Source organism: Terriglobales bacterium (genome assembly GCA_035651655.1).
Taxonomy (GTDB): domain Bacteria; phylum Acidobacteriota; class Terriglobia; order Terriglobales; family Acidobacteriaceae; genus DASRFG01.
In genome coordinates, this window is sequence record DASRFG010000002.1 from 1 (window position 1) to 57,671 (window position 57,671).

Below are 57,671 nucleotides of genomic sequence, written 5' to 3' on the forward strand. Positions count from 1 at the left end.
CAAGACCAGCAAGCGCGGACTGGCCGCTCACACCGCCATCCGCTCCGTCTGCCCCAGCGTGGACAAAGACCGCGCGATGTCAGGCGATTTCGAACGTCTCTCCAAGCTGATCGCCAGCGGAAAAGTGGCCGAAGCGTTGCGATAAATCTGCCGTGCTGAGGATGGCCGGTGGCCCGACCATAAATTAGATCTTCCGAGATCCAAATGCTGCCAGTTAGCTTCAACGCCCTTGCTCAGGATGACCGGCGGACCAGGAATCAGATCTTCCGCGATCCCACAAATATACCCACAACTGGAATCCAGCCCCGCCAAGGAGGAACAACCGTAAGGGCAATTGGGAGCGAGATCTTCCGAGACCCGCTAATGAACGAGATCTTCCGAGGCCGCTAATGAGCGAGATCTTCGAGACCCGCTAATGAGCGAGATGTTACGAAGGCCCGCTAATGAACGAGATCTTCCGAGATCGCACAAGGCGGGAACAACCGAGAACCAGCCCCGGAGGGGCCCACAACCGTAAGGGCAACCGGGAACGAGATCTCCCGAGACCCGCTAATGAGCGAGATGTTACGGGACCCGCTAATGAACGAGATCTTCCGAGATCGCACAAGGCGGGAACAACCGAAACCAGCCCCGCAAGGGGCGGAACAGCTTTTAGCCCAGCGCGTAAGCGCTGGGAACGCGTCCCCCAGAAAGTTGGTGAGCCCCGGAGGGGCGACACAAAAAGGCCGGAGCTTTCGCTCCGGCCCGGCTGGCGTTGCGCCCGGATTAAATTCATGTAGCGCGGACACTCCTGTCCGCGACTAGGAACTCCTTCTCGGCCTTAACGTCAAATCGCGCACCTGTGCAAGCACGCTATTGAGCTGCATCGCGCTCAGCTTCGAAAGAAACGGCAACATCTCTGCTATAAAGTTGTCTTCGATCAGCTCGCGGATCTCCTCCTGGCGTGTGCGTTCGCCGCCATTGAGCAGGTCGGGGACGGTGACCTCGAGGGCACGCGCCAGCCGCTCCAGCGACGAAAGCGTCGGCGTGGCCTTCTCGTTCTCGATTTTTGAGACGTAGGTCCGCGGCACGTTCATGCGTAGCGCCAGTTGCCGTTGGCTGAGCCCATTCCGGTGCCGTAACGACCGAATCGACGATGCCAGCTGCAGGTGTCCTGGCAGGTTGCTGCGGCACGGCGGCGCGATTGCCGGTTCTGGCATGGCCGCGATTTCCGGCTCCGGCTCGTCCAGCGATATATGGCAGCGCCGGCACAGGTGATTGTTGGTTAGGAATTGGACTAAGTGGCAGCGGTCGCATCTCACTACTTCCCGTGAATCTACGGGAGCGAGTGTTGTGGCCATCTGGGGTTGGGAGGTGCCAGAGCAGGCACTTGCACCAACTACTGTTCAATTGCTGAGCCGTAATTTGCGGTATAGCAGCAGCACTGTCAAGACAATTTTCGGTGGAAAACATAATTGAATCCTATAATTCCGGAAAAAACGCCCATGAAAACCGGAGAAAACCCGGAGAAGCTCGTCACCGATCGCAACGCCGCCTGGTGTTTACTAACTGAGTTCACCCAGTCGGAAAGTTTGCGCAAGCACGCTCTGGCCGTCGAGGCCTGCATGCGCGCCTACGCTCGCCACTTCAACGAGGACGAAGCCAAGTGGGCGGTAGTCGGCCTGATTCACGATTTCGACTACGAACGCTATCCCAGCCTCCAGGACCATCCTTTCAAAGGCAGCGAAATCCTCAAAGAGCGCGGCTACCCCGAGGAAATCCGCAACGCCATTCTTTCCCACGCCGACTACAGCGGCGTCCCGCGCCAGACCGATCTCGAAAAGGCCCTCTTTGCCTGCGACGAGCTTGCCGGATTCATCACCGCCATCACGCTGGTCAAGCCAAGCAAGTCGCTGGCCGAGGTGGACGCGCGCTCGGTCCGCAAAAAGATGAAGGACAGAGCCTTCGCTCGTAGCGTCAACCGTGACGACATCACCCGCGGCGCCGCCGAATTGGGCATTGACCTCGACCAGCACATCACCACCTGCATTGACGCAATGAAGACCATCGCCGGCGAGTTGGGCCTGGACGGCAGCGCGGCAACGCCGGCGGAATCGGCGTGATGGCTGTGCGGGCAGTTTTGTGTCGCCCCTCCGGGGCTCACCAACTTTCTGGGGGACGCGTACCCAGCGCTCACGCGCTGGGCTAAAAGCTGTTCCGCCCCTCCGGGGCTGGATTTATCGGTTGTTCCCGCCTTGTGCGATCTAGGAAGATCTCGTTCATTAGCGGGTCCCGTAACATCTCGCTCATTAGCGGGCCTCAGAAGATCTCGTTCCGGTTGCCCTTAAGGTTGTTCCTCCCTCCGGGGCTGGTTCTCGGTTGTTCCCGACTTGTGCGATTTCGGAAGATCTCGTTCATTAGCGGGTCTCGTAACATCTCGCTCATTAGCGGGCCTCGGAAGATCTCGTTCCGGTTGCCCTTACGGTTGTTCCTCCCTGCGGGGCTGGTTCTGGGTTGTTCCTCCCTCCGGGGCTGGTTCTCGGTTGTTCCCGACTTGTGCGATCTCGGAAGATCTCGTTCATGATCGGGTCTTGTAACATCTCGCTCATTAGCGGACCTCGGAAGATCTCGTTCTCGATTGCCCTTACGGTTGTTCCGCCCCTGCGGGGCTGGCTTCGGTTGTTGCCGCCTTGTGCGATCTCGGAAGATCTCGTTCATGATCGGCTAGCGCTTGTGTCACGTCTCGACGAACGGTTTGCGGAGGCTGGCGGTCTGAATCCGCAGCGAGTCCGGCAACATCTCTAGGTCATGGATATTGAAGTTCTGAGCCTAGATGATTCTGTTCTAAATTCTTCACCGCTGGCTGGCGAGACGCCGGAGTTGAATGGTGGCGCGCCGAGCGGCACGTCGAGTATTAATACCCGCGACAACTCTGCCGAGCTGCTGGATGCCTATTCGCAGGCGGTGGTGAGCGCCGCGGAGCACGTTAGTCCGTCGGTGGTGAATATTGAGGTGCGGCATCGGGTGACGGGCCGGCGCGGTCAGGGCGGTGAGGCGCGGGGCGGAGGCTCCGGGTTTATCTTCACGCCGGACGGGCTGATCGTGACCAACAGCCACGTGGTGCATGGCGCGAGCCGGATCGAGGTCTCGCTGAATGATGGCCGGCGCCTCCCTGCAGTGCTGGTTGGCGATGATCCCGCGACCGACCTGGCAGTGATCAGCATTGATGCGCCGACGCTGGTGGCGACGCCGCTGGGTGACTCGCAGCAGATTCGCGTAGGCCAGCTGGTGATCGCGATTGGCAATCCGTACGGGTTTCAATACTCGGTGACCGCTGGCGTGGTGAGCGCGTTGGGAAGATCTCTGCGCTCACGGTCTGGTCGGCTGATTGACGATGTGATTCAGACCGACGCAGCCTTGAATCCGGGAAACTCGGGTGGGCCACTGGTGAGCGCGGCGGGCCACGTGGTGGGGGTGAACACGGCGACCATCCTGCCGGCACAGGGCATCTGCTTTGCGATTGGGATCAACACGGCGAAGTTCGTGGCCAGCCGGCTGCTTCGGGATGGCCGCATCCGGCGTAGCTACATTGGCGTGGTGGCGCAGACAGTGCCGCTGCCGCGGCGCCTGGCGCGGTATCACGGGCTCACACAGGAAGGCGGGATCGTGGTGGTGTCGGTTGAACCGGGCAGCCCGGCGGAACGGGCGCGGCTGCACGACGGCGACCTGGTAGTCGCTATAGACGGTCAGGCGATCGCCGGCGTTGACGATCTGCATCGCTTACTGACGGAGACACGCGTGGGAATTCGGGCGCTTGTCACGGTCCTGCGCGGCCCCCAAAAACTGGAACTGGAGATCGTGCCGGAGGAAGCCCGGGAGGCACAGTGATCGACCGCTGGTCTGCGGGCAGGCGCGTAACCTGCTGATTCATTGCAAGAAGCGCAGGTGTATGCTAGGGTCGAGAGCAGTAGAGGTAACGATCGTTGCACGTGAAAGTGCCTGCCGGCCTGGACCGCAAGGAAGCGGAAATCTACCTTCGGCTTGACCCAGAACGGCTCCCACAACATATCGCCATCATTATGGACGGCAATGGGCGATGGGCCCATCGGCGGCACCTGCCGCGGATCGCGGGCCATCGCGCCGGGGTTGCTGCGGTACGTTCCACGATAGAGACAGCGGCACGAGTCCACCTGCCTGCCCTGACGCTTTACGCATTCTCCGAAGAAAACTGGAAGCGGCGGCCGCGGACAGAAGTGATGTTTCTGATGCGGCTGTTGCAGCGATACCTAAGGCAAGAAGTACCTACCCTTAATAAGAACAATATCCGGCTGGAATACATAGGTCGGCAGCATGAGCTCGCGCCGGAAGTGCAGGACCGCATGCAGTGGGCGCGTGAAGCGACTGCACACAATACCGGCATGGTGCTGACGCTGGCGTTGAACTACAGCGCACGCTCCGAACTGGTGGACGCCTTCAACGCCATGGTGCAGGCAGCTGCGAGTAACGGCGGCATAAAACACTTGCAAATTGATGAGCAGGCGGTCTCGCGGCATCTTTACACGCGACACTTGCCCGATCCTGATCTGGTGATCCGCACCAGCGGCGAGATGCGGCTCAGCAACTTTTTACTCTGGCAGCTCGCCTATGCAGAAATTTACGTGACTCCTACGCTGTGGCCTGATTTCCGCGGCCAGCACCTGCTGGAGGCGATAGCGGAATATCAGAACCGTGAGCGGCGCTACGGCGGCTTGGGCAATGCGCACTCCAAAGGCACATTGACCGCCTCAACAAATGGATCGTAACCGGGACGCATGAAGCGCGTCGCCACGGCCGTGGTCCTGATCCCTGTAGTTTTACTTCTTGTGCTGCGGGCGCCGGTTCCGCTGCTGGCCGTGGTAGTGGCAGTTGTGGCTCTACTGAGCACGCGTGAATTTCTGCAGCTTTCCCAGGGCTACGGGGTGACACCGTTCTGGAATGCCACCTACATTTATGTGGCGCTGCTGTTTCTGTTTCTCGCTCTGAATCCGCTAAGCGGAACGCCGTTGCTCGCCACCAGCACCTTTATTTATACGACCGCGTTTGCCGCCGGGTTGGCGCCGTTCGTATTCCTGGTTATCGGAATGCTGCGAGAGAATTTGTCCACATCCCTGCCGGCAGCAGCGGCCTCGGTGTTTGGCTTCTGTTACGTCGCGCTTCCGCTGGCGTTTCTGGTGCAGGTTCGGCAGCAATGGGCAGGAGCGATCCTGCTGGTTTATGTGCTGCTGGTGGTTTGGGCGGGAGATACATTCGCGTATTACATCGGCCGCGGGTTGGGAAGGCATTTGATGTCGCCGAGGGTCAGTCCGAAAAAGACCTGGGAAGGCGCGTTTGGTTCGATGCTTGGCAGTCTGCTGGTGGGTGGGCTGTTTCTGATGCACGCACAACCGATCAGCCTCTGGCTTTTGCAGGCGCACCTGATTGAGCGTAGGGACGGTTTTTTTGCGCTGGAGCGGCCTGCGCTGGCGCCGATCCTGTTATTGACTGCTGTGATTAATGTAGCTGCGCAACTTGGAGATCTGGTGGAGTCGCTAATCAAACGTGGCGCAGGTGTTAAAGATTCCGGAACACTGTTGCCCGGTCATGGCGGGATGTTGGACCGCATTGATGCACTGCTCTTTGCGGCCCCGGTGCTGTGGTACTATGCGGCCTGGCGCGTCATGTCTTAAATCAATGACGCGATCCTGTTGAAACCATTTAGTCATCGGACATTTTAGTCATTGAACGATTCGTCTCGCTGCCGCGACCTGTGAGTCCTCAAATGACTCAATTTCTAACTGAGTCAATCACTCAATGAAACGAATTGCCATTCTGGGCTCGACGGGTTCCATCGGGCGCAGCACCCTCAGCGTTGTGGAGAGCTATCCGGAGCGTTTTAGTGTGGTCGGGTTGGCAGCCGGCCGAAACCTTGAATCGGTGTACGAGCAGGCAAAACGATGGAAGCCAAAAATTGTTTCCCTGGCGAGTGAGGCCGACGCTCAACAGCTTCACTCCCGATTCAAGCGCGATGGACTAAGTATTGAAGTCGTGCACGGTCCGGTGGGCAACGTACGCGTGGCCACGCACCCTGAAGTAGATTTTGTGGTCAGCGCTATTGTTGGTGTAGGCGGCCTGGAAGCAACCTACGAGGCAGTGAAGGCGGCTAAGTCGGTTGGTCTGGCCAACAAAGAGTGCCTGGTGGCTGCGGGTGAGTTACTGGTCGCTGAAGCGCGACGCCAGGGCAAGCCGCTGTTGCCGATCGACAGCGAGCACAATGCCATTCATCAATGCCTGCGCGGCGGTCGCCTCGAGGAGGTGGAGCGGATCTGGTTGACCGCTTCGGGCGGACCGTTTCTGAATACGCCCAAATCAGCCTTTGCTTCAATCACAGTGGAGCAGGCACTCAACCATCCCACTTGGAAAATGGGGCAGCGGATCACGATTGATTCCGCAACCCTAATGAACAAGGGTTTTGAAGTTATCGAAGCTTGCCATTTATTTGCTATTCCGCCGCAGAAGGTGCAAGTGATCGTGCACCCCCAATCCACGATCCACTCCATGGTGGAATTTGTGGATGGCAGCATCCTGGCGCAGTTCTCGGTGACCGATATGCGCCTGCCGATCCTCTACGCTTTGACCTACCCGGAGCGTATACCTTCGGAATTCCGCTTCCCGGTCATGGACTTGCGACACCTGGACTTCAGCCCACCTGACCTGAAAAAATTTCCTTGCCTGAGCCTCGCGTATGAGGCGGCGGAGGCCGGAGGCTCGCTGCCGATCGCCCTGAATGCGGCCGATGAGATAGCGGTGGGGGCTTTCCTGGAGGGGAGCATCCGTTTTGACAAGATTCCCGAGGTGATTCAGGCGGTACTAAGTGAAACTGAAAGACGGAATCCTGAATCTATTAAAGAGGTATTATTAACGGACGCAGAGGCGCGCCGGACCGCCCAACAATTGGTGCAGCGCCTGAGCCGCAGCACATCCCTCATGCCGCGGACCGCTTCGGCAATCCGACACGGAGAGTAACTTCCAACTTATGTCTCACTTTTTGATCGCGGTCGCGGCGACCGCTGTAGTGCTTGGAATCATGATCTTGGTACACGAGTTTGGCCACTACGCCATGGCCAAATGGTTCGGTGTGCGGGTCGAGGTGTTTTCGATTGGCTTCGGGACCCGTCTGGCGGGATTTCGGAAGGGTGAAACCGACTACCGCATAAGCGCCATTCCCCTAGGCGGGTATGTGCGAATGTCCGGCGAGAACCCCATGGAACCGCGTACCGGTGATCCGGGAGAGTTCATGTCCCATCCCCGCTGGCAGCGGTTCCTGATTGCCGTGGCCGGGCCAGCGATGAATATCATTCTGGCTGTGGTGTTGCTAACTGTAGTATTTGCTACGCATTACCAGCGTCCTATGTACCTGGACAAACCGGCGGTAATCGGCTGGGTATTGGAAGACTCGCCGGCCGCCAAAGCTGGTATCCAGACCGGGGACAGGATCGTGCGCCTGGACGAGTTACAGAACCCGACCTGGGAGCAGGTAATCCCAAAAATGGCGCTAAGCCCTAATCAGCCAGTCAGGGTTGAAATCCAGCGCGGCGGCCAAGTCTTCACGAGGACGATTACGCCGGAAGCAGCGGGACCCCAGCAGGTTGGCAATCCCGGATGGCTACCCGACCAGCCTAATACCGTAACCACTCTCGAACCTGGAATGCCAGCTGACAGAGCGGGTATGCAGATCGGCGATGACATTGTGGCGGTGAATGGGCAGCCAATGCGTTCCATTCCAGGGCTTATCCGCTACTTGCAAGACAATGGCGGGAAGAGCGTTGAATTTACCATCGTGCGGCAGGGTCAGGAGAAAAAGCTGACCATGACGCCGGAGATGGCAGAGATCCAGGGCACAGGAGAAAAGCGGTGGCGGGTAGGCATCGGCTCCGACCCATCGGAGGTCACCAAGCTGCCTTTGGGCGCGGCGTTTACCAAGTCGCTGCAGGAAAACAAGCGAAATTCATTCCTGATAGTCGAATTGGTGCAGAAGATGGTGCGCCGCAAGATTTCCATTCGGCAGATTGAAGGACCGATTGGGATCGGCAGAGCATCGGGAGAGGCAGCCCGCGAAGGGCTAGCACCCCTGATGCAGCTCGCGGCCATGATCAGCCTGAATCTGGGCGTCTTCAATCTGTTCCCGATTCCGATTCTGGATGGCGGCGTGATCCTGATGATCTTCATTGAAGGTCTTCTGCGGCGGGACATCAGTCTGCGCGTAAAAGAGCGGGTGTACCAGGTGGCGTTTCTTTTCCTGGTATTGTTCGCGGTGGTGGTGATTTACAACGACCTGGTGAAGACCCTGCCAGGATTGGCGCAGCGTCTGCCATAAGAGCACAGCTTTTCAGGACTTCCGCAGATACCAGGCACAGGCGCCGCGCCTGTGCTGGCGAGCGAAGCTCGCCAGGGCAGCCGAGGGCGGCTGCCCCTACGCTTTCAAATCCGCGTGCTAAGAAGCTCGCCCGGACAGCCGAGGGCGGCTGCCCCTACGCGTTCAAATGCGCGTGCTAAACTGACATTTCCAGCATGGCAGAAATACAGCGTAGAAAAACCGTAACTGCCAACATTGGCGGGGTACGCGTCGGCGGCGATGCACCAGTCGTGGTGCAGTCGATGACCAACACCGATACCGCCGATGTCGCCGGGACGGTGCAGCAGATTGCGGCGCTGGCGCGCGCGGGATCAGAACTGGTGCGGGTCACGGTGAACAACGAGGCCGCCGCTGCCGCGGTTCCGCGGATCGCTCATGAACTCGAAAAACAGGGCGTTCGGGTACCGATCATCGGCGACTTCCACTACAACGGACATTTACTTCTGAAGAAGTTTCCTGAGTGCGCTCAGGCGCTAGCCAAGTACCGCATCAATCCAGGGAACGTCAGCGTTGGGCGCAAAGACGACGACAATTTTCGCATCATGATAGAGGTTGCGGTGCGGAACCAAAAGCCGGTCCGCATCGGCGTGAACTGGGGATCGCTCGACCAGGCGTTGCTCACCCGCATGATGGACGAGAATTCACGGCTGGAAGAACCGCGCGATGCGCGCGAAGTCACCATGGAAGCGATGGTGGTGAGCGCATTAAATTCTGCGAAGCTGGCGGAAAAGTACGGACTGCGGGCTGACCAGATTATCCTCAGCGCGAAGGTCAGCGGCGTGCAGGACCTGATTGACGTGTATCGCGAGTTGGCGGCGCGCTGTTCCTATCCGCTGCACCTTGGATTGACGGAGGCGGGCATGGGCATGAAGGGGGTGGTCGCCTCCACTGCCGCGGTCGGCGTGCTGCTGCAGGAAGGGATTGGCGACACGATTCGGGTGTCGCTCACGCCAGCCCCGAACGGCGACCGCTCAGAGGAAGTGCGGGTGGCGCAGCAGATTCTGCAGTCGCTTGGGATTCGCAGCTTTACCCCGCAGGTGACGGCGTGCCCGGGATGCGGACGCACCACGAGTACGTTTTTCCAGGAGATGGCGGAGCAAATACAGTCCTATTTGCGCGACCAGATGCCGACCTGGAAAGAACGTTATGCCGGCGTGGAAGAGATGAAGGTCGCGGTAATGGGCTGCGTGGTGAACGGGCCGGGCGAATCCAAGCATGCCAACCTTGGCATTTCACTTCCCGGAACATTTGAGGAGCCGAAGGCGCCAGTCTTCGTGGATGGACGGTTAATGACAACGTTGCGCGGCGATAAGATCGTGGCGGAGTTTATTAAGATTTTGGACGACTACGTGGAAGCCCACTATGCCGCGAAGGAAGCAGTGAGTAGCCTCAGCGGCTAATGCCGCATCTTTTCTGGGCGCTATGGCAAACGCTAAAGCCGGCCCGCTGAAAATCCTCAACTTCGCTTCACTCAGAATGACCATGCAGCGGGAAATGCTCTCCCAGTCCAGCTGTCAGGCTGAGTGAAACGAAGTTGAGGTTTCACTGCGGCGCGATTTTCTGTTCTGTTTTCGAGTTCATCAGATTGCCAGCAAAGCGACGCAGCCTGCCAGCCAGAAACCGAATAGCGTTACATTAATCGCAACCCGAATCGGCACACTGTCCATCACCCAGTTATATTCTGCTCCCATGACTTTCCTCCTTGAGTAATCTGCGTTCTCGGTTCAGTGGTTGGACGTGGGTGGTTAGAAATTGTCACCCCATGTCCGACTTCATTCATGCACTCAGGTACGCGGAGAGAGAGAGGAAAGTTTCAATGAAAATATATTTCTCAGGCAGTGTCCTGCCAGGCGGGACTAGGTGAGGAGAGTTTTTCCAATTCGGGATAGCGCTGGGCAAGCAGTTCCGGCACCTTCACGGATCGCCCGGTGACGAGATGTTTCAATTGCAGCGTGTTGACCGCAGCTTTGCCCTGGAAGTGATTATTGGCAATCACGTAAGTCACCTGTGACTTATCGGCGATGTTTTGGACCTTGCCTTTCCAGCTCTCCAGCTCATCGGGGCGGTAGAGATAGTTGTAGCGGTCGTTGCGATTGTCGCAATCAAACCACTGGTCGTAATTGCGGCCGTGCAGGCGCACATAGCCGATTTCAGAAGTGACGTGTTGCGTGGGTGCGAGTGAGTTTCCGAGCACTGGCTGGTCTATGTTGCAGAAGCCGACATTTTTCTGGAGAAAGTAATTCAGCGTGTCGGGATTGTTCCAGCTCGAGTGGCGCACCTCCACCACGCGCGGATACTCGATGAACTGCCGCAACAGCCAATCGAGGTAGTCGCGATTGCGATCAGTGTTCTTGAAGGAAACCGGAAACTGGATGAGCAAAGCGCCGAGGCGGCGCTGCGAGGCGAGCGCATCCAGGCCTTCTTTGGCTTGAATCTCATCGTCGTCGGTAGGCCGGATGGTTTCGGCTGAAGTGGCCTCGATCACCGCAACCGGAGAGTGCGTAAATGAACGGTGAAGTTTGGCGGTAAAAACGAAATCGGGATTCACGGACGCGGCCTTCATACACCAGAGCTTTGCCAGCTCGGGACGCATGTGCCCGTAGAAAGAAGTGTTGATCTCGATTACATCAATAAACTGCGCGAGATATTCCAGGGGATGTTGCTTGCGCTGCTTCAGCTCGTAGGGGTAGACAATTCCCTCCCAGTCTTTGTACGACCAGCCCGCAGTTCCGAAACGGATGTTTTCGGGCATCCTAAAGTGCAGATTAGCATAGCCCGGGCGCGAGGGCCGATGTCTCTTGGCTTCGAATCGGGCGAGCTTTGCTCGCCTGCAGAGGCGAGGGCGCGTGGGCCTACGTGAGTCTGTCTCTTCCGAACCCGGGCGAGCTTTGCTCGCCTGCACAGGCGAACCCGGGCGAGCTTTGCTCGCCTGCACAGGCGAGGGCGCCTGTGCCTACGTGACTCGCGACAGGGGCGAGGGCGCGTGGGCCTACGTTAGTCTGTCTCTTCCGAACCCGGGCGAGCTTTGCTCGCCTGCACAGGCGAGGGCGCCTGTGCCCGCGTGAGGTTGCCTACGTGCTCAATAAATGGCGAGAGCGATCCAGTTGGTCCCGCCGGGAGCGCTGGGGGAGCGCGCGAAACAGGCACCCACGGCAAAGGCCTTTGCCTCCGGCCAGAGAATGGCCTCCCGGGCAGATGGAGGGAGGTCTTTTGGCTGGGTTGTGGTGAAGGTCACGGCGCGACGCACCCCGGGGAGCTTCAATATGGCCTGGGATTCCAATTTGTCCTGATGTGCCATGAGACAAGCCTGCCGGCGTAGCTCCTCTCCGGGTTTTTGCGGCAGTCTTGGCAGATGTGCCTGGAAGCGAAGCTCGAGGCCGCGGGTGGCGACGATTTTTTCCAGTTCGGGGGATGAATACTCCCGCAGCACATGGGCGAAATCTTCCACCACATACAGCAGGTCTCCACTGCGGACCACGCCAATGCCGAGAGTGTCATACGTGGGATTGAGGATGTTAGCGCGGTGCGGCGGTGATTCCATCAGGCCGGCGTGAGCCTCAGCAGCGCTTTCGCCGTAGGCGACATTTTCTGCGACGCGATCAGAGCGCAAGCCGGTTGCGGCCAGTCGCTCTTGCAGTGGCAACTCGGTCGCGTATTTATGGGAGAGGCCCCTATGCTCGGCCATGAGCCGGGCGTGGGCACGCGCTGCAGCGCGGAGCTGGGGGTTTAGCGCCCAGGGCGGCAGCTTGGCCCGCGCGCGCTCCTGGTTGAGCAGGCGGAAGAGCTCCTGCTCAGCGGCGGCGTTTACTTGCGCTGCGACTTGGGGTGGGAGACCGAGCGTCAGCGCGGCCACCAGGGTTAGAACAGAGAGTCGGATGTGCAACATAGGAATGGACGTAAGCACTTTACCCCAAATATCCTCAGAATTTTAGTGGGAGCTGGCACTTTTCCCTTTTCTTCGCCCTTGGGCCGTCCTACAATCCCCGATAACCAGTCCGGAGGAAACCATGGGAAGCGTGTTTGTGGGAGTGGCCTGGGGGTTAGGTTTGGGCCTACTGGCCTGGGGTTGGGTGCGCTCACGGTCCGCAGCGCTACGGCAGCGCTTGGCGGACGTGGAGCAGGAATTGAAAGGCGCACAAGCTGAGGCCAAGACCCTGATTGGCGCGAACGCCTCCCTGCGTGAGGCAATGGCTGGGTTGCAAGCCACCCTGGAACACGAGCGCAAGACGGCAGAGGAGAAATTGGAGCTGCTGAGCCGCGCCAAGGACGAGTTGGGCGATGCCTTCAAGGCGCTCTCGGCCGAGGCCCTGCGCAGCAACAACGAATCCTTTCTGCACCTGGCACGAACCACGCTGGAGAAATATCAATCTGAGGCTCGGGGTGATTTAGAGAAGCGCCAGAAAGCGGTGGAGGAACTGGTGTCTCCGATCCGCGAGTCGCTGGACAAGTTTGATAGTCAGATTCGAGAAATCGAAAAGAGCCGGGGCGAGGCGTACGGATCGCTCAGCGAGCAGGTGAAGTCGCTGATCGGAACGCAGGAGAATCTGCGGGCGGAAACCGGTAACCTGGTGCGCGCACTGCGCACACCCTCGGTGCGCGGTCGCTGGGGAGAAATTCAGTTGCGCCGCGTGGTGGAGATCGCCGGCATGCTTCCCTATTGCGACTTCGATGAGCAGCTCACCATCACCACGACTGAGAAGCGGTTGCGGCCGGATCTGGTGATTAAGTTGCCGGGCGGAAAAAACGTAGTGGTGGATGCGAAGACGCCGCTGCAAGCGTATCTGGAAGCGGTGGAAGCGCAGGATGACTCGGTGCGCCGCGCCAAGCTGGAAGACCACGCGCGGCAGGTACGAGATCACATGAAGCAGCTTAGTTCCAAGGCGTACTGGGAGCAGTTCGAGGCAACGCCCGAGTTTGTGATCATGTTCCTGCCGGGCGAGACTTTTTTCAGTGCGGCCCTGGAACAAGATCCCGGATTGATCGAAGAGGGCGTGAACCAGCGGGTGATACCAGCCTCTCCGACTACGCTGATTGCGCTGCTGCGCGCCGTGGCCTACGGATGGCGTCAGGAGAAGATCGCCGAGAGTGCGCACCAGATCAGCGAGCTTGGAAAGATCCTCTACGATCGGCTGCGCAGCATGGCCGGCCACTTTGCTGCGGTAGGACGGGGCCTGGACAACGCGGTGGAGTCATACAACAAGGCTGTAGGCTCCTTCGAGACGCGTGTGCTGGTCTCGGCCCGCAAGTTTGCAGAGTTGGGAGCACCGGTGAGCAGTGAAATTCCGGAGCTCGGATCCATAGACACAACCGCACGGACCCTGCAGATAGATTGGGAAGAAGAACCGGAGCTGGAAGGCGGCTCGGGAGAGGCGGTCACCGCTTCGGACGTGGCGTGACTTCCCGCCGGAGGCCCGCATCTCAGAGGGCCAGCAGCAGCTACTCTCCTGCAGAGCTCCTGCGCACTTACGCCATCAGCAGACAACACCCTCATCTACTCCCGCCATCGTAGCTGCACGGGGGCAAAAAACATGAAGAGAGCAGTTTTAACGATTGCGATATTGCTGGTAGTTGGGGTGGCGGCCTCAGCTTTTGCTGAGGATGTACCGATGACCGGAAGTGCGGCGTTTCCGGCGGCGATGGGAAAAGTCTCCTACAATCACGACCGGAACGGCAACACTCGTTTCGCGGTTCATGCCAAGCACCTGGCCCGTCCGGATGCGCTGACTCCGGCGAAGAGTGTGTACGTGGTTTGGGTTCAACCACGCGGTAAAGACGTCGAGAAGGCCGGAACTTTGGCAGTGAACAGCGACTTGGAAGGTAGCCTGGCTGGAACTACCCCTTACCAGACGTTTGACGTGTTCGTAACCGCGGAAGACGGACCGAACGTAGAGCGTCCGAGTGGACCCGAGGTCCTGCGGACAACCGTGCAGCACCACTGAGACAAAAAGCGAGGTGCGACACGGCGAGCTTCTCCGTTGTGAGTTGCTGCTCTCGTAAATTAGAGACCTACCTCGATCCGCGAGCGCGGGTCGAGGTAGTCGCGCAGTGCATCCCCGATGAAATTGAACGAAAGCACAGCCAGCATCACCGCGCCTGCAGGAAACAGCACCAAGTGAGGCGCGTCGAACAAGTGGGCCCGGCCGTCATTGAGCATTGATCCCCAGCTTGCAGTTGGCGGCGGCACACCCAATCCCAGAAAACTCATGGTGGCTTCGGCGAGCACAGCACCCGCCATGCCGATTGCTGCCTGCACAATCACCGGCTGAATGATGTTGGGCAAAATGTGGCGAGTAATGATGCGCCAGTCACTCGCACCGATCGCGCGAGCTGCTTCCACGTACTCGCGCTCACGCGTGGCCAGAACCTGCGCCCGCACCAGCCGCGCGTAACCCACCCAGCCTCCTAACGAAAGCGCCGAAATCAGGTTGAAGATACCCGGGCCACGAAAGGCCACGAAAGCAATCGCAATAAGGATTCCGGGGAACGAGAGGAATGCGTTCATCAGTACGACATTCACAAAGCGATCAATCTTGCCACCGTAATAGCCTGCGATGGAGCCGACAATAAGCCCCAGGAAAAGTGAACCAGCAACTACGCTGCTGCCGACCAGCATGGAAATGCGCGCTCCGTAGATCAGGCGGGAGAGAATGTCGCGCCCGAGTTCGTCGGTGCCGCACCAGTGGGCCAGGGAAGGAGAAGCCAAGCGCGCTGGCAAATCAATGCGCGCGGGATCATGGGGAGCGATCCAGGGGCCGAACAGCGCGAATACAACGAAGATGGCCGCAAGAATGAGGCCGATGGTGGCGAGCAGGTTACGCCTTGCAGCCTGCTTCAGGGTCCGGGCTAGAGCGGGAGCGGCAGCGGCCATGAGTTATTGACGAATTCGTGGATTCGCGACGGAGTACAAGAGATCCGTCAGAAAATTTACCGCAACGTAAGTGAGACCGATGGCCAGGATGCAGCCTTCGACCAGATAGTAATCGCGATTTGAGATGGCCTGGATGGTGAGACGACCGATTCCTGGCCAGGAAAATATGGTCTCGGTAACGATGGCACCGGCCAGAAGCGCTCCGAACTGCAAGCCGACGACCGTGAGGACGGGAATCATGGCATTGCGGAGTGCATGGCGATAAACGACTGTGCTTTCAGGCAGTCCTTTGGCGCGCGCGGTGCGAATGTAATCCTGGCCGAGTTCCTCGAGCATAGAGGTGCGCACCATGCGAGTGAGAATGGCAGCCAGCGCTCCACCCATGGTGATGGCAGGCAGGACGAGATGCGCCAGGGTGCCCGAACCTGATACCGGCAGCAATCCGAGTTTTATGGCAAAAAACAGAATCAGCACCGGACCGAGCGCGAAATTCGGAAATGACAGGCCGAAGAGACTGACCACGCTCAGCAAACGATCGTCCCAGCGATTGCGGCGCCTCGCAGAGCGTACGCCGGCAGGGATGGAGAGCGCCAGAGCGAGCACGAGCGAGGCCACGGTCAACTGCAAGGTGAATGGATAGCGTTGCGCGATAAGGCTGCTCACGCTCTGATTGAAGCGCAGCGACGGCCCGAGATCGCCGTGTAGTACGCCTTTCCAGTAATTCAGATATTGGCGTCCCAGGGGCACGTCGAGGCCGTAATCATGACGCGCGGCTTGAAGATCGGCAGTGGCCGCGCCTTCCCCTAACATTTGCTGAATGGGATCGCCGGGAACAAGATGAATGAGCAAAAAAACAATTGAGACCACCAGCCACAGAACAGGAAGAGTGTAGAGGAGGCGAACGCCCAGGTAACGCAGCATCAGTCTCCGGTGCGACCCATGGCATGAGGCTGCGCTTCAAGAGTTTCAACTCTGACTTTTGCGACGCGGTGAGCTTCCATCTCTGCGACGGTATAACGACGACCTTCGAAAACAAAGGAATCGCCTATGGCAGGAATTTTTTGCAGACGCTCGAGCACGAATCCGGCAAGCGTCTCAAATCCGCCATCGCGCGGGAGCGGCAACTGATATTGGCTCTCGAGGTCGCGGATATTAGCTGAGCCTTCCAACACCATGGTGGCGCCGAGGCTCAGCTGAGTGGGAGGAGCGACGTCGAACTCGTCTTCGATCTCACCCACCAACTGCTCGAGAACATCTTCTACGGTGATCACGCCGACGGTCGAGCCGAATTCATCCACTACAACAGCCATGTGCCGTTTGCGCTGTTTAAATTCCAACAGCAGGTCTGAGAGCGGCTTGGTCTCGGGAATGACGAGAACATCGCGCATGATCTGGCTGATGGGCATCTTGGCCATGCGTGCGGCCACTGGCTGCACCGGGGAGAGTGAAAGCCGCAACCGCATCCAGCGCATCAGGTCCTTGGCATAGAGGATGCCGACGATGTGCTCAGGGCCGCGTTGCGGATCGTAAACCGGAACGCGCGAGTGTTGTTCCTCAACCAGGCGAGCGAGGGCCTCGTCCAAGGTGAGATCGGCAGGAAAAGAAAAGATGCTGGGCCGGGGCACCATGACCTCGCGGACTGTGATGTCGGCTAAATCGAGGGCGCGAGAAATGACTTGCACCTCGAACTCTGGGATCAACCCAAAGCGGCGGCTGGCGGCAGCGATGAGCTTAATTTCTTCCGGAGAGTGGGCCGCGCCGCTGCGAATCTGGCGCGAGCCGAACATGCGCAACACGGCATTGGCCGAAAGATTGGTGACGTACAGAAAGGGCCGAGAGATGGTCAGGAAGACGTCCATGGGCCCTGCCACCGCCAGGGCGACTCGTTCGGCGCGCTGAAGGGCGACTGACTTGGGCACGATCTCGCCCAAAATGACCAACATATAGGTGATCAGGGCGAACGAGAGTACAACCGCAAGACCGTGGGCATAAATCGCTGCATGGGGAATCCGGGAGATTGGCGCCTGGATCATTTCTGCAACGATAGGTTCGCCAATCCAGCCCAAACAGAGACTCGCTATGGTAACGCCAAACTGAACACCGGCAAGGACATCGGGCAATTTCTGGTGTAACCTGAGGACGATGCGGGCGCCAATTCGGCGGCTGTTAATGAGTTGCTGAAGGCGAGTGTCGCGCACGCTGACCAGGGCGAACTCGGCGGCGACAAAGAAGGCGTTCGCTGCCACCAGGAGCACCACCAGCAGCACCCGCAGCAGCACAAAAGTGACCATCGAAAGTGAATTCTAGCATCGCAAGGGCAGATTTGAGCCTCCTGCTTCGTTCCTTATAAGGGTGTGAAAACAGGGCTGGGTGAAGGGTGTGGAATCCTGCTTCCCTTTTCTCGCCTGCGGGGTCTAAAGCAACGACAGGTGACCGTGGTTGCCGAGCGCCATCGGCTCATTGCAGGTACTGGAGTCTCCCGGCTTAGCTCGCACTTTTTGTGAAATTTTGGCACCGAGGAACAAATTGCCCATCAATCGCGTAAAAACAAACGGGGAGCATACGGCCGATCTCTCAGGAGGCGAATGTGGCGAACGGCAACGGTAATGGCAAACGCAAACAGCGCAGACGATACCTGTACATCGGCGGTTCGCTCCTGGCAATCGTGGCGATTGTTCTGGCGGTCACGGCAGCGACTCGCGGTGGAACCAAGATTGACCCGACGAAGCTCGCGAAGGTGGAAAAAGGCGATCTCGCCAAAAGCGTAGTTGCTACGGGCAAGGTCCAGCCCATCACCAAGGTCGAGGTGAAATCGAAGGCCAGCGGCATCGTCAAGAAACTTTACGTGGATGCCGGCGACCGAGTGAAGGCTGGGCAACTGCTTTGCGAGTTGGACAAGGAAGAAATCGCGGCCCAAGTGAATTCCGCACGCGCGCAACTGACGGCCAGTGAGGCGAATTCACGCGCCGCCGAGGCCGATTACGAACGCGCCAAGGTAGACGCTAACGGTCCAGACGTTCCCACGCTGCAACGAGCCTACGAACGGGCACAAGGGATGGCTAAAGAGGGTGTGGTCTCGCAATCGGCCCTGGATGATGCGCAGCGCGCCTACGAAATGGCAGTGAATAAACGCGACGTGGCCCGCGCTCAACTCACGGTGAGTAAAGCCAAACTGATGCAGGCCAGCGCGCAAGTCCAGCAACAGAAAGCCAACCTGGAGCAACTGGCACAGCAGTACCGGTACGCGACCATTGTGTCGCCGATCGATGGCGTGGTGCTCTCACGCGATGTGGAAATCGGCGACGCGGTGAGTTCCATCCTGGTGCTCGGATCTTCCTCCACATTAGTTATGACGCTGGGCGACACCAGCCAAGTCTACGTGAAAGGGAAAGTGGACGAGAGCGATATCGGGAAAGTCTATTTGGGTCAGCCCGCGCGCATCAAGGTTGAGTCATTCAAAGACAAGAACTTCACCGGCAAGGTGACGAAGATCCAGCCCATGGGGGTGGAGAAAGACAACGTCACCACGTTTGAAGTACGGGTCTCGATCAACAATCCCGGCGGTGAGCTCAAGGCAAATATGACGGCCAATGCGGAGATCATCCTGGAAGAACACAAGAACGTCCTGCAGATCCCGGAAGGGGCGCTGATCTACGACAAAGACAAGAAAGCGTCGGTGGAAGTACCGGACCTCCACGGAAAAGATGGCAAACGCAAAGTTGCGGTGAATATTGGGATTTCGAACGGCGCAAAAACCGAATTACTGAGCGGATTGAAGGAAGGCGACGAGGTTGTGCTGCAGTAGAGGAGCCATCTATTGCAGCCGGGAGATGGCGCCGGTGAACTTGTAAAGTGCGCACAAGCGCCGGCGCTCTCTCTAGCAAATCGAGAGTCCGACCATGAACCTCCTCGACATCTTGCGACAGACCTTCGCCACCTTCAGGGCCCACAAGATGCGCACATTCCTCACCATGTTTGGAATTGTGTGGGGAATCTCTTCCGTGATCATCCTGGTAGGTCTGGGCAAGGGTTTCAGCATAGATCAACACAAGCGCATGGAAAGTCTGGGCAAAGACCTGGTGATCATCTGGGGAGGACGGACCAGCGCGCAGGCGGGCGGACTGGCTGCCGGCCGCGAAATACCTCTTAACTTGAAAGACGCTCTTTTAATTAAGCAACAATGCTACCTGGTGAAGGCAGTAAGCCCCGAACTGCGACGCGAGGTACCAGAGATAAGCGCTTTCAACTCGGCAAACCGGCCGTTAGTCGGTATGTGGCCGGAGTATCAGGAATTTCGTTCTCTCCGAGTAGAAGAGGGGCGGCTGATAACGCAAGAAGATGAAGACCAGGCGAACCGCGTGGTGGTGCTCGGATATGCGGCCCGGCAACAGCTCTTCAGCGGACAGCCAGCGATCGGTGCCAAAATCACCATCAACGGCCTGCCCTACACCGTGGTAGGAGTGCTGGAGAAGAAGAAGCAGAACTCCAACTACGGCGGACCGGACAATGACAACCTCTACGCACCGTTTTCCGCCATTGAGAAAGACATGCCGCCCAAAGAAAACGACTCGCGGAAGGCTGTGGAACGCGGGTGGCTGAACGACATCGTTTTGGAAGTGAAAGATCCTGCGGACCACGAAGCGGCGGTGGCGCAGGTGCGCCGTACTTTAGGGCGAGTACACCACTTCCTTCCCGATGACAAAGATGCGCTGTTCATCTGGGACACGATGGATGGCGCAAAAATGGTGCAACGAATTTTTGACGTGATCACGATTTTTTTTGCCACGGTCGCAATCATGACCTTGTGTCTGGGCGGCATTGGAGTGATGAACATCATGTTGGTATCGGTGAGCGAGCGCACGCGCGAGATCGGAGTGTGCAAGGCGATTGGAGCGACGCGGCGCGACATCCTGCGGCAGTTCTTCGCTGAGTCGGCGATGTTGACTGCGTTTGCCGGCGCCGTGGGACTGAGCGTGGGCGTGGGACTCTGCGTTGCGATGCAGCAGATTCCAATGCCGGATTTTGTGCCGCACCCGATTATTTCGCCGGTGGCTCTGGTCGCGTCAGTGCTGACGCTCTCGCTGGTGACGGTGACGGCGGGACTGTACCCGGCGCAACGTGCCGCGGAGATGGATCCTGTGGAATCCCTGAGATATGAGTAAACGAATTTTGAAGGAGCTGAGTATGAGGAAGCAAACACTGGCGTCGGCAGTATCGCTCACGGCACTGGGGCTGTTGATGGTGTTCGCGGGTGTGCCCGAGGCACAGGCACTGGCGGTAGGAAGTTTTGAACGGACTCTTCAGGTGAGTGGGCCGGTAGAGATGGAAGTGACAACTGGCTCAGGCGACATTGAAGTGCACACTGGACCGGCAAATTCGGTGCAGATCAGCGGACGCATTAAGAGCAATAACTGGTTCAGCAATCAGGAAGAGAAAATTCGCAAGATCGAGGCCCATCCTCCGATCGAGCAAAGCGGGAATACGATTCGCATCGGACACTTGTCCGATCCGGAACTGCGGCATGGGATCTCCATCAGCTATCGGGTGACTGTGCCGGTAGCCACTCGACTGACTTCGCACACCGGCTCCGGCGATCTGCGGCTTGAGGGGATCCACGGCCCCGCGGACCTGCATTCGGGTTCGGGCAACGTTACCGCAAGGAACATCGGGTCCGAAGTACAGGCCAACACCGGCTCCGGCGATGTGCAATTGGAAAATGTTAAGGGCGGTGTTCACGCCGAAGCAGGAAGCGGAGACGTAAAGGCGAGCGGTATCGGCGGAGCTTTCGACGGGCGTTCGGGCAGCGGCAACATTCGGCTGGAGCAGACCGCGCCCGGCGACGTGCACGTTGAAACCGGCTCCGGAAACGTGGAACTCCGGGGCGTGCACGGCTCATTGAATGCCCGGACCGGCAGCGGCGACATGGAGGTTGACGGTGTTCCAACGGGCGAATGGCGGCTGCACGCAGGATCCGGAAACATCACGGTGCGCGTTCCCTCCGAGGCTGCTTTCGACGTAGATGCGGAAAGTAACTCGGGAACGATCTCACTCAATCATCCGGTTACGGTGCAAGGGAGGATTGAGCGCCGGCAAGTACACGGGAAAGTGCGGGGCGGAGGAAGCCTGTTGGAGGCGCGGACGGGATCAGGGGACATCGAGATCAATTAGATTGGGCGAGGAAAGCCGGCAAGATGCCGGCGCGACGACTGGGGCACAAGGAGTCTAATGTCGCTGAAGGAACTCATTCTGCAAGGCTGGCAGGCGTTGGGGCGCAACCGCATGCGCTCCGTGCTGACTATGCTGGGCATTGTCTGGGGGCTGGTGTCGGTGGTGCTGCTGCTGGCATACGGACAAGGCCTGGGCGGTGGCGTTTACCAAGCGTTCGCGTCAATGGGCAATGACGTAATCGTGCTATGGCCGGGACAGACGAGCATGCAGGCGGGAGGGCAGCGAGCCGGCAAAAAAGTGAACTACGAATATGCCGACGTGGAAGCCATCCGGGCAGAAGTTCCGCTGGTGAGAGCGGTAAGTGCGGAGTCGGTGGACCAATTGGGATTCAAAATAGGGACACGAGTCGTGTCGCTGACGACGCGAGGAGTTGAATTGCCGTATGGGCAGATGCGCCGTTTGGACATCGCGGTGGGACGTTACTTCGAGGCCGGTGACTTTAGCGATCATCGCCGCGTAGTGATTCTCGGCGACGAAGCGGCGAAAAAAGTTTTTCAAGGTGCTCCCGCGGTGGGGCAGACGGTCCAGATACGGGGAGAATCGTTCGATGTGATCGGGGTGCTCAAGCCAAAGATTCAGGATTCCATGTATGAAGGCCCGGACAACCAAGGCGCGTTTATGCCGTTTGACGAATACCGTGAGCTTAAGAATGAGCGCGACCCAGGGATCATTGTCTTTCAGCCGCTTGATCCCTCTCTAGATGGAAAAACCCTGGCGGCAGTCCGGCAAGTGATTGCCCGCCGCCACCACTTCGATGCCAAGGATGAAAAGGCAACCCCGGAGTGGAACACCATCGAGAGCAAACAAATGATGGCGGCTTTCAGTATTGGACTGCAGGTTGTACTCGGGCTGATCGGCGCGCTCACGCTCGGTGTAGGCGGCGTGGGAGTCATGAATATCATGCTGGTTTCGGTAACCGAACGGACACGCGAGATCGGCTTGCGCAAAGCCCTAGGCGCGCGGCCGCGTCACATCCTTGGACAGTTCCTGCTGGAAGCACTGGTGCTGACGTTTATGGGTGGAGTGTTCGGAGTACTCCTGTCGCTGCTGCTTACGGTCGCAATACCACCGCTGCCGCTCTACAGCGAACTCTACAAAACGGCACACCACGAGGGCGACATTTTCCTGCACATGTCGGGAAGCGTGGCCGCGGTCTCGTTCATTGTGCTGTCAATTGTGGGAATAACATCGGGGTTTTGGCCGGCGCTGAAGGCGGCGAGATTGAACCCAGTGGAAGCGCTGCGCTACGAATGAATCCTTTCCTTTTTTTCTTCTGAGGGTCGCCGCCGGGGCTGTAAAGTGGAGTGCATGCCTGATTGGTCCGCCCTCATTGAACAGCATGGATACTTGCTGATCGGCGCGGTGGCATTCTTAGAAGCCATTGGATTGCCCATACCTGCGTCGCTGGCATTGGTGGCGGCGGGGGCGGCGAGCGCCATGGGGGTGTTGCGACCCGGTGTGGTTATGGTGGTTGCAGTTCTAGCAATTGTTATTGGCGATACCCTGCTTTATTTGCTGGGCCGACGCACAGGGTGGTGGTTTTTGAACATCTTGTGCCGGGTTTCCATCAATCCCGAGAGCTGCGTTTTGCGCTCCGCGGAATCGTTCTACAAACGCGGAAAAGCGACCCTGGTAATCGCGAAGTTTATTCCGGGGATTAATACCATGGCTCCGCCGCTGGCCGGCAGCATGAAGATGGGTCCCCACCAATTTCTGTTGCTGGACCTGGCTGGAGCCTTTCTCTACGTGACGGTCTGCGGGGGCCTGGGGTTCATGTTTAGCGGATTTCTGGAGCTCCTTACGCGGAGTTTTCATACGGTTGGGAGAGGCGTCGAGTGGCTGCTCGTGGTGGGAGTAATCGGGTACGTTGGCTATTACGCGGTCCTCTTCTGGAAACACCGGGTATACCGGGTCGTGCCCCGAATCCAGGCGCAGGAGCTGGCGGAGAAGCTGGCGAGCGAGGCGGGGGAAAAGGTTATGGTGGTAGATGTGCGCAGTCAGGGTTACTACGACCACAATGCCTCTCGAATTCGCGGTTCGGTCAGGCTGGAGCCGAGCCAGTTGCGAAAGGCGATTCATGAACTGCCGAAAGACAAGGAGATTTACGTTTACTGCACTTGAGTGCGGGAAGCGACCAGCGCCCGGGTGGCGCATAACTTGATCGAGCACGGATTCAGTGCCTATGTGATCGTGGGCGGACTCCGCGCCTGGAGCAAGGCGGGGTATCCGCTGGAGCCGGTACCGCCGGAAGACGTGGTTCTGCTGCCTACATTCAGTTAACCCTTCGTTCCTTGACTCTCCCGTCATGGGCAAGATAACGTCCGCTTACCACCCAAATTCCATTCCTTAGGGGCGCTTGTGGCACAACAACGAATCATTACTCTGACCACAGATTTCGGGACCCAAGACCATTATGTGGGAACTATGAAGGGTGTGATCCTGAGCGTGAATCCGGACGCCACGATCGTAGACATCACCCATTCTGTGCAAGCTTTTGACGTGCTGGATGGAGCTATCACGATCGCCCAAGCGTATCGGTACTTCCCGCCCGACACCGTCCACATGGTCATTGTGGATCCTGGGGTAGGCACCGCGCGACGCCCAATTGTGGTCACCGCCGAAAAACACATGTTCTTAGCTCCGGACAATGGAGTGCTCTCGATGGTCTATGAGCGGGAGACACGGCTTTCCGTAAGAAATGTGACCGCAGAACACTATTTTTTACAGCCGGTGAGTACTACATTCCATGGCCGTGATGTCTTCGCGCGCATTGCCGGTTACATGAGCAAGGGAGTGGAACCCGCCAAATTCGGCGATGAGGTCACGGATTTTGTACGCTTCGCAACGCCCAAGCCCAAAGCAATCAACGACCGAATGGTGCGTGGGGTGGCGCTAAAAGTGGACAAGTTCGGCAACATCATCACCAACATCACCCCACAAGACGTGCCCGCATTGTTCCGGCCGGAGCCGCCGCCCTTCAAGATCATGATTGGCACTCACGAAATAACCAAAATTAAAACCAACTATGCCGAAGGCGCGCCGGGTGAGGTGTTCGGAGTACTGGGTAGCATGGGATACCTGGAAGTTGCTGCCAATCGAGGCTCGGCCTCTGAACATTTAGGCGCTGGAAAAGGCAGCGAAGTAGGGGTGATCTTCGAACACGCAGCCAGCAGCAAGAGCGCAGGCTAGACGGGGTGAATCAGGAAATTGGCCCGGTCCGGGGGCGGGCTTGACGCTCCATCCCGTCGGCCCAGCGGAGAAATCGGAGCAGATTGAGCCGCTCGCGCCACATGAACAGCCAAAACTCCAGGAACCCTATCTTCTGCATTTTTATCCCGCAGTAGGTCTCGATTCGCCAGCGCAGGTAGGGGCTTCGCCAGGGGGCGAGGTGATGTCCGCGAGTCGCGTTCCAGAGAAACTTGAGCATGGATTGCCTTCAGAGAGTATAGCGTGGGGTTGGGCCGCCCGATTGATCCGGTTTTCACATGCTAGAATCGGCGCAGGTTGGTAGATCCCGCCAAAGCGGAGGATAAATCCCAACGCCTCAGGGCTGAGGAGCACTACTTCGCAGCGCTCGATTTCTTTGCCCATGGCCAGCAGCAGCAGGCCCTGGCTGAGTACCAGAAGTCTCTCGAACTCGACCCCAATTTCACCGACGCCATGCACGGGCTGGCGCGCATTTATCAAGACCTGAACCGCTTTGATGAGGCGGTCGCACTGGCGAAGCGGATCGCAGAACTTGATCCCGATGACGTGCTGGCCCACACCAGTCTCTCCATTTTTTATCACAAGAAAGGCATGGTTCCGGAAGCTGAAGCCGAGGGGAACAAGGCCCGCATCCTCGGCTGGAAGCAGCAATTGAAAAAGATGAAGAGCAAATAGGGACTGATTTGCACTCTAGAGCGCTAGCGCGCATCTTACTTACTGCCTATGCTGCGCAAAACCTCTGCCTTGCTCGCTCTGTGGGCACTGCTTGCCTCGCCCGCTCTGGGGTTCGACACTTTCTGGCACTCCACCTGTACCCAGCAGGTAGGACAGCAGTTCGGGTTCACGGAAGACGCCAGAAACGTCATGCAACTGGGGAACTTCTCGCCTGATTTCTTTGGTCCGGTCTCGGAGTACGCGGCTGAGAATCTGAAAAACAATCCGGCAATGGGGGCGCTGAACCAGGAGGTCTTGAGCGAAAACGAGGTTCGCCAATCGGCGATCTTCCTTCACTTCGATAATCTCGGCGGCGCCCTCAGTAAGAATTCCAATTTCGACTACATCTTCAACCAGCTATTGCATTCAACGCAGTCACTGCTGGCCGATTTTAGAACCAGGAAGGACTTGGATGACAACACCCGCAAAGCAGTGATCCTGATTACGCTGGGCGCATCCTTGCACGCGGTCCAGGATTTTTACAGCCACTCTGACTGGATCCACAACGATTTTAACCAGACCAAAGCCAAGTTGGTGGCGCTCCCCGACGGCGCGCAGCGCGCGCCAACCTGGTTCGAATTCCGCGACCAGATGGGAAATCCGGACAAGTGGCCGTTCCAGATAAAAACTGGCATCTACCCACCGCTTGCGGGCGCGGTGAACACGCATACGCACATGAATCACGACAACTCGCGCCTGCTTTATCGCGAGTACGAAAATCCGGGGCAGCCTTTGGTATCGCAGGCAAAGTTTCACGCCGCCGGTCCGGCACCCGCGCAGGAGCAGGATGCGGCTTCCATTATGAGGCACCAGCAGATGGCGGTGAATACAGCCATGGCCGCGAGCACCGAGTGGGTAAAAAAGGTTGAGGAGAATTCCGGCGCTAAAGCAGCCATCGAATACGCCAAAACATGGGACCTGAAGAGCACGAACGCGAAGTTGTTTCACGAACTGGAAGCCGGCCTGGCAGTGCAGACCGCAATTTCCTGTGCCGCCGGTAAGTGGGACGGCGAAAATCCACCCGCCGAGAAAGCGGCCCTTTGCCGAACCCTGCTGGAGAGCAAGGTAAATCCTGTTGCCACCGGCAATCAAGGCGGTTGGCTGGGGAAAGTCCTGGGAACAGTTGCAGGTTTGGGGATGCCAGTGGCGCTTCGTTACACGGGAAGATTTTGGGCCGTGCACAGCAAATACAATCTTCTTGGACACCTGGCGGAAGGAATCGCCGGCGGTGGGCAATATAAATTCGCGCAGAAATAGGCGTGATTACTAGAGGTCGTACTTCTTCATCAGGTGGCGGAAGGAGCGGTAGGAAACCTTGAGCATCTCTGCCGCCTTGGTCTGAACGCCATTAGACTGCCGCAGTGCGGACTGTAGCAGTGACCGTTCGATATTCGCGACGTATTGCTCCATATTGAGACCGTCGGTGGGCAATGCGGCATTGACCATAGGTTCGGCCACAGCCCCTCCGGAGGAGACGGCCGAGCCGGAGAAATTTGCTCCTGCTGAGGCGGCCGCGGCACGCGCTTTTGGCCGCTCGACGGGCAATTCCACTTCTAGTTCGTTGCCGGAAGCCAGAGCGACCGCACGCTCGATGGTGTTTTCCAGTTGCCGAACGTTCCCCGGCCAGTCATAGCTGGCGAGCAGATCGAGTGAGCGTGGGGCAATGCGTAAAATGCTCTTGCCCGCGGCCGGTGAATACTTCTTCAAGAAGTGATTGGCGAGCATGGGAATATCTTCCGGGCGTTCGCGCAAGGGAGGGACCAGCACCGGAATAACGCTCAGCCGATAGTAGAGATCTTCCCGGAAAAGATTTTCGGACACCAGCTTGTCGAGTTCGCGATTACTGGCCGCGATGACCCGCACGTCAACAGAAATTTCATTGGTGCCACCAACCGGACGCACCACGCGCTCCTGCAGAACCCGCAGCAGCTTTACCTGCATGGCCGCCGTCATCTCAGAGATTTCGTCGAGGAAGATAGTGCCCTTGTCCGCTACTTCGAAAAGTCCGCGCTTGTTCTGATGAGCGCCGGTAAACGCACCTTTGACATAACCGAAGAGCTCGCTTTCCAGCAGCGTCTCCGGAAATGCGCCGCAGTTAACCGATACAAAGGGTTCACTGGCACGCGGCGAGCAGGCGTGAGCCGCACGCGCCACCAGCTCCTTGCCGGTCCCACTCTCACCGTGGACCAGGATGGTGCTGTTGGTGGAGGCGACAGTGCGAATAGTTTGCTTGAGCTTCTCCATGGTCGAACTGACGCCAATGATGTTCTCCAGCGAGTTGCGACCGGCTGCATCGCGGCGGTAGGCGAAATTCTGGCGCCGCAGTGAAAGCTTTTCGAAGGATTGCGAGATGGCCACCCGGATCTCATCTACCAAGCCGGGCCCCTTGCGGATGTAGTCAAAGGCACCCCCGGCTTTGACTGCCTCAATGGCGGCGTCGAAGTCGTCTACCGCGGTGATCAGGATGACGGCTGAATCCGGCGATACCATGTGCGCATAGCGCAGCACTTCGATGCCATTGGTGTTGGGCATCTTAATGTCGGTAATGATCACATCGTAGAGAGCGCCGTCTATTTTTCCTTTGGCAAGCTCACCCGAGGTTACCGTTTCTACGCGGTGGCCTTCGCGACGCAGAGCGATATCCAGGACCTCGCAGATGGAACGCTCGTCGTCACAAACCAGAATATTGCCCATTTTCTACTTTCTTCCCGCGACCGCGGCGGTTGCCCTATGGGGAGCTTTGTCAGCCGGTCCTGCCGTCGTACGGGCGCGTTCTGCCGGGCCTTGTCCGGAACCCTGGAGTACACCCATTCCCAACCTGTGTAACTGGACCGAAAGCACGGTTCCTTCACCCGGAACAGAGCGCACTGCAACTTTGCCCTCATGGGCGTACACTACTTCGTAAACGATGGCCAGTCCCAGCCCCGTTCCACCTTCAAAATGCGATTGGAACGGCTCAAATATTCTTTCCAGTTGGTGCTGGCTGATGCCCTGGCCGGTATCGGCAAAACTGATGAGCCAATCAGTAGCGGTTGGACGCACGCTCACGGTGAGGGTGCCTCCTCCCGGCATGGCGCGGAGAGCGTTCTTACAAAGGTTCCAGAAAACCTGCTTGATCTTGTCACCGTCAACCAGGGCCATGGCCCGCTGCATTTCGAAATTGCGCACCACTGCGATGGGCGCCGATCCAGGCGCGGTGCTGTTTTCCAACAGGGTGAGCGTGTCCTCAAGCAGAGGAACCAGGTCCTGCTCACGAAATTCATATTGTTTCTCGCGAGCATAGGAAAGAAAATCGGAAATGATGCTGTTGAGCCGTTCGGACTCCCGGGTGACAACCTGGACCAGAGTGCGCTGCTCATCGCTGAGGGCTGCAATGCTGGCAAGCACTTTCACCGAGCCTGAGATCGAGGAGAGAGGATTGCGGATCTCGTGCGCGATGGCAGCCGCCAGACGGCCCACCGCTGCCAGGCGCTCGCTAAGACGAATCTCGCGCTCAAGGCGGCGTATTTCGGTGAGATCGTCGAAGGTGTAAACCCATCCCAGGGTGCCGCGCTCGGGTACGACCAGAGAGGAAACAGTCATGGCAAAAGTCTTCGTGGCCCCGGAAGAGGTGCGACTGCGTACCTCGCCGTGCGCCGGAGAGATGGTCAAGGAGGGCAGCCGGTCGGTGAAGAGCTGCGCGACCGGCTGTCCGATCAACTCCGACTCGGGCTTCTCGAGCAGTGCCTGAGCTGCGGGATTCGCCAGCGTAATCCGTCCTTCAAGATCGGTGGTCAGCAGACCGCCGCTGATCGAGCGAATCACGTTTTCGTGCAACGCCTGCAGGTTTTCCAAGGCGCCGCTGGTGTCCTGCAACTGCAAGTCCGCCTGGCGCAGCTTCATGCTGAGCCGGCTGGCCAGATACGCAATTGCAAAATAGGCAAACAGATTAATGAAGATGATGATCTGCAGCGTTTTCAGTTCAGGATGAGTACTGGTAAATGCGGGAAGAAACTCGAAGTACTCGAGTTCCACGACCGCGCCATACATTACGAATGCCAGTGCAGCCGAGAGATACGCCCATTTGCGCGGCAACAAGATGGTCGCCACCACGATGATGAGGGCGTAAAGAAAGTTGAAAGAGCTATCCACGCCGCCGGTGGCGTACACCACGGCGCTGACCATTATCATATCGGTGAGCACCTGAAGGAACGCCTGTGGCCGCTGCTCCTGCCAGAAAGAAAGCAGCAGGATGTAGAAAATGGAGAAGGCGTACCAAAGCACCACGATGCCAATGAACAGCCGTTCCGGCAACTGAGTGGGAGTAAGCCGCGAAATCGCCAGCTCTACACCTACCAGGAAGGTGATAATGAGCACCCGCACCTTGACCAGCCAAGCCAGCCAGGAACGCTCGTCGAATTTAGTTTTCGCGATCAATCATCACCCGAATAAAAGGGGCGCAGAAGAGAACTGCGCCCTCGCCGGATTCGCTTATCCAGCCAACTTGGCGATCAACGAGAAGAGTGGCAGATAGAGAGAAATGACAATTCCTCCGACGCAAACGCCCAACATGCCAATAATGGCGGGCTCCATCAACGCGAGCAGGTCTTTGGTAGCCGCGTCAACTTCGTCTTCGTAGAAGTCCGCAATCTTCTGCAGCATGGCGTCCATGGCGCCGGTCGCCTCGCCCACGCCGATCATCTGCGAAACCATGTTGGGGAAAACGCCGCACTCCTTGAGTGGATCCACGATGGTACGGCCTTCTTCAATGGATTTGCGGACCTTCATCAGCGCCCGTTCCAAAACCGCATTGCCTGAGGTGCGAGCCGTGATGGAGAGTCCTTCGAGAATCGGCACGCCTGAGGTGATCAGCGTTCCCAGCGTACGAGTGAAGCGGGCAACCGCGATCTTGCGCATGAGGTTGCCGAGAACCGGCAACTTCAGGATGATGGTGTCGATCGCGTAGCGCCCTTTGGGGTGCTTGTAAATCTGCTTAAGGCCGAAGACTGTGGCCACCGAAGTGGCAATAAAAACCCACCAGAAGTGACTCACGAAGTCGCTAAGGGCCATGGTCATGCGCGTGGGAAGAGGGAGAGTGACTCCGAGTCCGACAAACAGGTTGGCGAAGATCGGCACCACGTATTTGAGCAGTGCAGCGACGATCAACACCGCGATGCTGATGACCGAAACCGGGTAGATGAGGGCCGACTTTACGGCGGCCCGCAGCTTCACCGCTTTTTCCACGTATTGCGCGAGTCGCTGGAGAATGGTGTCGAGAATACCGCCCGTCTCACCTGCCTCGATCATGTTGGTGCTAAGGTCGTCAAACACCTTGGGGAAGCCGCGCATGGCGTTGGCCAGGGTGGCGCCACCCTCTACAGTGGTGCGCACACCGGTGAGCGTCTTTTGGAATGCCGGGTTCTCCTGGTTTGAGGCGAGAATCTCCAGGCACTGCACCAGCGGAAGGCCAGCATCGATCATTACCGAGAACTGACGGAAGAAGACCGCGATCTCCTTGGTTTTGACCTTGCCGGTGCCGAAGGTGGGAAGGACAAATTCCTTTCCCTTTTCCTTAATGGCGCGTGGAGTAATGCGCTCGCGCCGTAACTGGGCAGCCAGGATTTCCTTGGTGGCCGCTGCCCGTTCTCCGGAAATCTTTTCGCCGGAGGCATTCTGTCCGCTAAATGTAAATACTGGCATGGTAGCCCTCTCTGATTAAGCTTCATTTCTCCGGCAACATACTTGCCGGGCAAAACAGATCTCTGCGACTTAGTGCTTGCCGGGTGTCGCTGCCCTCGCCATGGTCTGCGCAGCTGCAGTCGGACGGTTCAGCAAGCCCGCTCCGCGATTGATCATTTCCTGCAGTTCTTCCGGCAACCCTGAGCGGGCCATGGCCGTTTCCAGAGAGATTTGCTTCTGGAAATAGGCTGTGGCTAGCGCCTGGTTAAAGGTCTGCATACCGAATTTTTCCTGGCCAGACTGCATGGAGGAGTAGATCTGGTGGATTTTGTCTTCGCGGATCAGGTTGCGGATGGCCGGGTTGGGCACCAGAATTTCCATACACATGGCGCGGCCCTGGCCGTCAATCCGCGGTAATAAGCTTTGGCAAAGAATGCCTTCGAGCACCAGGGATAGCTGCGCGCGAATCTGCGGCTGCTGGTGCGCGGGAAAGACGTCAATGACGCGGTTGATGGTGGAGGACGCAGTGTTGGTGTGCAGTGTGCCAAAGGTCAGGTGACCGGTTTCAGCGATGCGCAGCGCGGATTCGATAGTTTCCAGGTCGCGCATTTCACCAATCAGAACCACATCCGGGTCCTCGCGGAGAGCGGCGCGTAGTGCGTCGGTAAATGATTTGGTGTCCGCGTGCAGTTCGCGCTGGTTCACCAGACAACTCTTGTTTTGGTGAACGAACTCGATCGGGTCTTCAATCGTAAGGATGTGCTCATGGCGCTCACTGTTGATCTTGTCAATCATGGCAGCCAAGGTGGTGGACTTTCCGGAGCCTGTGGGACCGGTGACCAGCACCAACCCGCGCGGCTTCTCGCAAAGCTTTGACACCACAGCGGGCAGGCCCAATTGGTTAAATGACTTGATCTCGAAGGGAATCACGCGGAACACTGCACCCGTGGCGCCACGCTGGTTGAATACGTTGGCGCGAAAACGGGCGAGGCCCTTCAAACCGAAGGAAAAGTCCAGCTCCAGGTTCTCTTCGAAACGATGCTTCTGGGCGTCGGTCATGACGCTGTAGGCCAGCTGTTTTGTGTCCGCTGGCGAAAGTTGCGGCATATCGAGCGGACGCAAGCTGCCGTGTACCCGCACTTGTGGCGGTGAGTTGGTAGTGAGGTGGAGGTCACTACCTGCCATTTCAAGCATCTTCTTCAGCAGCTCGCTTAAAGTTAGCCCCATAATTTTCAATTCCCTCGTCAAAATTTAGTGAACGGTCTCGCGCGCCACTTCTTCCAAAGTGGTCACTCCCGCCATCACTTTCATCAAACCGCTGCGTCGAAGTGTGAGCATGCCGCGCTCGATTGCCTTCTTTTTCAGTTCCTGGGAAGACGCGCCCACCAGGACCAGGTCCTTGATCTCCTCATCTACTTCCATTACCTCGTACAATCCGCAGCGCCCCTTGTAACCGGTGTTGTTGCAGGTGCCACAGCCTTTGCCTTTTTTAATCTTGACGGTCTTAGCTTCCTGAGCAGTGAAGCCTTCCTCAACCAGAGTTTGCTGGGGCACATCCACCACTTCGGCGCACTCCGAGCAGATCCGGCGTACCAGACGCTGCGCGCAAATGAGGTGGACCGCCGTAGCCACCAGGAAAGGCTCAATACCCATGTTCATGAGCCGGGTGATGGTTTCCGGAGCGCCGTTGGTATGCAGAGTAGAGAGCACCAGGTGGCCGGTGAGTGCGGCCTTGATGGCGATTTCCGCGGTTTCAAAGTCGCGAATCTCGCCGACCAGGATGATGTTGGGGTCTTGCCGCAAGAAAGCGCGGAGGGCGGCGGCAAAATTCAGGCCGATCTGCTCTTTCATCTGCACCTGATTGACGCCCGCCAACTGGAATTCCACCGGATCTTCGGCGGTCATGATGTTGGTCTCAGGAGTGTTCAGGCGAGAGATCGCGGAATACAGAGTGTTGGTTTTTCCTGAGCCGGTTGGCCCGGTGACCAGCACCATTCCGTAGGGCTTAAGAATGGCCTTCTCGAATTTCACCAGTGACTCGGACTCGAAACCGAGCTTGGTCATGTCAAGACGCAAGTTTTCTTTATCCAGCAACCGAAGCACGATTTTTTCGCCCCAGAGTGTGGGCAGCGTGCTGACACGGAAATCAAGTTGCTTCTTGCGTCCCGCGACGTTCATCTTCAGCATGATGCGGCCGTCCTGCGGAAGCCGCTTTTCGCTGATGTCCAACTTGGCCATGATTTTTACGCGGGAGATGATGGCGTCCTTGAGCTTGAGCGGCGGCGACATGATGTTCTGCAGCACGCCATCTATGCGGAAGCGCACACGAAATTCTTTCTCGTACGGCTCCATGTGAATGTCGCTGGCGCCACGCTTGACGGCATCCGTGAGGATGATGTTGACCAGTTTGACGATGGGCGCTTCGTCGGCCGCTTTCTCCAGTTCGGCCAACTCCATCTGTTCTTCTTCGGCCTGCACCTCGACATCGGCATCGCCCATGTCGTTGATGGACTGCATCACATCGTCGAGATTTTCTGCCTGATTTTCGCCGTAGGCTTTTTCAATGCCATCTGCAATGGCGCTCTCGGAAGCCACCACCGGCTCAATGTTGAAGCCGGTCATGAACTTGATGTCGTCCATGGCGAAGACGTTCGTGGGATCCACCATGGCGATGGTGAGCGAAGCGCCAACCCGGCTCAGAGGCAGGATCTGATAACGGCGGGCAGTCTCTACCGGGATCAGCTTGACGACCGCAGGATCAATTTCGAAATAAGAAAGATTAATGGCAGGGACGCCGTATTGTTTGGAAAGGAAGTTGGTGACATCCTCGTCACTGAGGAAGCCGAGTTTGACTAAGGCAGCACCAAGCCGGCAGTTGTTTTCCTTCTGCAGCTTAATCGCCTGATCTAACTGCTCTGATGTGATGACCTTCTCTTTTACTAGAAGGTCACCGAGGCGCTGCGACATACCTCGGACTCCAATCCGTAGAAAAACAAATATTTATTTTGGAGAGCGACCCCAGTGGGGAACGAGGACCGCTACTGCTCGGGGGAGATTGCAGCGTATTGCGCTGTGACAATTATTGTCAACGTAGATTGAGTACTCGCCAAGTAACTTTAGTACCTGTACGAGATGGAGATGAGAGGGCGCGGAGCGGAAGGGCTCGTTTGTCAAGCGCCCAAAATTGTCATGGGGCAAGCGGTCGGGGCGAACGACATTTAGACTAACTGATAATGAAGGGCTTACCCCAACAGCGGATACGCGCGTTCTATCGGGCACTGATGGACACCTATGGACAGCAACATTGGTGGCCAGCACGAAGCCGGTTCGAGGTAATTGTCGGTGCTTACCTCACCCAGAACACCGCCTGGACGAACGTGGAGCACGCTCTGAAGCGGTTGCGAAAAGAACGATTATTGTCCGCGGACGGTATTCGACATACGGCAACAGAGCAGCTAGAACAACTTATCCGGTCAGCCGGATTTTTTCGGCAGAAAGCGCGTTCGCTGAAAACATTCGTAGAATTCCTGGACGAAAGTTATGGCGGATCGCTTGATCGGATGTTTGCGCAACCGACTGCGGAGCTGCGCAAACGACTCCTGACGCTGAACGGAGTAGGACCGGAGACAGCCGACTCTATCCTGCTCTACGCAGGTGGACACCCGGTTTTTGTGGTTGATGCATACACACGGCGCATTCTCGGGCGCCACGGAATAGTACCTGCAGGTGCAGCCTACGAAGATATTCGGCAATTGTTCGAGGCAGCGCTTCGCGGAGAAGAATCGCAGGCGGAACAGAATTCAACAACAGCATTCACGCAGAAGGGGGAGCCTGCTGGGAGCCACCGGCCCTCACCAATGAGCACGGCGAAACGCAGTGCCGTGGCTCAGCGTTACAACGAAATGCACGCCTTGATCGTACGAGTCGGGAAGAATCACTGTTTGAAAGTGCAAGCCCAATGCGACCTGTGCCCGTTACAAAAGTTTTTGCTCAACGAGAAGTAACCTTCAGATCGCGATTAGAGTTGCGGTAGCCTTCCCAGATTGAAACTTGGAGAACAGCATGAACATTCAAGGCGCTGAAGGACTCAATGCTCAGGAATTGAATTTCGAGTTGCAACGAGGCGGCAAGCTGGTGCGATATTACTACTGCATTTCGCTGGTAGCAGTCAGCTTCCGGCGGACCTCACAAATCCATCTAATTCGCGCCGGAGAAAATGCGGCAATGAAGGGCATGACGTACATTTTGATTTCCGTGCTCCTGGGGTGGTGGGGAATTCCGTGGGGGCCAATCTGGACGATCCAGTCGCTGTACATCAATCTAAAAGGCGGCAAGGACATTACCAGCGAAGTACTGAAACTTGCGCAGCAGGTCACCCCGGCCGCTAAAACGGCAGCGGCCACCAGTTCCGGCAAATAAGCCCCTGAATGAAGAGCTAAACCAGAGCTTGAAAGCTGGCTAGTTAACCCAACCTAGCTATAATGTGGATTCGCCGCCTGGTTAGCTCTGACCTCCGCTCAAGCCAAAGGCCGCGACTCAGAAGTGTCTCTTAGTAATCAAAAGCCGGGCGAACACCCACAGCGGAAAACAGTGATCATGTTGCTGGCTGGGTGCATCGGCCTGCTCGCCTCTTTCATGCTGTCGCAGGCCTCCTTCGACCTGCCATTTTTGCGACCTACCAGCAGCGAGCAAACACTGGTTTTCGCCACCCTTTCGGCGATCATCTTTCTGTTGCTTTTGGTGCTGTCGTTTGTCCTTGTGCGTACCTTGGTAAAGCTGTTTGCGGAACGCCGGGTGGGAGTACTGGGCTCGAAGTTCCGGACCAAGATGGTGGTGGGGGCCCTGGCGCTCTCGTTCGCGCCGGTGATTTTTCTTTTCCTGTTCGCCTACGGATTGATGAATCGCTCCATTGACAAGTGGTTTTCCAGGCCGGTGGAGGAGGTGCGTGAAGACACTGAAGCCATGACGCGGTTGCTCTCGAAGTACGCCTCTCAAAATGTACGCGCCGAAGCCCAGTCAATTGCGGCTGCGCCGGAGACGGTCAAAGCTTTTGAAGGCGGCAACTTTGCCGGGGTGGTAAATGTCTTTCGAGAACACGAAATCACTTTGCAAAAAGGATTTGTGTTTGCGATTTCGGAGGGGCGGGCAGAGGCCAGCCTGCACGCCCCCGATGGCTGGCCAGCGCTGGAGTCGAGGATGCCGCTCAGCGAAGCCGCCGCGGGAGAGCCGGCGCACTTCAGTTTCGGAGACAAGGAATACATCTTGGGGAGCGCCCGTGTGGGTGCGCGTGGCACCATTCTGGTCGCCATGCCATTGCCAAGCGCTTTTTCTGACACGGTGAAGCAGATCGAGGCAAGCCAGCAGCGTTATTTTGAGCTGATTCAAAAACGCCGGCTGGTTCGCCGCACCTACGTGGGAGAGTTGCTGCTACTTACCGTGGTAGTGTTGTTCGCGTCCACCTGGTTTGCACTGTTTCTTTCGAAACTCGTCACCCGGCCCGTGGCCGCGCTCGCCGAAGCAACCCAGCAGATCTCTCGCGGAAGATTGGATCACCGCGTGCAAGTGGCGGCCTCGGATGAATTGGGCGAATTGGTGGAGTCATTCAATCGCATGGCGGGTGATCTGGAAGCCAGCCGGCAGCAGATCGTTGCCTCCAGCCGCGATTTGAAAGATGCGAACATCGCGCTTGAACAGCGGCGCCGCCACATGGAGACAATCCTGGAGAGCATTCCCACCGGTGTGCTCTCTTTAGACGCAGAGAAACGAGTCACCCACGTCAATGTGGCTCTGCAGCGGATTTTTGGAGCCACTCGAAGGCAGCAGGGCGCACACTTTCAAGTGGGAGCATTGTTGAACGAGGTTTTTAGCCCGGAAGTGATGGAAGACATGGAACCACTGTTGCGCCGGGCCGATCGCATGGGAATGACCTCCAGCCAGCTGGAACTTAGCTGGCAACGCGCCACCCTGAACCTTGCAGTCACGGTCGCCGCATTGCAACACGAGGACCGGCAGCTCGGCTATGTAGTGGTGTTTGAAGACCTCTCAGACCTGTTGAAGGCACAGAAGCAGGCAGCCTGGCGCGAAGTGGCCAGGCGCGTGGCGCACGAGATCAAGAATCCGCTCACCCCGATTGCTCTTTCCGCGGAGCGCATCCTGCGGCATTTGGAGCGCGGCGCCAAGCCCGATCCGGTTTCCCTCTCCATTATTCATAGCTGCGCCGATACTATTGCCGGCGCTGTAGAGACGGTGCGTAGTCTGGTGGATGAATTCTCCGCCTTGGCCCGCTTTCCTACCGCCCAGCCGACTCCAGCAAACATTAATGCCATTGTGGAGAGCGTGCTCTCCATGTTCAATGGCAGGCTCGATAAAGTTAAGGTACGCACGGCGCTTGCACCGGGACTGCCGAAGGTGATGGCGGACGGCGAAGCACTGAAGCGCGCTCTAGCCAACCTGGTGGACAATGCCGCAGAAGCTACGGAGGACAGCCTGTTGCGCGAGGTGCAGATCTCGACTGCCTTGCTGCCAAGTAAGGATGCGGTGGAAGTAGTGGTGGCTGATACCGGTCCCGGAGTCACGCCAGAATTGAAGGAAAAGCTGTTTCTGCCGTATTTTTCTACCAAGAAGCGAGGAACGGGATTAGGTCTTGCCATCGTAAGCCGAATTATCGAGGACCATCATGGGTCCATCCGCGTGGAAGAAAACGATCCCGTTGGAGCACGGTTTATTGTGGAACTTCCCCTGGCCACGGAGGGCGTGAGCTCCTCACGCGCGTCTGGTTCCGGTGCTCCCGTTTCTGGAGCGCATGCATAACATCCTGATCGTAGATGACGAATCCAGCATTCAGCAGTCGCTGAAAGGAGTGCTGGAGGATGAAGGCTACAAGGCCGCAGCCGCGGCAAGCGGCGAAGCCTGCCTGGAACTTCTGCGAAAGCGGTCATTCGATCTGGTGCTGCTTGACGTGTGGCTACCGGGAATCGACGGCCTGGAGACCCTGCAGAAGATCAAAGATCTGGAAGACGGCCCCGAGGTGATCATGATCTCCGGGCATGGCACCATCGAGACCGCGGTTCGTGCCACCAAGCTGGGAGCGTACGACTTCCTCGAGAAACCGCTGTCTCTGGAAAAAACCCTGATCCTGGTGAAGCACGCGATCGAAGCCCGCAAGCTTCGGGGCGAGAATCGCGACTTGAAGAAGCAACTGACCGCCAAGAGCGTCATCGTGGGCGACAGTATTCCTATGAAGGCGCTGCGACAACAGATCGGTTTGATGGCGCCTACCAACGGGCGAGTGCTGATCTACGGTGAGTCAGGGACCGGCAAAGAATTGGCCGCGCATGCTATTCATGCGCAGAGTCTGCGCAAGGACGCGCTATTTGTTGAGGTTAATTGTGCAGCCATCCCTGAAGAATTGATTGAGAGCGAACTATTTGGTCATCGCCAGGGTTCTTTTTCCGGTGCAACCAGCGAAAAGGACGGCAAATTCCAGAAAGCCAACGGAGGAACACTGTTTCTGGACGAAGTCGGCGATATGAGCCTGAAGACCCAGGCAAAAGTGCTGCGCACCCTGGACGAGCAGCGCTTTACCCCGGTAGGAAGTGACGAAGCCATCACCGTGGACGTGCGGGTGATCGCCGCCACAAACAAAGACATTGAGGATGAGATTTCAAAAGGAAACTTCCGGGAAGACTTGTTTTACCGCCTGAATGTTATTCCATTCTCTGTCCCGCCTCTGCGCGAGCGCAAGGAGGACATTCCACTGCTGGCCCGGCATTTTCTGAAAGAATTTTCGGTCCGCTACGGACGTCGCCCGCGGGAAGTCACGGATGATGCGATAGAGACTTTGATGCGTTACTCCTGGCCGGGAAATGTGCGCGAACTGCGCAACGTGATGGAACGCATTGTGATCATGAACCCTACCGTCAACCGGCTTGACCGCAAGCACCTGCCGCCGCTGGTTTACCGCGATGGGAGCCGCCGCTCGCTGGGAGATGCTTCAACGTTACACCAGGCGCGCGCGGCCTATGAGCGAGATTACATTCTTAAGAAACTAGATGATAACCACGGCAACGTGAGTCGCACCGCGGAAGTGCTGGGGTTGGAGCGAAGCCACCTTTATCGCAAGATGAAGTCATTAGGGATCGCGGTAAAGGAATAGCTCTAGTTATTGGTTGCGGGCGATGCGCTCCAGTTGGCGGCGCCAGTCGAGGTCATCCACGAATTCGCGGGAGTTGCGCCAGCCTTCACGCACTTTGATGAACAGTTCGAGAAAAACCTTAGTCTGCAGCATGGACTCGATCTCCAGCCGCGCCTTGGTGCCAATTCTTTTCAGCATCTGTCCGCCGCGACCGATGAGGATCGCTTTCTGCCCGGATCGCTCGCAGTAAATCGTTGCCGAAATACGAGTGAGCTTGGGCTTCTCTTCGAAGCCCTCAATGATGACGGTAGTCGCGTATGGCACCTCCTCGCCGGTGGCCAGTAGCACCTGCTCGCGGATGATTTCAGCCGCCATGAAACGCGCGGGCTGATCGGTGACTTCGTCTCCCTGAAAGTAGCGTGGCCCCTCGGGTAAAGCTTCGACGAGCTTGTCCATCAAGAGATCGAGCCCCTCGCGACGCAGAGCGGAAATAGGAATCACCTCGCGAAAATCGAACAAAGTTCGATAACGCTCAATGATCGGCAATAGTTCGTCTTTGCGGATGCGGTCAATTTTGTTGAGCAGCAGGAATACAGGCGTACCTGCCTGCTTTGCCATATCCAAGACGAAAGTGTCAGCTTCGGGAAACTTCTGGGTTACGTCCACGATCAGCAGCACCAGGTTGCAACCCTCGAGCGCTTCCCGAACTTCAACCATCATCTTGCGGCCGAGAGCGCTATCTGGCTTGTGAACACCAGGAGTGTCAATCAGCACGATTTGAGCGGCAGGCCGGGCACCACGTTTCCGCAGGTTGATGATTCCCTGAACGCGATTGCGCGTAGTCTGGGGTTTCCTGGTAACGATGGCGAGTTTCTCGCCTACCAGCGCATTCAGCAGCGTGGACTTGCCGGCATTGGGACGACCGAGGATGCAGACAAAACCTGAACGTAAGGCCATAGGAAGTACTCTGCGGCGGAAGACCGGCCCGACACTACATTAGATTCATTTGTTGAGGCTCGGAGGGCTGGCGAGTGCTGACGCGCAGGCGCTCGACTCGCCGGTCAGTAGATTCCAGAATTTCGAAGCGCAGGCCGTCGTCTTCGACGATCTCCCCTTTTTGGGGAATGTGCCCCAGAATCTCGCTGACCAGTCCGGCGACAGTGGTTGCTTCCCTGCCCTCGGGCCGGATGCCGAAAAGATCGTCCAAACGGTCCACATCCATGTTGCCGGGCACGAGATAAGAGTTGTCGGGCTCGCGAACAATATCACTCTTGGCTTCGTGCTCGTCGCGGATTTCGCCGACGATCTCTTCCACTAAATCTTCGATTGTTACTAATCCGGCGACGCCGCCGTATTCGTCAATCACAATTGCCATCCGAACATTGTTTTTCTGCATGTCTCGCAGTAGATGACTGGTGCGACGGCTTTCAGGAACAAAATAGATATCAGTATGCATGATGCTGGCTACCGTCCGAGTGCGCGCCTCGGAGTCGGCGACCTGCAACACATCATGGGCGAATACAATACCCTTCATGTTGTCGAGGGTGCCCTCGTAAACCGGAACCCGAGAAAACCGCTTTGATCCCAATAGATCAATGAACTGCTCCACCGTAGTATCGGTGGGAACTGCGACCATGGCAGGGCGTGGAGTCATTGCCTCGCGGACGGTCTTATCGCCGAACTCAACTACCGACTGAATGAGGTCGCGATCGGACTCCTCGAGAATGCCCTCTTCCTGTCCTGCTTCAATCAGCGCATCAACCGCCTCTGCAGGATGGTCCGGCGCTTCTTCACCGTGCTCACGAGTTAAGGCAGCCACAGATTCGCAGAAGCCAATCACAAGGGTAATCGGCATGACCAAATAAATGAGCACACGCAATACCGGGGTAAGCGATACCAACCATGTGCCTTGGGTTCGAGAGAAGAAAACAAAGGGCAGCAACTGATTGCAGACGATGACGATCAGGATGAGGCTAACCGCGGCCTGGAAAATTTCGGCAGAGTTCCAGCGGCCATCGTGGAAGATTGCATATCCCACCATTAGGGCGATTGCTGCGGTGGTGAGCTGGGTAAGAACCGCCATGGAGAGCGCCGCCCGTTCCCGGCTCACTCCTAGCCGTGGCTCCACCCGCTGCTCGTAAACGTCTATGTTTTCCTGGAATTCGCGGGAGAGAAATTTACCGATCTCGGTATAGATGCGGTCCACATAAGAGACCAAGGTGAGCAACCCGAGCGCCACCAGGATGGGGATGGCCAATGGAAAGCTCATCGGGCGCCTGCCTTGCTTCGGGACGGTCGCGTGCTTCGCTTGGCCGATGTCCGTGGACCAGGCTTCCGGTGACTGGAACGGGCAGCGGCAGATCTCTCCGTCAGCGAGGCGGGCAAGCCCAGTTTGACGCGAAGTTGAGCTTCGCGCCTTGCCATGCGTCCGTTGTCGCGTTCGTGATCGTATCCCGCGAGATGCAAGATGCCGTGGAGGGTAAGGATCTTCAACTCATCCGCAGGCTTGTGGCCGTACCGGCGAGCGTTCTGCGCCGCAATCTCTGCGGCGATGGCAATGTCCCCAGCGAAGCCGTTTTCATGTGACCCTGCCGGAAATGAGAGTACATCCGTGGCCTTATCTTTCCCCCGATAGCGGCGGTTCAACTGCCGTAACTGGCGGCTGGAAGTAACCAGCACGTTGACGTCGCCGCGCAATCCTGCGGCGTTGCGGGCTCGCGCTAAGAAGCGCGCCAGCGTCCGCATACTCATCTGTGAACTCTGTTGGCGAATGAGGACCACGTGCTCTCAAAAATAAACGGGAGAACCCTTTATCGGGCCCTCCCGCAGAATTCCCTTCCGCTTAGTCCTGGGCGTGCTCTTCCTCGGTCGCGAAGTGTTTCTCGTGCATTGCCGAAGGCACGCTGGCCCTGCCATTTCCATTGCTGCCCTTGCCCTCCAGTGACAGCGACATCTGCTCTTCCGCCACCCTCACCTTGTGCTCATCATAGGCGCGAATGATGCGTTGCACCAGTTGATGGCGAACCACGTCGCTCTCATCAAAATACAGGAACGAAATACCATCTACATTCTTAAGTATGTCGACGGCTTCCAGCAAACCACTACGCCGGAAGCTGGGCAGGTCAATCTGCGTGATGTCGCCGGTGATCACCGCCTTGGAGTTGAAGCCCAGGCGAGTCACGAACATCTTCATCTGCTCGGAGGTGGTGTTCTGTGCCTCATCGAGGATGACGAAGGAATCATTCAGCGTTCGCCCGCGCATGAAGGCAATGGGCGCGATTTCGATGACGTTCTTCTCCAGATACCGGTCCACCTTCTCTGGCTCCAGCATGTCGTAGAGGGCGTCGTAAAGAGGACGCAGGTAGGGATCAACCTTCTCCTGCAGTGTGCCGGGAAGAAATCCGAGGCGCTCACCGGCCTCTACTGCCGGACGCGCCAGAATGATCCGGTTCACCCGCTTAGCAAGCAGGGCGGAAATGGCCATCGCAACCGCCAAATACGTTTTGCCCGTGCCCGCCGGACCGATCCCGAAAACCATGTCGAACTTTTCAATGGCTTCGAGATAGCGGCGCTGGTTAATGCTCTTGGGCTGGACCGTGCGCCGACCAAAAGAGCGCTGCTTGCCCGCCTCCGCCAAGCCACGCAGGGTGGCCGAACTGTCGGCTGTAAGCACGCGCAGCAAGCTGCCAAGGTCGCCGTTAGTGAAGGTAAAGCCGGAGCGCTGGAGGTGCTCGTAATCGGAAAACACCTGTTCGGCGCGGGCCACGTCGCGGGCGGCGCCCTCAATTTCCAGCGAGTCAGCTTTCAAGTCAATGGCTACGTTCAGGCCGTCTTCAAGCAGGTGCAGGTTTTCGTCACGAGTACCGAAGAGAGTTTCAATGTTGGGACTGATTCCGATATTCTTCTTCATTTAGGGTTTGGTGTTAGCCTCCGCAGCGCAATCGCGCAATAATTGAGTGCCATTGACCGCCGAAGTTCCCGACGAAACGGTAAGGAATCCACGCTGGCGTACAGGGCACGTGCTCTGACTAGAGAGGGGGTAAGCCGGAATGCTCGCCACCAGGCGCAAGCAACTACCATTGCGGGTAGAGTACCCCGCTGGTTGGCTTGAGTCAATGGTACCGTGGCCAAGAAGTGACCTCGCCGACACTCTATTGGATGACATGAAGCGGCAGAAGGGTACGCGCCTGAAAGACCCGCAAGTGATTGGCGGAGAAGATGATCCAAGGCAGCAAAGCGACGGGCGCGAAATGGCGCTGCCGCTCCGACCAGGGGTACAGCCACCTCGGTTTGACCGAGCGGAATGGCTCCCGTAGAATAGATAACTTAAGTTCTGCAAAACTCTTCTGAGGTCAATCAGCACACATGGCAAGTCATTTTTCGGCGATCAAGCGCGCCCGCCAGACTAAAAAGCGGACCGAGCGCAACCGCAACAACCGTTCACATCTACGTAGCGCGCTGCGCAAGCTCCGCGAGACTCTCTCCAGCGGCAAGCCCCAAGAGGCTGAGCAGGTGTTCCGCGAGACGGTCTCGGCCCTCGATAAGGCCATCCAGAAAGGGATCATTCATGAGAACACCGCCGCGCGCTATAAATCCCGCCTGAGCGTGAGGGTGCGGGCGGTGGCGACAGCGGGCAAATAGGCTTTTCCGAGAAAGTGTTTCTAAGGAACGGCAGGCTTCTAAGCCTGCCGATTGTTTTTGGTACTGACTGATTTGCCTACAGCCCTGGTTGGTCGCCAGACTTCTGCTGGTAGGGCGCAGACATATACTTGCGCGCTTCTCCGAGCGCTCCCTTAGTGTTATCGTTCGTCTGCAGGGCCTTACGGTATTCGCCGAGTGCCCGCTCACGCTGGCCCGTCAGGTCAAAGATTTTTCCCAGTTGAATGTAACTCCACACTTCAGTCCATTTGGGATCAAGGTCGCCGTTCTCCGCTTCGCGGTACTCGTTGGCGGCCGCCTGATAGTTGTGCTGCAGGAAAAATACCTCGGCGATTCGGTAATGGGCCAGTGAACTGTTGCGATTGTTCTCCAGGGCTTGCTGGAACTGCTTCAGCGCCTCCGCCAGGTCGCCTGTTTGAACAAGTTGCTGTCCGCGAAGAATGGCGGTTCGGACCTTTACATCCGGTGAATTCTTTAGCACATGGTCATTGGGATCAATCACGATGCGGCGTGGACGGCCGTAGGTCTCAATCGTATAGGGCGAATCCGTCCCTACGACATCAATGCGCTTTTCTTCCGTCTGACCATCGGTGTCAACTTTGAGATCAACCGGCATGCGGAACAGGTCGAGGTCCTGATTGATTTGCCCCACAATGCGGAATCCAGGCTTGCGCTCTGACTTAGCTGCAGCTGTTTTTACCGGCGCTTCCTTTTCCTGGCCGATGCGGAAGACGGTGTACTTGTTCTTGAATTCCGGCGCGCCGGTGGAGTTGAGCCATTGAGAAAAGAACCAGGTGAGCTGCTGTCCAGCATGCCCCTCCGCTTCTTTCTGAAAATCGGACACCCGGGCAGGTTTGCCGGCGTTTTTCACGGCAAAGACGCGCATCGTGTTTTCGAATGCGGAGTCGCCGATCACCCAGCGCAGCATGTGCAGGATCTCGGCGCCTTTGTCAGTCGCAAGCGACTGGAATTCGGGAGAGAACGGGTCCATCTTGCCAATGCTGGCCAGAGGCACGGTGTCATACGCCAAGGCGCCCACTTCGATGTCCTTAATGGCCTCCTGATAACCGGCCGAACCCGCGGCCGATTCCACGTAGCGAGCCTCAGAGTAGCGAGCAAAGCCATCGCTGAGCCACCAGTCATCTCTGGTAACCGGGCTCACAGAGGCTCCCCACCATTGTCGCGAAATCGTGTTCGCCAGCAGGCGGTAGTTGACCTTCCCTGTAATAGCACGACTGGCGAGGGCAGCAACTTCCGGAGCCCAAGCCGCGGGAACAGTATCGTCAGGCAGTTCCACAACTTTTAAATTGGTAGAGAGGGGCGGGCCGTACTGGCCGGAGAAGTACTCAAACTCTCGGGCCGCGGTGTCGGCGTACTCGGAAGCCTGTTCTTTGTGCGTCGGTTTGAAATACACCGAGACGTTCAAACCACCTGACTTGTTCGTGGTCTCGAGGAACTGACCGGCAATAATGGTCCCGGGAAAACTCTGCTTATTCCAGGTGAAGGTGTAGGTTTTTTGCGGGCCAGACTGGGACCGTTGCGCGGCACGTCCGCGGACCGCCGGCGGAGCACCACTGCCAGCGGATTCAGCTCCGCTTCCAATCACCACCCAGTGCGCCGGCACGGTGATGTGCATGGTGGCGGTGAATCGGTTTATGCCGTAGTTGCTGACCGGAAACCAACGGCCGGCATAGAGCAGATATGAGGTTTCGTCGCCTACATAGGCGAGCTTGAGGCCAGATACTGGGCCGTTATCAGCATTCTCCAGGGTACCGGCGTATTCGAAGGTAAGTGTGGTGCTGGCGTCTTTGGAGAGGCCCGCGGGTAATGCCACGCGAACGGTTGAGTCCTGGGTAACGCGCTCGGCGGAGAGAGTCTTGCCCGCGGCGTCCAGCACGCGTGTTGGCCTCAGGTCATTGTGGAGTTCGAAGACCGCAACACTCAAATCCTCGAGGGCGGTAAACTTCACCTCGGCACGGCCAACCAGCTGATGTTTCGACGGAACAAGCTCAGCGTCAATCTGATAATCATCCACCCGCAGGCGGGGCTTCTCAGCCGCGCGAGCCTGCTGCCACGGCAGGGCGCAAATTAATGCCAGCAGGGCGAGTACACCCCGAGACCGCACCGAGGCAGGCCGCCTGAAAACCAATTGCATTGATTTCTCCAAGGAGATATTCACATTGGATGTTAGTCTCAGCCAAGAAGTTGCGTTTCAGCAACTTGGACCGGCATCCCTTCCTATTCTAAACCGCAGCTCTTAAGATAACGCAGCGAGCACCGCGTCTGCAGCCCGCTCGGCTGCCGATTGCTCCCCGGCGGCCGTGCTGGAACGCAGGCGCTCCCGGACCTGCGCCAGGCCTGCCAGCATCTTCTGCCGCGTAGGCCCATCATCCAAAAGCGGTTGCAAGTGGGTAACTATTTTCCCCGAAGTAAATTCCGACTGCACCAGTTCAGGGACGATTTCTTCGCCCGCAATCAGATTCACCATCGCAAAGTGTTTTAGTTTAACCAGTGGCCGTCCAAGGGCAAAGGTGATGGGGGAAACTCGATAGACCATCACGAATGGAGTACCCATCATGGCAGCTTCGACAGTTGCCGTCCCGCTGGCCACCACGGCGGCGCGCGAGTGAAGCAGCGCGGCGTGAGCGTCCTCAACAAGGGTTATGTGAGCGGGTCCGATGAGGCGGCGAAGAAACTCTCCATTGAGCGTGGGCGCGACCGGCAGCAGAAACTCGTATCCTTCGCCCAGCCGACGTGCTGCGTCGAGCATGGCGGCGAGATTCATTTTGACTTCTTTGGGACGACTGCCGGGCATCAAGGTGATCCAGGGTTTGGCGGGATCGAGAGCATATTGGTCGGCCAAATCCTTACGATCTATGGCGGGCGGCTTTAACTCGGCCAAGGGATGGCCCACGAACTCGGCGTCCACACCCCAGCTTTGAAAGAACTCCCGTTCGAAGGGGAAAATCACCAGCGCCTTGCGTACATATTTGCGAATGATGCGAGTCCGCCATTGCCGCCAAGCCCAGAACTGTGGCGCCACATAGTAGAAGACAGGCACGCCGCGCTGGTGGAGTGCCCGTGCAACCCGCAGGTTAAAGGCCGGAGAATCTATAACCACGCCGACTGAGGGACGGCGTTCGTCTATGGCACGGCGTAGGTCACGGAAACGAGCGTAAATGCGTGGGAGATGGCGCATGATCTCGCTGATGCCGACGACGGCGATTTCAGAAGCGTCAACTATCGTGTGGCAGCCGGCCTGGCGCATGTGCTGCCCGCCAACACCGAAGAATTCGAGCGCCGGATTGCGACGGCGCAAAGCATTGATAAGCTGTGCGCCATAGGTGTCGCCTGAGGCCTCACCGGCGGATATGAGGATGCTGGTTGGGCCAGTGTTGGTACGTGGTCGAGACTCACCAGTTGAAATCGTCACTCGATGGGAAGAATAGCAGCCATGCAAAAATGAGCCAATCGAGAAGGTCTATCATTCGTAGCAGGGTCAGCGCGCCGTCGAAAATTATTGGGAATTGGTACAGGTATGAAGGAACTACATCTAGACGGGACAAATTGGACGAGCGAAGATGATTTTTATGATGCCTTCTTCAAAGCAGTCGGAGCACCTACCTGGCACGGTCGTAATTTCAACGCTTTAAGAGACAGCATAGTTAATGGGGCAATCAATATGGTGGAACTGCCGTACACCATCTACATCTCTGGATTTCGCGCAATGCTGCCCGAGGTGCGCGCTATCCTTGAGGATTTCTGCAGTCTCATAAAAAGTCTCGAATCCGAAGGGCACGAAGTTGGCGTAGTTTGCGAGGAGTAAGTCCCGACTGAGCGTCAAGGCTCCACGCGCAATTTTGTCGACGCACTCAATCATCGCCAGCGACGGGCGAACCTATGGCCGCAGAGGGAACTTCCTGGTCTTTGTATTGAAGCTGGTAGAGCTTCCAGTAGATGCCGCGTTGCGCCAGCAACTGCTGGTGGCTGCCTATTTCGCGCAGCCGTCCTTTGTGCATGACGATGATTTTCTGCGCGCGCTGCACCGTCGAAAGTCGGTGGGCAATGATGATGGAGGTGCGCCCCTCGACCATGCGGGTCAGGGCTTCGCGAACCCGAAACTCGGTTTCGGTGTCCACGCTGGAAGTGGCTTCGTCGAGGATGAGGATCTTAGGATCGTGGGCCAGGGCGCGGGCGAATGAAATCAACTGTTTTTGTCCGGTCGAAAGAGTGCTGCCGCGCTCGCGTACCGGCTCCTTGAACCCCTCGGGCAAGGCGCGAATAAAGTCGGCAACGTTGACGTCTTCCGCGGCGCGCTCTACCGCTTCATCTTGTATCCAGGAAGAGCCCAGCCGGATGTTGTCCTGGACCGTGCCACTGAAGAGGAACGGGTCCTGCAGCACCACGCCACAACGCCGCCGCAGGTCGTCGAGATTCATCTGGCGAATGTCCACACCGTCTATTCGTATTGCGCCCTGCTGAACGTCATAGAAACGCAAGAGAAGAGAAATGATGGTTGTCTTGCCGGCGCCGGTATGGCCAACGATGGCCACGGTCTCTCCTGGATCTATGGTGAAGCTGACGTCGCGGAGGACCCAGTCGGGTTCGCCGTGCGTGATTCCGGCATCGCTCGGCGGCAGTGCGGTGTTGTTGAGTCCGTCGTTGGCCGCCGGAACATTGCGATAGGCGAACCACACGTGATCGAACTCGATGCGGCCCGGGCCAGCGGGGGTGCGTGCCACCGCGGGCGAGGTGATTTGTGCTGGCGTGTCTACGAGTTTGAAAATGCGTTCGCTCGACGCCATCGCCGACTGCAGAATGTTGTATTTTTCGCTCATGTCCTGGATGGGACGAAAGAAGCGCTGAGCATACTGAATGAAAGCGGTGAGCACGCCAAGGCTGGCCACCGCCCGAACCTGGCGGCCCCCGAACCAGATCACGCAGGCAATCGCGATCGAGGACAGGACTTCCACCACAGGGTAATAAACGGCGTAAGCCATGATGGCATCTTTGAAAGCCTCCATATGGCTGGCGTTGATCTTCTCAAACTTCTCGTAGGCGGGCTTCTCGCGGTTGAACAACTGGAGCACGGTCATGCCGCTGATGTGCTCCTGGAGGTAGGAGTTGATGCGAGCGATGGCGGTGCGGATGCGACGGTAGGAATCGCGCACCTTCTGCCGGAACACGAGCGTGGCCAGGAAGATGAGCGGCAGCACGGCAAAAGTTATCAGGGCCAGCTTCCAATCCATCCCCATCATGACCGCCACAATTGCGACCAGCACAATGACGTCTTCAAAAATCGAAACCACACCGGCGGTGAACATCTCGTTCAGAGCGTCCACATCGGTGGTGACACGAGTGACCAGCCGGCCAACCGGATTCCGGTCAAAAAAGCCAATGTGCATCTGCTGCAGGTGGCGAAAGATCTGACTGCGCAGGTCGAACATCACTTTCTGGCCGGTCCACTGCATGTAATAGGTCTGCGCGTATTCCATGAAGAAACTCACCAGCAATAGCCCGAGATAAAGCCCGGCTATCTGGTTGATCCCCGCAATCGCGTTGGCGCTTAAGTGAGAACCCAACCATGAATGCTTGGGAGGGGTAGGAGGCGCGAGGTACTTATCAACCGCGACCTTGGTGAGGTAGGGGCCGAGCACGTCGGCCCCGGCTTTGATCATGATGGCGACCAACGCGATCGCCACCTGCACCTTGTAGGGACGCAGATAGGTAAGCAGCCGCCTCATCAGGCGGCTGTCATAGGCTTTTCCTAATACCTCTTCGTCGTGGATGTTGTCGGCCATCAGCTAGGTTGGGGTTCTCCAAGCCTACCCTAAATAGACGATTTTGGCAGTGCCGGGGATTTAAAAGAAGAGGGTGCGGTGACTAGATGGAGATGATTCAGAGCTTTCTTAACACCAGGGCCGAATTCTTCGATCCGAAAGCTACACAGTTGCAGATGGCGTGCTCGATGGCGGCAACCCGTCCGACATCAGGCACATAGTCGAGATCGCAGCACGGGTCAGGCTGATCGAGATTAATGGTGGGTGGAATGCGGGAGTGCTCCATGGCGACAAGGGTTGCGGCCAGGCCGGCCGCGCCACAAGCGCCCTGTGCATGCCCGATCTGCGACTTCAATGCGGACATGGGCACTTTGGCGGCACGGCTTCCCAGAGCCATCTTCAGCGCGCGGGTTTCTACGCGATCGTTGAGCTGGGTGGAGGTGCCGTGAAGGTTCACGTAGTGCACGTCTTCCGGAGTAATGCGCGCTTCCTCCATCGCCAACTCGACGGCATGCGCCGGCTCCTCGGCATTTTCATCCATGCGCACGCGATGGAAAGCGTCACAGGTGGAACCATATCCGGCGACTTCGGCATACATTCTGGCACCGCGGCCGCGGGCGTGGTCATAATCCTCGAGCACGAACATCCAGGCGCCCTCAGAGAGCACAAATCCGTCGCGATCAGCCGAGAACGGGCGGGAGGCGCGCTCGGGAGCGTGATTCCACGACGAGGTCAACGCACGCAACATGGTGTAACCCTTGATGATGCCGGGAGCGATAGGGGCGTCCACTCCGCCCACCAGGATGGTGGAATGCACGCCTGCCTGAATGTGCCGCACCGCGTAGCCGAGAGCGTCGGTGGACGAGGTGCAGCCGGTGGTGACCACGTGGCTCATCCCGCGAAAGCCAAAGCGCATGCTCACTTCGCTGGATTGAGTTCCCATGGTGCCGCTGGGAATGCAAAACACGCTCACCTGCTTGACGTGACCGCTGTGCCAGAGCCGGTACTGCTCTTCAGAGAACTCCTGCGCGCCGCCACCTGAGCCCAACACCACACCTATCTCGCGTTCTTCCTCAAGCGACAGGTGCTCGTAATCAATGGCGGCGTCGTGCAGCGCTTCTGTGGATGCGGCGAGCGCGAGAGGAATGATGCGGGAGACGTGCTTGCGCTCGCGCTGGTCAACCCAGGCGAGCTCGTCGAAATCCTTCACTTCACCGGCGATCTTCACCGGCAGGTTGCTGGCATCGAAGCGTGTGATCCGGCTGACGCCGCTCTTGCCTGCCAGTATCGCCCGGCAAAAGGCTTCCCGCCCAATGCCATTTGGACTGACAACCCCCATACCTGTGATGACGACGCGTGTTGACATGATCTCCTATTGAGATGTCATGGGCGCGCTGAGGTTACGCTTGGCGGCACGAAATTCCGTCAAGAGCAGGCAGGGGCCCGGGTGCTAGGGTCTGGCGGAACGTCGCCCGACTCCCCCCGCGATCATCAAACCAATTCCACCCGCGATGAGCAGCGCGCTAACGGCTGGTGAAACCCGTTCATTGTGTTGCGTCTGGACTCCCAGATTTACGTCCCCAGCCTTAATACCGTGAGTTTCGCGGTGAGGGATGCCAACAAAAAACGAGGCGATTCCCAGAGCTAAAACAATCACACCTACCCATCTCAACATTGGCACAGTTGGCTCCTTCTTGCTCTTACGGAGGCGCGCTGAGGACGGATGCATCGCCAGCGGCCCTCTGCAATAATCAGTATCGCGATGCCGGTTGGATTGTACATCTCTATCCCGTTTTGCCAAACCAAGTGCAGCTACTGCAACTTCGCCTCGGGTGTGTTTTCGCGCTCGCTCTACTCACAATATGTGGACCGGTTAGTAGAAGAATTGCGCCGGGCGCCGAAAACCGCTGAGCGCATGGGCGGACGTTTCGATCGCGAGGTGGATGCGATTTACCTGGGCGGAGGCACACCGACGATCTTGCCGCCAGAGCAGTTGGAAGGGCTGTTCAGAGCGGTACGGGAAAGTTTTGCGGTGACGGCAGGCGCGGAAATCACAGTGGAGTGCGCGCCCGGAACTCTGGATCCGCCCATGTTGCAGACGCTGCTTCGTTGCGGCGTGACCCGCGTCAGCCTGGGTGTGCAATCGATGGTGGACACGGAGGCGGCGGCCGTGGGACGGCGGCACACGCGAGCCGTAGTTCTAGACGACATTGAGCGGCTGCGCTCGGCTGGGATTGAGAATATAAATGTGGACCTGATCGCCGGTTTGCCCCACCAAACCGAGCAGAGCTGGGGTGTCTCTCTCTCGGAAACGATCACCAGTGGTGTCCCACACGTGAGTGTGTACATGTTGGAGGTGGATGAGGATTCACGTTTGGGACGGGAGTTAATGGCAGGTGGCACGCGATATCACGCGCACTTTGTTCCCGATGAAGATGCGACCGCGGATTTCTATGTTGAAGCCTGTCGGCGGCTCGAGGCGGGGGGCGTCTCACAATACGAGATCTCTAACTTTGCGCGAGCGGACGCTGATTCACGGCACAACTTGAAATACTGGACGCGAGAGCCATATTTCGGTTTCGGCGTGGACGCTCATTCTATGCTGCGCGCTGCGGATGGCCAGTTCGAAGCGGTGCGCTTTTCGGCGCCGGATTCGCTCGAAGGATTTCTTTCTGGCGCTCCGCTGAACCAAATGCCGGTTTCACGGCAGAGTGCGAAGGAAGAGACATTCTTCCTGGGGTTGCGGCTGAATCAAGGCGTTGATTTGGACGAGGTAGCTCTGGGTTTTGGTTTGGATTCGGACCTGGAAGAAATCATTGCACAGCTCTGTGCGGATGAATTCATGGAACGCCTAGGGAATCGTATCCGGCTGACTGAGCGCGGGCGGCTGATGTCGAATGAAGTGTTTGAGCGGTTCCTTGCCGAAAGTGAGATGCCGGCGCGAGATGGCGGCGCTTAGCACGCATCACCGGCTTGCCTGGCCTACTACTCCGAATCACGTGGTCCCTTCCCCGCGATACACTGAAGGCTTATGACTACCGAGACGATGAACTCCCTGGCGCAGGCTTCCTCGGCGTACTTGCGTTCGGCTATGCACCAGCCCATACGCTGGCATGAATGGGGAGGGGAGGCATTTGCCGCGGCGAAAAGAGATAACAAACCTATTCTGCTGGACATCGGCGCCGTGTGGTGTCACTGGTGCCATGTGATGGACCGCGAATCGTACGATGATCCCGAGGTCGCGCGAATCGTGAATGAGAATTTCATCGCGGTGAAGGTGGACCGCGACGAGCGACCTGACGTGGATAGCCGCTACCAGGCGGCGGTATCCGCGATCAGCGGGCAAGGGGGCTGGCCGCTCACCGCATTTCTCACGCCCGATGGCAAGCCGTTCTACGGTGGCACTTACTTTCCTCCTGACGACCACTGGGGCCGCCCAGGATTCAAGCGCGTACTGCTGTCCATCGCGCAAGCATTTCATGAAAAACAGGCAGATGTCGCTGAGCAGGCGCGCATGGTTAGCGCCATGCTCGGACAGGCAGAGACTTTTGCAGAACATCCAGGGAAATTTTCCCCGGCGATCGTGGACGCCATTGTGGCATCTGCCTTGAAAATGTTCGATGGGCAGCATGGAGGCTTCGGCAGCGCTCCCAAATTTCCCCATCCCGCGATCCTCGACTTGCTGATCGAACGCTATTCTCGAACTGGAGATGATCGGCTCAAGGATGTGTTTGTCACCACTTTACGGAAGATGGCGCAGGGCGGCGTCTATGACCAACTGGCGGGTGGATTTCATCGCTACTCCGTGGACGAACGCTGGGTAGTACCTCACTTCGAGAAAATGTCTTATGACAACTCAGAGCTGCTAAAGAACTACGTGCACGCGGCGCAGGTGACAGGTGACAGCTTTTTCGCCGAAGTTGCTCGTGACATTGTCCGCTGGACGGATGAATGGCTGAGTGATCGCGAACACGCCGGCTTTTACGCATCTCAGGACGCCGATTTTTCCATGGACGACGATGGAGATTACTTCACCTGGACGCGAGAAGAAGCCCAAGCGGTTCTCGGCGATGAAGAGTTCCAAGTGGCCGCCCTGCATTACGACATCAACGAAGTGGGCGAGATGCACCACAATGCGGCGAAGAATGTGCTTTATGTCCGAGCGCCCATCGAGGAAATTGCCGTACGCACCGGCATGCAACCGGAGCGAGTTCGGGCGCTCCTGGCATCGGCCAAGGAAAGGCTTTATGCGGCCAGACTAAAACGCCCTACGCCCTATCTGGACAAAACGGTTTACGTGAGCTGGAATGCGCTCTTCATCTCCGCCTACCTGGAATCATCCCGAGTGCTAGGCCTGGATGACGCCCGACATTTTGGGCTGCGCTCGCTGGACCGCATTCTCTCCGAGGCGTGGAATCCGGAGCACGGGCTCAATCACGTGATCGCCTATTCCGATCCCTCGGCGAAGCAGCGCAACGTCTCCGGGCTGCTAGATGATTATGCATTTACTGCGCTGGCCTGTTTGGATGCATACGAAGCCACATCAGACCTCAGCTACTTCAACTTCGCGCGCCGCATCACCGACGCCATGATCGAACGTTTCTACGATCCAGTGGGCAGCGGGTTCTTTGACACTGCACAGATGTCGCGTGGGGAAGAGGACCGGCTGGGAGTGCTCGACGCCCGCAGGAAACCTTTTCAGGATTCGCCTACTCCGGCGGGGAACTCCGCCGCAGCAATTGCTCTGGTACGAATGCATGGCTACACCAACGATCAGTCCTATCGAGAGAAGGCCGAGCTGACGATGAACCTGTTCGCGGGGGTGGCGGAGCAATATGGGATCTTCGGCGGAACCTATGGAATTGCGGGCGTGTATATGTCACAACCGCACGCTCAGGTGATTGTCATCGGGGATGACGAGCGCGCAGATGAGCTCTATAAGGCCGCGATCGCGCCATTCGCATTTAACAAGCAGGTGATCCGGTTGAAGCCGAACGAAGTCACCCCACAAAATCTTCCGCCCGCACTGGCGGAAACAATTCCCAATCTGCCTGGAATCAAAAAAGGAAATTCAGTGGCGGTGATCTGCGCGGACTTTTCGTGTCGTCCACCTATCTCGCACCCAGCCGAGTTAGCTCAGCAACTTAGTCATTGGGAGCAAAATAACTAAGGCCGCCAGCAACCCGACTGGCAGCCAACTTAGTCCCTCAGCGATCGAGGGTTACGGAAAGGATTACTTCGGTGATCTAGCGAAACTCCTGTCCAATATTAGATCCTGCTGTAACTAGCAGAACCTATGATTGGGTGAGCAGGGTATCGGATTGCCGTCTGCCATTGCTGGGGCAGTCACTGAAACGTACGCGCCCAACAAGGTCAACAAGAGCAGAGCAAGTCTAAAGGCACGCTTCATTGAGTCTCCTTTCCCTGTGCGCAGGAACGCACAGGGGAAGGATTATACAACTGGTATGCAAGTACTTATCGCGTAGAAGCCCGCGCCAACGCCGCTCCGCAAATAACAAAACTCTGACTTATCAATGTTGTTAGTAGTTTACACTTATAGAATTAACGTTTTACTTTAAGCGTTATTTCTTGTTACAAAAAACGGAATTTTCATGCGGTGAGAGTAGTTCCGACCGCAGAACAAGCATACCGGAATAACTGCGTCTCTTCAGGATTTCGCGGTTATGCTTTGCGGTGCAAAGGCGCTAAGGCTTGGGAGACAAATCTTCCAGCCCGCTTCGGTGTGGATAAGTCGAGCAATCTGGCAGGAGTTTCGACCGGAGGATGCGGCTGATGATTCTCAGTGGCCGGAGTGTTGTTCTCGCTGCGCGAGAGAGCTCGGTCAACCATAGCGTCAAACATGGGTAGCAGCGATTCAGCCGGCACAGGGTGAGTAAGTTCGCTTAAGCTCATGTCCCAGCGTTGCGATCTCAGCATGTCCTCGGCTTTGCGCATTGCCAAAACCGGCTTGAATAGATAGACACCCCAGATGGCCAGGGCAACATCGTACGCCGCCATGGCGACCATGTTCATTGCCGAACCGCGAATCAGGGTCGCCTGATGCATACCGAGGGCCGCCAATTCTAATCCCGCGAAAGCACCAAAGCCCAATGCAATTCCGAAGCTGGGATGACGACGAGAAATTCCCAGGTACCGGGAAAACATGATCAGAAACAGCACCAGGCCGCATTGCATCACGCGTATGCTGCGTTGCATGCTAAGTAGAGCGGTGGCTGCCAGACCGGGACCGTTATCCAGTCCGCTTAGGGCGGCAACCGCCGCGATCAAGAGCACCAACATTCCGACCCACCAAAACAATAATGCGGAAAAATCGCGCAGTGCATGAAACGGCCGCAGCACGTCCGTAAACACTTCATGGATGACGCGGAATCCAAACCCGACGCTGATCACGATCCCGATCCAATAGAAATAGTAATAATAGAAATTATTTGTGCGGGTGGCGAACAGAGTTACAAACACCATCACTTCAGCCACCAAGTAAACAAAAAATATGGGATAGCGCTTCAGCAGTTTGCGCTTGAGGATGAGGAGTGCAAGCGCCGCCTCCAGCACTGGGTGGGAGACCCAGAGGGGATAGAACACGTTATCGAGCAACATACTCATAACTGTTTTCTCTGCCCTGACGCCCTTCCAGCGCCGCTTTACATGGATCTAGTATTTCGCTTCTGTAAGTTATCACTGCCACTCGTAGGTTCAATGTACCCCGGTAACCAAAGGAGCTCTCAGAGGTAACTCAGTGATCTTACGGGGCAAAAGAAATTGAAAGCTAAAGGGGCGTGCTTCTGCGACTTAGCGCGTACCGCGGGAACTAGGGCTAGGTGGTTACCTAACCGCTGCCGATGTCCGGGCTCAAATTTGCGGGGCGGAATGGATATAGGCGCGCATCATTTTAACTTCGTCATCTTTGTCGGTAAGGTCGCGCAGCAAAATGTCCCGCAATGACACCATGCCCTTCAAACTGCTGCCGTCGCAGATAGGCAAGTGGCGGAAACCGTGATTGCGCATCAGCATCAGGCAGTTCTCCAACTCTTCAGCCGGGTTGACGGACAATGGATTTGCGGTCATCACCTCACCTACTTTGGTGGTCTCAGGACTACGCCCTGCGACAACTACCCGCTTCATGAGGTCGCGCTCGGAAAAGATACCGGCCAGCCTTCCCTCGTCTAATACGGGAACGGCGCCTATATTGTGGTCCACCATCTGCTGTGCTACTTCCATTACGCTCTGGTTGACGTCCGCACAGAAAATCTCCTGTTCCTTCACCAATTCAAGAATACTGCACACAAGCCACCTCGCCGGCGAACCCGGTCTCTTCAGAAGGGCTACAACCGGGCCGAGTATATGCCTAATCCAGAATTCAGAGAAGGCAAAAGCGGAGCGCAAGTTGCCCGAAGGCAGGCTTCGAGCCGGGCTGTAATTCAAACGGGGTCACGGCCGGTCCTGGATAAACAGGAAATAGGAGCGGGCCCACAGAGCGGTGGGGATGCTTCCCCGCGCGCGGCTGGTGAGGATGAGATTGTAGTCATCGGTCATTTGCAGACTGTCAACCACGGAACCCCCTGCTCTTGGCTGAATGGATGCCAGGTAGGTCAGGAAGCGGTACGTATCAGGAGCGCCATCGTAACCAGGCGCAACAAAAGACAGGTCTGCGCCACTCCCGGCGAAGTGCCACGCCAGCGACGCCGTCAACGCGACGGCGCGCTCGTAGGAATGCTCCGAGACGGTTCCCGGCGCCGGATTGTCGAATATGATGCGCAGCTTGCGCTCGTCCTCGCGAGTGAATTCACGCACCAGCAGCGACCCGGCTTTTGCGCTTGCCTTCCAATCCACGTGGCGGGCGGAATCATCCGGAGCATATTGGCGTATCCGGTACAGGTCGTGGCCGCGCCCGCTGATGAAGGACTCGAACTCCCCGGTTATCAGCGGGAGGATCTCAAAAAACTCATCCGTGGGCTCAACTGGCGGAAACACGACGATCCGTTGAGGAAGTTT

50 protein-coding genes (1 of these 50 running past the window's edge) are annotated in these 57,671 nt (G+C 57.4%); 26 read left to right on the top strand and 24 right to left on the bottom strand.

All coding sequences use genetic code 11. The annotated features are described in order from the left end of the window. Positions 1-800: 800 nt before the first annotated feature. Positions 801-1,340: a helix-turn-helix transcriptional regulator gene (locus VFA76_00995; GenBank protein HZR30412.1), complete on the bottom strand. Its 540-nt coding sequence runs from the start codon at positions 1,338-1,340 to the stop codon at positions 801-803. A gap of 144 nt (positions 1,341-1,484) precedes the next feature. On the opposite strand from VFA76_00995, the gene VFA76_01000 reads away from it, so the two are divergent. From VFA76_01000 to ispG, 7 genes are all read left to right on the top strand, one after another. Next, entirely contained in the window at positions 1,485-2,102 is a 618-nt protein-coding gene (locus tag VFA76_01000; GenBank protein HZR30413.1) for an HD domain-containing protein, read from the top strand. 685 nt (positions 2,103-2,787) lie between these two features. Further along, on the top strand, positions 2,788-3,867 hold the full coding sequence (locus VFA76_01005) for a trypsin-like peptidase domain-containing protein (GenBank protein HZR30414.1): 1,080 nt from the start codon (positions 2,788-2,790) through the stop codon (positions 3,865-3,867). A 101-nt stretch (positions 3,868-3,968) separates the two neighbouring features. Further along, on the top strand, positions 3,969-4,781 hold the full coding sequence (locus VFA76_01010) for an isoprenyl transferase (GenBank protein ID HZR30415.1): 813 nt from the start codon (positions 3,969-3,971) through the stop codon (positions 4,779-4,781). Between the two features lie 9 nt (positions 4,782-4,790). Further along, a complete protein-coding gene (locus VFA76_01015; protein HZR30416.1) occupies positions 4,791-5,684 on the top strand; it encodes a phosphatidate cytidylyltransferase in 894 nt (297 codons plus the stop codon). A 124-nt stretch (positions 5,685-5,808) separates the two neighbouring features. Continuing rightward, positions 5,809-7,020 (top strand): 1-deoxy-D-xylulose-5-phosphate reductoisomerase, encoded by a 1,212-nt coding sequence (locus VFA76_01020; protein ID HZR30417.1) that lies wholly within the window; start codon positions 5,809-5,811, stop codon positions 7,018-7,020. 10 nt (positions 7,021-7,030) lie between these two features. Beyond that, complete coding sequence (gene rseP / locus VFA76_01025; GenBank protein HZR30418.1) at positions 7,031-8,371, top strand: RIP metalloprotease RseP; 1,341 nt, start codon at positions 7,031-7,033, stop codon at positions 8,369-8,371. Positions 8,372-8,565: 194 nt separating this feature from the next. Further along, complete coding sequence (gene ispG / locus VFA76_01030; GenBank protein ID HZR30419.1) at positions 8,566-9,810, top strand: flavodoxin-dependent (E)-4-hydroxy-3-methylbut-2-enyl-diphosphate synthase; 1,245 nt, start codon at positions 8,566-8,568, stop codon at positions 9,808-9,810. Between the two features lie 431 nt (positions 9,811-10,241). Here the strand turns inward: ispG and VFA76_01035 are convergent, their stop codons facing one another. Both VFA76_01035 and VFA76_01040 read right to left on the bottom strand, forming a co-directional pair. Next, complete coding sequence (locus VFA76_01035; GenBank protein ID HZR30420.1) at positions 10,242-11,162, bottom strand: DUF72 domain-containing protein; 921 nt, start codon at positions 11,160-11,162, stop codon at positions 10,242-10,244. A 327-nt stretch (positions 11,163-11,489) separates the two neighbouring features. Continuing rightward, positions 11,490-12,314 carry a CAP domain-containing protein gene (locus VFA76_01040; protein ID HZR30421.1) on the bottom strand — a complete coding sequence of 275 codons (825 nt, stop codon included), beginning with the start codon at positions 12,312-12,314 and terminating at the stop codon, positions 11,490-11,492. Positions 12,315-12,417: 103 nt separating this feature from the next. Between VFA76_01040 and rmuC the strand changes: the two genes are divergently transcribed. Together rmuC and VFA76_01050 are read left to right on the top strand one after the other, a co-directional pair. Then, positions 12,418-13,806 (top strand): DNA recombination protein RmuC, encoded by a 1,389-nt coding sequence (gene rmuC / locus VFA76_01045; protein HZR30422.1) that lies wholly within the window; start codon positions 12,418-12,420, stop codon positions 13,804-13,806. A 132-nt stretch (positions 13,807-13,938) separates the two neighbouring features. Next, positions 13,939-14,349, top strand: coding sequence for a hypothetical protein (locus VFA76_01050; GenBank protein ID HZR30423.1), 411 nt, complete (start codon positions 13,939-13,941; stop codon positions 14,347-14,349). A gap of 59 nt (positions 14,350-14,408) precedes the next feature. Here the strand turns inward: VFA76_01050 and VFA76_01055 are convergent, their stop codons facing one another. Genes VFA76_01055 through VFA76_01065 form a run of 3 tightly spaced genes read right to left on the bottom strand, consistent with a single transcriptional unit; the run spans position 14,409 to position 17,569 of the window. Next, positions 14,409-15,278 (bottom strand): ABC transporter permease, encoded by an 870-nt coding sequence (locus tag VFA76_01055; protein ID HZR30424.1) that lies wholly within the window; start codon positions 15,276-15,278, stop codon positions 14,409-14,411. Positions 15,279-15,281: 3 nt separating this feature from the next. Continuing rightward, a complete protein-coding gene (locus VFA76_01060; protein HZR30425.1) occupies positions 15,282-16,199 on the bottom strand; it encodes an ABC transporter permease in 918 nt (305 codons plus the stop codon). Continuing rightward, on the bottom strand, positions 16,199-17,569 hold the full coding sequence (locus VFA76_01065) for a hemolysin family protein (protein HZR30426.1): 1,371 nt from the start codon (positions 17,567-17,569) through the stop codon (positions 16,199-16,201). Before VFA76_01065 ends, VFA76_01060 begins: the two co-directional genes overlap by 1 nt. Before the next feature lie 296 nt (positions 17,570-17,865). Here VFA76_01065 and VFA76_01070 point away from each other — a divergent pair, with 296 nt between their 5' ends. From VFA76_01070 to VFA76_01100, 7 genes are all read left to right on the top strand, one after another. After that, complete coding sequence (locus VFA76_01070) at positions 17,866-19,083, top strand: efflux RND transporter periplasmic adaptor subunit (GenBank protein HZR30427.1); 1,218 nt, start codon at positions 17,866-17,868, stop codon at positions 19,081-19,083. Between the two features lie 94 nt (positions 19,084-19,177). Next, positions 19,178-20,440: an ABC transporter permease gene (locus VFA76_01075; protein ID HZR30428.1), complete on the top strand. Its 1,263-nt coding sequence runs from the start codon at positions 19,178-19,180 to the stop codon at positions 20,438-20,440. 22 nt (positions 20,441-20,462) lie between these two features. Next, complete coding sequence (locus VFA76_01080) at positions 20,463-21,446, top strand: DUF4097 family beta strand repeat-containing protein (GenBank protein ID HZR30429.1); 984 nt, start codon at positions 20,463-20,465, stop codon at positions 21,444-21,446. A gap of 57 nt (positions 21,447-21,503) precedes the next feature. After that, the gene (locus tag VFA76_01085; GenBank protein HZR30430.1) at positions 21,504-22,760 is read left to right on the top strand and encodes an ABC transporter permease; all 1,257 of its coding nucleotides are present in this window, start codon (positions 21,504-21,506) and stop codon (positions 22,758-22,760) included. 54 nt (positions 22,761-22,814) lie between these two features. Further along, on the top strand, positions 22,815-23,627 hold the full coding sequence (locus tag VFA76_01090) for a VTT domain-containing protein (protein ID HZR30431.1): 813 nt from the start codon (positions 22,815-22,817) through the stop codon (positions 23,625-23,627). Between the two features lie 24 nt (positions 23,628-23,651). Beyond that, entirely contained in the window at positions 23,652-23,786 is a 135-nt protein-coding gene (locus VFA76_01095; protein ID HZR30432.1) for a hypothetical protein, read from the top strand. Between the two features lie 78 nt (positions 23,787-23,864). Beyond that, positions 23,865-24,695: an SAM-dependent chlorinase/fluorinase gene (locus VFA76_01100; GenBank protein ID HZR30433.1), complete on the top strand. Its 831-nt coding sequence runs from the start codon at positions 23,865-23,867 to the stop codon at positions 24,693-24,695. Between the two features lie 10 nt (positions 24,696-24,705). Here the strand turns inward: VFA76_01100 and VFA76_01105 are convergent, their stop codons facing one another. Further along, complete coding sequence (locus tag VFA76_01105) at positions 24,706-24,933, bottom strand: hypothetical protein (GenBank protein HZR30434.1); 228 nt, start codon at positions 24,931-24,933, stop codon at positions 24,706-24,708. A gap of 77 nt (positions 24,934-25,010) precedes the next feature. Between VFA76_01105 and VFA76_01110 the strand changes: the two genes are divergently transcribed. Together VFA76_01110 and VFA76_01115 are read left to right on the top strand one after the other, a co-directional pair. Then, entirely contained in the window at positions 25,011-25,388 is a 378-nt protein-coding gene (locus tag VFA76_01110; GenBank protein HZR30435.1) for a tetratricopeptide repeat protein, read from the top strand. 48 nt (positions 25,389-25,436) lie between these two features. Further along, positions 25,437-26,684, top strand: a complete 1,248-nt coding sequence (locus tag VFA76_01115) for a hypothetical protein (GenBank protein HZR30436.1) — start codon at positions 25,437-25,439, stop codon at positions 26,682-26,684. Between the two features lie 9 nt (positions 26,685-26,693). Here the strand turns inward: VFA76_01115 and VFA76_01120 are convergent, their stop codons facing one another. From VFA76_01120 to pilB, 5 genes are all read right to left on the bottom strand, one after another. Further along, positions 26,694-28,121, bottom strand: a complete 1,428-nt coding sequence (locus VFA76_01120) for a sigma-54 dependent transcriptional regulator (protein HZR30437.1) — start codon at positions 28,119-28,121, stop codon at positions 26,694-26,696. Between the two features lie 3 nt (positions 28,122-28,124). Continuing rightward, the gene (locus VFA76_01125) at positions 28,125-29,843 is read right to left on the bottom strand and encodes an ATP-binding protein (GenBank protein HZR30438.1); all 1,719 of its coding nucleotides are present in this window, start codon (positions 29,841-29,843) and stop codon (positions 28,125-28,127) included. 54 nt (positions 29,844-29,897) lie between these two features. Further along, entirely contained in the window at positions 29,898-31,106 is a 1,209-nt protein-coding gene (locus tag VFA76_01130) for a type II secretion system F family protein (GenBank protein HZR30439.1), read from the bottom strand. A gap of 69 nt (positions 31,107-31,175) precedes the next feature. Beyond that, complete coding sequence (locus VFA76_01135; GenBank protein ID HZR30440.1) at positions 31,176-32,312, bottom strand: type IV pilus twitching motility protein PilT; 1,137 nt, start codon at positions 32,310-32,312, stop codon at positions 31,176-31,178. Positions 32,313-32,336: 24 nt separating this feature from the next. Beyond that, on the bottom strand, positions 32,337-34,052 hold the full coding sequence (gene pilB, locus VFA76_01140) for a type IV-A pilus assembly ATPase PilB (GenBank protein ID HZR30441.1): 1,716 nt from the start codon (positions 34,050-34,052) through the stop codon (positions 32,337-32,339). Between the two features lie 266 nt (positions 34,053-34,318). Between pilB and VFA76_01145 the strand changes: the two genes are divergently transcribed. From VFA76_01145 to VFA76_01160, 4 genes are all read left to right on the top strand, one after another. Next, positions 34,319-35,089 (top strand): base excision DNA repair protein, encoded by a 771-nt coding sequence (locus VFA76_01145; protein ID HZR30442.1) that lies wholly within the window; start codon positions 34,319-34,321, stop codon positions 35,087-35,089. Positions 35,090-35,147: 58 nt separating this feature from the next. Beyond that, the gene (locus tag VFA76_01150) at positions 35,148-35,504 is read left to right on the top strand and encodes a hypothetical protein (protein ID HZR30443.1); all 357 of its coding nucleotides are present in this window, start codon (positions 35,148-35,150) and stop codon (positions 35,502-35,504) included. Between the two features lie 177 nt (positions 35,505-35,681). Further along, positions 35,682-37,895 (top strand): ATP-binding protein, encoded by a 2,214-nt coding sequence (locus VFA76_01155; protein HZR30444.1) that lies wholly within the window; start codon positions 35,682-35,684, stop codon positions 37,893-37,895. Beyond that, the gene (locus VFA76_01160; GenBank protein HZR30445.1) at positions 37,888-39,240 is read left to right on the top strand and encodes a sigma-54 dependent transcriptional regulator; all 1,353 of its coding nucleotides are present in this window, start codon (positions 37,888-37,890) and stop codon (positions 39,238-39,240) included. The genes VFA76_01155 and VFA76_01160 overlap by 8 nt, the downstream gene beginning before the upstream one ends. Positions 39,241-39,246: 6 nt before the next feature. On the opposite strand, the gene era is transcribed toward VFA76_01160, so the two are convergent. From era to VFA76_01180, 4 genes are all read right to left on the bottom strand, one after another. Beyond that, positions 39,247-40,176, bottom strand: coding sequence for a GTPase Era (gene era / locus VFA76_01165; protein HZR30446.1), 930 nt, complete (start codon positions 40,174-40,176; stop codon positions 39,247-39,249). 34 nt (positions 40,177-40,210) lie between these two features. Further along, entirely contained in the window at positions 40,211-41,488 is a 1,278-nt protein-coding gene (locus VFA76_01170) for a hemolysin family protein (protein HZR30447.1), read from the bottom strand. After that, positions 41,485-41,970: an rRNA maturation RNase YbeY gene (ybeY, locus tag VFA76_01175; GenBank protein ID HZR30448.1), complete on the bottom strand. Its 486-nt coding sequence runs from the start codon at positions 41,968-41,970 to the stop codon at positions 41,485-41,487. Before ybeY ends, VFA76_01170 begins: the two co-directional genes overlap by 4 nt. A 91-nt stretch (positions 41,971-42,061) precedes the next feature. Continuing rightward, positions 42,062-43,129, bottom strand: coding sequence for a PhoH family protein (locus tag VFA76_01180; GenBank protein HZR30449.1), 1,068 nt, complete (start codon positions 43,127-43,129; stop codon positions 42,062-42,064). Between the two features lie 455 nt (positions 43,130-43,584). Between VFA76_01180 and rpsT the strand changes: the two genes are divergently transcribed. Further along, on the top strand, positions 43,585-43,860 hold the full coding sequence (rpsT, locus tag VFA76_01185) for a 30S ribosomal protein S20 (GenBank protein ID HZR30450.1): 276 nt from the start codon (positions 43,585-43,587) through the stop codon (positions 43,858-43,860). A 76-nt stretch (positions 43,861-43,936) separates the two neighbouring features. Here rpsT and VFA76_01190 read toward each other — a convergent pair whose 3' ends face one another. Both VFA76_01190 and lpxB read right to left on the bottom strand, forming a co-directional pair. After that, on the bottom strand, positions 43,937-46,033 hold the full coding sequence (locus tag VFA76_01190) for a M1 family aminopeptidase (protein HZR30451.1): 2,097 nt from the start codon (positions 46,031-46,033) through the stop codon (positions 43,937-43,939). Positions 46,034-46,135: 102 nt separating this feature from the next. Continuing rightward, the gene (gene lpxB / locus VFA76_01195) at positions 46,136-47,311 is read right to left on the bottom strand and encodes a lipid-A-disaccharide synthase (GenBank protein HZR30452.1); all 1,176 of its coding nucleotides are present in this window, start codon (positions 47,309-47,311) and stop codon (positions 46,136-46,138) included. A gap of 105 nt (positions 47,312-47,416) precedes the next feature. Here lpxB and VFA76_01200 point away from each other — a divergent pair, with 105 nt between their 5' ends. Then, positions 47,417-47,704: a barstar family protein gene (locus tag VFA76_01200; protein HZR30453.1), complete on the top strand. Its 288-nt coding sequence runs from the start codon at positions 47,417-47,419 to the stop codon at positions 47,702-47,704. Between the two features lie 46 nt (positions 47,705-47,750). Here VFA76_01200 and VFA76_01205 read toward each other — a convergent pair whose 3' ends face one another. From VFA76_01205 to VFA76_01215, 3 genes are all read right to left on the bottom strand, one after another. Continuing rightward, positions 47,751-49,679 (bottom strand): ABC transporter ATP-binding protein, encoded by a 1,929-nt coding sequence (locus VFA76_01205; GenBank protein ID HZR30454.1) that lies wholly within the window; start codon positions 49,677-49,679, stop codon positions 47,751-47,753. 97 nt (positions 49,680-49,776) lie between these two features. Beyond that, positions 49,777-51,024 carry a beta-ketoacyl-[acyl-carrier-protein] synthase family protein gene (locus tag VFA76_01210; GenBank protein ID HZR30455.1) on the bottom strand — a complete coding sequence of 416 codons (1,248 nt, stop codon included), beginning with the start codon at positions 51,022-51,024 and terminating at the stop codon, positions 49,777-49,779. An 84-nt stretch (positions 51,025-51,108) separates the two neighbouring features. Beyond that, positions 51,109-51,339, bottom strand: a complete 231-nt coding sequence (locus VFA76_01215) for a hypothetical protein (GenBank protein ID HZR30456.1) — start codon at positions 51,337-51,339, stop codon at positions 51,109-51,111. Positions 51,340-51,420: 81 nt separating this feature from the next. On the opposite strand from VFA76_01215, the gene hemW reads away from it, so the two are divergent. Next, positions 51,421-52,617 (top strand): radical SAM family heme chaperone HemW, encoded by a 1,197-nt coding sequence (gene hemW, locus VFA76_01220; protein ID HZR30457.1) that lies wholly within the window; start codon positions 51,421-51,423, stop codon positions 52,615-52,617. A gap of 72 nt (positions 52,618-52,689) precedes the next feature. After that, entirely contained in the window at positions 52,690-54,828 is a 2,139-nt protein-coding gene (locus tag VFA76_01225; protein ID HZR30458.1) for a thioredoxin domain-containing protein, read from the top strand. Between the two features lie 512 nt (positions 54,829-55,340). Here the strand turns inward: VFA76_01225 and VFA76_01230 are convergent. From VFA76_01230 to VFA76_01240, 3 genes are all read right to left on the bottom strand, one after another. Beyond that, entirely contained in the window at positions 55,341-56,282 is a 942-nt protein-coding gene (locus VFA76_01230) for a hypothetical protein (protein HZR30459.1), read from the bottom strand. A gap of 246 nt (positions 56,283-56,528) precedes the next feature. Then, positions 56,529-56,963 (bottom strand): CBS domain-containing protein, encoded by a 435-nt coding sequence (locus tag VFA76_01235; protein ID HZR30460.1) that lies wholly within the window; start codon positions 56,961-56,963, stop codon positions 56,529-56,531. A gap of 144 nt (positions 56,964-57,107) precedes the next feature. After that, positions 57,108-57,671, bottom strand: the 3' portion of a protein-coding gene (locus VFA76_01240; protein ID HZR30461.1) for a DUF58 domain-containing protein. The gene runs 876 nt beyond the window's last position; only the last 564 of its 1,440 coding nucleotides appear in the window; its start codon lies off the right edge, out of view — the gene reads right to left on this strand; it ends in the stop codon at positions 57,108-57,110.

Bases quoted from the DNA above. Each gene is read 5' to 3' on its own strand.
- VFA76_01000 (HZR30413.1), top strand. From the start codon at position 1,485: ATGAAAACCGGAGAAAACCCGGAGAAGCTCGTCACCGATCGCAACGCC.
- VFA76_01105 (HZR30434.1), bottom strand. From the start codon at position 24,933: ATGCTCAAGTTTCTCTGGAACGCGACTCGCGGACATCACCTCGCCCCC.
- VFA76_01080 (HZR30429.1), top strand. From the start codon at position 20,463: ATGAGGAAGCAAACACTGGCGTCGGCAGTATCGCTCACGGCACTGGGG.
- VFA76_01230 (HZR30459.1), bottom strand. From the start codon at position 56,282: ATGAGTATGTTGCTCGATAACGTGTTCTATCCCCTCTGGGTCTCCCAC.
- VFA76_00995 (HZR30412.1), bottom strand. From the start codon at position 1,340: ATGGCCACAACACTCGCTCCCGTAGATTCACGGGAAGTAGTGAGATGC.
- VFA76_01085 (HZR30430.1), top strand. From the start codon at position 21,504: ATGTCGCTGAAGGAACTCATTCTGCAAGGCTGGCAGGCGTTGGGGCGC.
- VFA76_01060 (HZR30425.1), bottom strand. From the start codon at position 16,199: ATGCTGCGTTACCTGGGCGTTCGCCTCCTCTACACTCTTCCTGTTCTG.
- ispG (HZR30419.1), top strand. From the start codon at position 8,566: ATGGCAGAAATACAGCGTAGAAAAACCGTAACTGCCAACATTGGCGGG.
- VFA76_01055 (HZR30424.1), bottom strand. From the start codon at position 15,278: ATGGCCGCTGCCGCTCCCGCTCTAGCCCGGACCCTGAAGCAGGCTGCA.
- VFA76_01210 (HZR30455.1), bottom strand. From the start codon at position 51,024: ATGTCAACACGCGTCGTCATCACAGGTATGGGGGTTGTCAGTCCAAAT.
- pilB (HZR30441.1), bottom strand. From the start codon at position 34,052: ATGTCGCAGCGCCTCGGTGACCTTCTAGTAAAAGAGAAGGTCATCACA.
- VFA76_01150 (HZR30443.1), top strand. From the start codon at position 35,148: ATGAACATTCAAGGCGCTGAAGGACTCAATGCTCAGGAATTGAATTTC.
- VFA76_01120 (HZR30437.1), bottom strand. From the start codon at position 28,121: ATGGGCAATATTCTGGTTTGTGACGACGAGCGTTCCATCTGCGAGGTC.
- era (HZR30446.1), bottom strand. From the start codon at position 40,176: ATGGCCTTACGTTCAGGTTTTGTCTGCATCCTCGGTCGTCCCAATGCC.
- VFA76_01015 (HZR30416.1), top strand. From the start codon at position 4,791: ATGAAGCGCGTCGCCACGGCCGTGGTCCTGATCCCTGTAGTTTTACTT.
- VFA76_01050 (HZR30423.1), top strand. From the start codon at position 13,939: ATGAAGAGAGCAGTTTTAACGATTGCGATATTGCTGGTAGTTGGGGTG.
- VFA76_01170 (HZR30447.1), bottom strand. From the start codon at position 41,488: ATGAGCTTTCCATTGGCCATCCCCATCCTGGTGGCGCTCGGGTTGCTC.
- VFA76_01135 (HZR30440.1), bottom strand. From the start codon at position 32,312: ATGGGGCTAACTTTAAGCGAGCTGCTGAAGAAGATGCTTGAAATGGCA.
- VFA76_01020 (HZR30417.1), top strand. From the start codon at position 5,809: ATGAAACGAATTGCCATTCTGGGCTCGACGGGTTCCATCGGGCGCAGC.
- VFA76_01160 (HZR30445.1), top strand. From the start codon at position 37,888: ATGCATAACATCCTGATCGTAGATGACGAATCCAGCATTCAGCAGTCG.
- VFA76_01190 (HZR30451.1), bottom strand. From the start codon at position 46,033: ATGCAATTGGTTTTCAGGCGGCCTGCCTCGGTGCGGTCTCGGGGTGTA.
- ybeY (HZR30448.1), bottom strand. From the start codon at position 41,970: ATGAGTATGCGGACGCTGGCGCGCTTCTTAGCGCGAGCCCGCAACGCC.
- VFA76_01005 (HZR30414.1), top strand. From the start codon at position 2,788: ATGGATATTGAAGTTCTGAGCCTAGATGATTCTGTTCTAAATTCTTCA.
- VFA76_01035 (HZR30420.1), bottom strand. From the start codon at position 11,162: ATGCCCGAAAACATCCGTTTCGGAACTGCGGGCTGGTCGTACAAAGAC.
- VFA76_01155 (HZR30444.1), top strand. From the start codon at position 35,682: ATGTTGCTGGCTGGGTGCATCGGCCTGCTCGCCTCTTTCATGCTGTCG.
- rseP (HZR30418.1), top strand. From the start codon at position 7,031: ATGTCTCACTTTTTGATCGCGGTCGCGGCGACCGCTGTAGTGCTTGGA.
- VFA76_01205 (HZR30454.1), bottom strand. From the start codon at position 49,679: ATGGCCGACAACATCCACGACGAAGAGGTATTAGGAAAAGCCTATGAC.
- rpsT (HZR30450.1), top strand. From the start codon at position 43,585: ATGGCAAGTCATTTTTCGGCGATCAAGCGCGCCCGCCAGACTAAAAAG.
- VFA76_01145 (HZR30442.1), top strand. From the start codon at position 34,319: ATGAAGGGCTTACCCCAACAGCGGATACGCGCGTTCTATCGGGCACTG.
- VFA76_01115 (HZR30436.1), top strand. From the start codon at position 25,437: ATGCTGCGCAAAACCTCTGCCTTGCTCGCTCTGTGGGCACTGCTTGCC.
- VFA76_01075 (HZR30428.1), top strand. From the start codon at position 19,178: ATGAACCTCCTCGACATCTTGCGACAGACCTTCGCCACCTTCAGGGCC.
- VFA76_01090 (HZR30431.1), top strand. From the start codon at position 22,815: ATGCCTGATTGGTCCGCCCTCATTGAACAGCATGGATACTTGCTGATC.
- VFA76_01065 (HZR30426.1), bottom strand. From the start codon at position 17,569: ATGGTCACTTTTGTGCTGCTGCGGGTGCTGCTGGTGGTGCTCCTGGTG.
- VFA76_01130 (HZR30439.1), bottom strand. From the start codon at position 31,106: ATGCCAGTATTTACATTTAGCGGACAGAATGCCTCCGGCGAAAAGATT.
- VFA76_01225 (HZR30458.1), top strand. From the start codon at position 52,690: ATGACTACCGAGACGATGAACTCCCTGGCGCAGGCTTCCTCGGCGTAC.
- VFA76_01180 (HZR30449.1), bottom strand. From the start codon at position 43,129: ATGAAGAAGAATATCGGAATCAGTCCCAACATTGAAACTCTCTTCGGT.
- rmuC (HZR30422.1), top strand. From the start codon at position 12,418: ATGGGAAGCGTGTTTGTGGGAGTGGCCTGGGGGTTAGGTTTGGGCCTA.
- hemW (HZR30457.1), top strand. From the start codon at position 51,421: ATGCCGGTTGGATTGTACATCTCTATCCCGTTTTGCCAAACCAAGTGC.
- VFA76_01200 (HZR30453.1), top strand. From the start codon at position 47,417: ATGAAGGAACTACATCTAGACGGGACAAATTGGACGAGCGAAGATGAT.